Below are 46384 nucleotides of genomic sequence, written 5' to 3'. Positions count from 1 at the left end.
CGAGGTGCTCGCAGCGGCTCAAGCATCGAATTGAGCCGGCGACTTGATCGTTTTTTGATCATTATCCCGCTTTAAAATCAGCAGTGCCTGAAGTCAGTCAGAAAAACTCGACTACTTCAGACCATCCCTAGTGGGCAACAGCCTTGCGCATATGGAACTGAGATGCCGAAATCTGCTCGGGCGGGGTAAGCAAGAAGTACAGTTTGTAACGATTGATCACGACTTGCGCCAACAACGGAGCCGCCGTACCGATCAGCGTTCCGATAATCAGATGCGCTGTGATTGAATCAATACCGAGGAATTTGCTGAGTATTACCCGCACCCCGCTACCGGCCAGAATATGCATCAGGTAGATCGTCATCGACGAAGCGCCGATGAACAGAAACCAATCCACGCGAAACTGACCTAGCCACATCGACAACGCGATCATGAAAAAGATGGATATGGTTGCAAGCGCGAGTACCGCCATGCCGCCATCGGCATAGTTCAGACCGAAGGTCACATGAAACAGGTACTGCCCCAGGATGAACAGCGCACCAAAAAATAGTGTCAGCTGGGTATAACGCGCAAGGAAGAACGTCTTGACCTCGTTGAACCAGACGCCCAATGCAAAGAAGACGGTATTGCCCAGGATAAAGCGGGTCATGTTGTTTACCGTCAGATCCTGCTGGAAGACATACAGCAAGCCAAACAGGACCACGAATGGCAAGAAATAGCGCCGATCTGCCCGCGCATAAAGAAACGCACAAACCACGAACACCAGAAACAGAGCGTACAGGAACCAGAACTGCGCTCGCGGCATCCAGAGCAGCGAGAACACCTCAACCAAGGTGACCTGACCGTTCGTGTAATTCGACAGGACGACTTCGAACAGACCTTGTAGTAAAGACCAGACAATAAAGGGATAGACGATTGTGTCGACCTTGTTGATGATCAACCCGCCCCGGCCCCGCTTCTGCAACGAATCGAAGAAGAATAAACCCGACAGGAAGAAGTACAGCGGAATGTGAAAGCTGTAGATGATGCTGTCGACCAGCACGAATCGCGCCTCATCCATCGGCAACCCGGCATTGAATACGCCTCGCGCGACATGCCCGTAGACAACAAGAATGATCCCGATCGCCTTGGCATAATCAACCCAAACGTTTCTCTCCTGCATTTGATTGTTCTCCTTGTATCGGCCAATGAGCAGGCGGCACCCTCTTCCAGAGAGGGTGGATGGAGGAGATAGACAACAGGATTTTTCGTTGGTTTAGCTGAAGCACTCCTGGGTCGCCGAAGCGCGACACAGATTCCAATAAACCGAGCGCCAGGCCTCCACACCTCCCGCGCGCACGTTGCCTGACCGCCAGCCCGAGCGCTATATGCAAGCTTTTCTGGAGCGATGATATGCCCGACCCGCTACTGCCTTCCTGCTCCATCCTGCTTCTGGCGGGTGGCCGTGGGCAACGCATGGGAGGACAGGACAAAGGACTGGTCGAATGGCAGGGACGCCCATTGATTGCATGGTTGCATGAGACCGTTCAGCCATTGACAGACGACCTGCTGCTATCCTGCAACCGCAATCGAGCCCGCTACTCGGCCTATGCCGATCGATTGATTAGCGATGAAGAGCAGGGATTCCCCGGGCCCCTTGCAGGAATACGCAGCGGTCTTGCAGCTGCTCGCAACGCGTGGATGCTCGTACTGCCGTGCGACACCCCGTTGATTGATCGCCCCTTACTGCAGTCGCTCTACCAGACCGCGCTCGAAGAGCCAGACAGGCCAGTCATGCTGAGCTGCGAAGGCCAGTGGGAGCCCCTGTTCAGCATAATTCCCACCGGCCGACAGGCCGAACCCTGATTTTGCTGATTAGCGGGCCAGCCCCGCCTTTCGGACGGACTTATCCCGCCGTCCGTTGCAAATACCGCTTGGCCAGTACCAGATTGGCCAACCCAAACAGACTGAACAACTGCGCCGTATTCTTTTCCAGTCCACGGTAGCGAACCTTACGATGATTGAAGCGCACCTTGATCACCTGGAAGGGATGCTCGACCTTGGCACGCAGCTGCGCCTTGGCGTATTCGACTTTGCGCTTGACTCGGTACAGCACGCTGTCTTTGCCGTGATGTTTGTAACTGCTTGGCCGTGCTGCAATCGACCAGACAACGTCCCGTTCAGCATGCTCCGGTCGCTTGGCCGCACCAGTGTATCCAGCGTCACCCGAAACATAGGTTTCGGCGCCGTGCAGCAACTGATCGACCTGGGTGACATCCGCCACGTTGGCCGCCGTGCCCACCACGCTGTGCACCAAGCCCGATTCGTCATCCACGCCGATGTGCGCCTTCATGCCGAAGTAGTATTGCTGGCCTTTCTTGGTCTGGTGCATCTCCGGGTCGCGCTTGCCGTCCTTGTTCTTGGTTGAACTCGGCGCGTTGATCAGTGTGGCATCGACGATAGTGCCTTGGCGCAGCGACAGGCCGTGGTCACCCAGGTGGCCGTTGATCACAGCCAGGATGCCGGCAGCCAGCTCATGTTTCTCCAGCCCGGCTTTGGAGCTTTTTCCTGCGAGCCAATGCCATATGTAGACAAATCCCTTCCTTCTCACCCGATACAGAGTCTGCTCGCTGTGAGAATGGCAAGCGTTATGTATCCAACCGATGATACTGCCGAATTCGACGAAGCAGGAGCAAACCGAGTCCGAGTGCGATCACGCCAAGGATAGGCCAATCCCGCCAGCGCACATAAGGGGTCGCGCCAGTTCGGGGGGTCACTTCGGCGCTGAGGGTGGCTACGCGGAATTGAGGAGCGCGTGTAAGGACCTTTCCCTCATAGCTGACAGTTGCTGTGATGCCCGTGTTCGTGGCTCGCAGTAGGTCACGTCCGGTTTCGATGGCACGCATGCGGACCATCTGGAAGTGCTGGAGAGGGCCGATTGAGCTGCCGAACCAAGCATCGTTGCTGACATTCACCAGTAACTGCGCTTCGGGCAGAAGTTCCGTGACTTCAGCACCAAAGACCGCCTCGTAGCAGATGAGTGCTCCGACGGGCACACCCGCTGCGTTAAGGACGTGCGCTTCCCGTCCTGGTGTGAAATCGGACATAGGCGCCCCGAGCACGTCGAGGGCCGAACCCAAGAAGTTCCGGAGCGGAACATATTCACCGAATGGCACCAGGTGGCGTTTGTAGTAGTACCCTGCGGGATCTGAGAGGCTTATCACCGCGTTGTAGGTGCGACCGTCCGTCTCGCGTATAGGGACGCCAATCATTAACGAGGTGCCGGCCTGATCGGCTAACGCCTCGAGCTCAGCAAGATATTCTCTAGCCTGGTCATGCCACATAGGGATTGCCGCTTCTGGCCAAATCACAATGTCGGCCCCGAGATGCTGCTTCGTAAGCGCCTGATAACGGTCAAGCGTGATTCCGCGGGAATCCGGGTCCCATTTTCTGTCTTGCGCGATGTTTCCTTGCAAGAGGGCAATATTGATAGGGTCAGCGACTGGCTGCGTCCACTCACGATCCAGGAACTGCAAGCTGGCGAGAGTAGCGGTTAACACGGCACCGGCTACCGCTGCACGGCGCAGGCTTGGACCTAAAATAACCCACGCCAGCCCGCCAGCGAGCAAGGCCACCAGAAAACTCACGCCAAGCACACCAAAGACAGGCGCGATAGTTGCGAGTGTGGTGTCTGTCTGGCTGTAGCCGATAAAGAGCCAGGGAAAGCCGGTTAAGAACCAAGTGCGCATCCATTCACTCAAAACCCATGCCGCTGGTAGCCCTAGCCAGAGCGCCGTCGCACCCATCTCAGGGTGCAGGCGGCGTACGAGATACGCGACGCCCCATGGAAAGAGGGCGAGCAGCGAGACAAAGGCTGCTGTAGCTAACATCCCCACCACGGGGCCATTGCCGTACTGGCTAATGCTGACGAAGACCCAGGAGACACCTACGCCGAAGTAACCAATGCCAAAGAGGTAGGCCGACCATAGCGCCTGACGCCTTGAAGGTTGCGCGGTCAGGGCAAACAATGCGGCCAGAGCGACCACCGCAAGCCATGCCCAGCCCACAGGGGCAAAGGCAAGCGGCATGGTGCCTCCGGCAAGCAAAGCCATCACCCTCGTTAGAAGAGTCTTGTAGCGCATTCCCGTGGATAGGTCGAAGGGTAGCGCGCACTTATCACCCAATGCTCTCGCCTCCGAAATCAAGATCAACCCTGTGGCTCATGCTTTCTTGCTCCGCTCAATTCAATTCCATCACTCCATTCCGCGGGCTGACCAGGGTGGCAAACTGAATGCTTCGTAAGCGTCCGCTCTCTACCGTCTTGACCCTCAGACTTTAATCCGCTTCAGACGCTGATTGATGTCGTCGCGGTCAAATGCCGTGGGATCGAAGGTATCGCCGTACCAGTCGAGCATGTCCAAGTATTCGGGATGTTCGGGGTCGGCAAGCGCGTCCAGAAAATCCGCGTAACCCGGTGCACCGCCGACATCCTCCGGCGGGCTGGCATTGGCGCCGTCGATGCAATACAGCACATGCGGGCACGCAATGGCCGGCAACAGCCGCTCGATCTTGATCCGGTGCTCCCAGTTGTCGCCAAAGTCATAGACGTAACGAAACGCCTTCGACCCATACAGCACCTTTGTCAGCGTCTTGCGCTGTTCCGAAACGACCGGAGGGCCCCAGTCGGGATCGGGAATACCGTAGCTTTCGCCAGCGATTTCAAACTCATGAAGATGGGTGTCACTCCAGCCCATCACCGCCTGAATAACCTGGTGCAGTTTGCTCAGGGTGATGCGCTCGGGCACGGCGACCCGGCGCCAGATGGCGGGTTTTATCCACGTCAGTTCGATGTGCAGTTGCAGGAGACGGTCGTTCGCCGGCTTGGGCAAACGGGTGACGTTGGGCATGGGTCAAGCGGCCTCATGTTCTAGGGTAGGCAGAGCAATATTCCAGGGCAGCAAGTCGTCGAGCTGATTGATTGGGTAGTCGGCGATGCGCTCCAGCACGTGCGTCAAATAAGCCTGTGGGTTCAATGCGTTGAGCTTGGCTGAACCGACCAGGCTGTAGATCGCCGCCGCTCTTTCTCCGCCTGCGTCGGAACCGGCGAACAGAAAATTCTTGCGACCCAGGGCGACTGCACGCAGGCCCGTTCGGCGGCATTGTTGTCGATTTCAATGCGGCCATCCGCGCAGTAGCGCGTCAGCGCCTGCCAACGTGCGAGGGCATAGTGGATCGCACCGCTCAATGCCGATTTGGGCGGCAATTGCGCCAGCGTGTGATTAAGCCAGATGTGCATGTGCGCCAGCAGCGGGCTGGCTCGCCGCTGCCGCACTGCGCGTCGTTGATCGGGCGGCTGTCCGCGAATTTCCGCCTCGATGGCGTATAGCGCGCCAATCCGTTGCAGGGCCTCAGCCGCAATCGGCGAGGCCAGTGCCTTGTGCAGGTCGAAAAACTTGCGTCGAGCATGCGCCCAGCATGCCGCCTCGTGAATCGTGCCCGAGGCATAGAGTTGCGCGAAACCGGCATAGCCATCGGCTTGCAACGTCCCGGCGAAGCCCCGGAGATGGGCTCGGGGGTGCTCGCCTTTGCGATCCGGCGAGTAGGCAAACCAGACCGCCGGCGGCGTGCTACTACCTGCGGGGCGCTCGTCGCGCACATACGTCCACAAGCGTCCGGTCTTGGTTTTACCCTGGCCGGGGGCGAGCACGGCGATCGGCGTGTCGTCGGCGTGGACTTTGTTGGCGGCCATGATGTGCTGTCGCAACCGGCTGACCAATGGCTGCAAGAGCCGGCTCGCTTCGCCGATCCAGTCGGCCATGGTCGAGCGCTCCAGGGACACGCCCTCACGCGCATAGATTTCGGACTGCCGATACAGCGGCAGATGATCCACGTATTTGGACACCAGCACATGGGCCAACAATCCCGGCCCGGCAAGACCCCGGGAAATCGGTCGGCTCGGGGCCGGCACCTGCACGATCCCGTCACAGCAGCGGCAGGCCAACTTGGGCCGCACGTGGCGAATCACCTTGAAGCGCGCCGGCACGTACTCCAGAACTTCGGCCACGTCATCGCCCAGATGACGAAGTTCGCCGCCACAGCCTGGGCACTGCGCATCGGGTCGATGGACGTGGATTTCACGGGGCAAATGCTCGGGCAATGGCTTGCGGCGTACGGGTGTACGTGGGCGCGATTGGGCTGGTGGTGGCGAGGCCAATGCGGCCTGGCTGACCTGCAACTCTTCGAGCGTCAGTTGCAGTTGGTCGAGCATGCCATCGAGTTGCTCGGAACGCCGACCGAACTGCATGCGCCGCAGCTTGGCGATCATCAGTTTCAGGTGCTCGATTTCCCCGCGCTGGGCGGTAACCAAGGCTTTCAAGGCCTGGATGTCGTCAGGAAGGAAGTCGGTCGCGCAAGTCATGGCGCGATGTTACTGGTGTTCTCAAGCGTTGAACATCAGACTGCTCGTACCGGTGCGGTGCGCAGCGGTCGGCGCCAATCGATGCCCTCCAACAGCATCGCGAGTTGTGCCGTCGTCAAGGAGACGCTGCCGCTGGTGGCTTGCGGCCAGACGAAGCGCCCCTGCTCAAGCCGCTTGCAGAACAGGCACAAGCCATCGCCATCCCACCACAGCAATTTGATCCGGTCACCGCGCCGTCCCCGAAACACGAAGATCTGGCCGGAGAACGGATCCGCCTCAAGTTGGGTTTGCACCAGGGCCGCCAGGCCATCGAACCCCCGCCGCATGTCGGTGGCTCCAGCCGCGATCCAGATGCGAGTCCCGATGGGCGGGGCAATCATCGCAACACCTGCTGCAAGACCAGTTGCAAGGTTTGCGGGTCGGGCACGCCCTCAATGCGCAAGGTGACCCGACCGCACTCCACAACCAGTCCGCCCGGACTCGACGGCAGTGGCATTGTCTCTTCCGCTGAGGGCGTCGGCGCCTTGCTCAGGTTGACCGGCAACAAAGTAACTTGGTGGGCAACTGGCCCAAGCTGCCCCTCCCGATAGTGACGGCGCCATTTGAAGACGAGGTTGGCGTTGACCTCATGCTCTCGGGCGATCAACGCGACGGATGCGCCGGGCAATAGCGTGGCCTCGACGACACGACGCTTGAACTCCACCGAAAAGTTGGGGCGGCGACTGCGGCGAGGAGTAGAGGGGGGCGTATCCACAATGGTGTCCACTAAAAAATGGTGGGCACCATTGTGGCTATTCGAGGCTAGGGCAGGCAGTGGGTGCAGGGCGGACGCTTACAATGCTTCTGGACTCGACTCGGTGCGCCGTAAGCTGGGAGCTGCTGCTTCGTATTCAGCAGCAAGACAATGATTATGAGAAACAGCCTTGCAATACCGCCCTCCAAGCTCGCTGATACCAAATGAACAGGACGAAGCTGCCATGAAAACCAAAGGCGCGACGTGCCAGCGCCGCACCGATAGCGGTTAGCGGTTAGCGTGTTAGCGGTAGGGCATGATGCCACGCTCTAAAACCGAGCGGCTACAGGCGATGGCAGGATTAGTTGACCACTACACCCCCAGCGAAAACATGAAGGCGCGCTGGAACCAGCACAACACCACTAGATGCCTCGCTATTACCTCGCCGATGAACAGCACCGAGAGGGCCGAAACCAGTGGCACAAGCCAGGCACCCATCATTTTCGCTCGCCTATCCGCCTCAGCTCCCTGAGACAGTTTTCAACAGCGCATTGGTGGGTCGCGGGGATAGGCGCAATACTCACGCTGGCACGTTTCAGCGAGGCATTTCTTGTATTGCGCGCGCAACAATTAGGATTCTCCGCCACCTGGGTGCCCTTGGTTATGGTCGTAATGGCGGGGTTCTACATGCTGTCTGTCTATCCAGTAGGAAAATGGTCCGATCGCGTCAGTCGCACCGCATTGCTGAGTGTCGGTCTGCTGCTGTTGATTCTGGCCGATTTGGTGTTGGCTTGAAATCGAAGATGGGATCATTAAAAGCCTTATAGACACTATAAGGTCAATAACGCAGAGCCGATGAGGATTCACACGATGCGCATTGGTCAGTTAGCAAGGCTAATAGAGATTGATACACAGACGATCCGCTTCTATGAGCAGCAGGGCTTGCTGCCACCGCCTGATCGCCAGGCGAACGGCTATCGTGTCTACACCGAGAAGCATGGCGAGCGGCTAGCCTTCATCCGGCGCTGCCGCATCCTGAATCTGTAACTCCCAGAGATTCACGCACTCCAAAGCTACCAGGATGACCCTCGCCAGCCTTGTACGGCCGTTAAGGATGGTCTGAAGTAGCCATGCATTTCTGGCTGAATTCAGCGCCTACCGATTTTGAAAGTGGCCACTCGATCCAAAACACTCAAGTCAGTCGCACTTTTCTATCTTTTTCGCTACCGCGAGCGCTTCGCAGCAGTCATTTTCCGCATTACAGGCGTACCTCTCCTGCGCTGGCCAGCAAATGTCGGCGGGCCATCCACAGATTCGACAGGGCAAACAGCGTCACCATCTGCGCAGTATTCTTGGCCAATCCGCGGAAGCGCACCTTGGTGTAGCCGAACTGCCGCTTGATCACGCGGAATGGATGCTCAACCTTCGCCCGCACCTGAGCCTTGGCTTTCTCAATCTTGCGGATCGCTTTGTACAAGGCACTGCGCTTGCCATGCTTCTTATAGGTGCTGCGTCGGGCCGCGACCTGCCAGATGACTCGGCGGCCTTCATGTTCAGGGCGTTTTTCGACTCCGGTATAACCAGCGTCGGCACACACTACGTTTTCCTCGCCGTGCAGCAGTTTGTCGACCTGGGTGATGTCCGCGACATTGGCGGCGGTCACCACCACGCTGTGCACCAAGCCCGATTCTTCGTCGGCACCGATGTGCGCTTTAGCGCCGAAGTAATACTGGTTGCCCTTCTTCGTTTGATGCATCTCCGGGTCACGCTTACCGTCCTTGTTCTTGGTCGAACTGGGTGCGTGGATCAGCGTGGCATCGACGATGGTGCCCTGGCGCAGCGACAGACCCCGGTCACCCAGGTAGCCATTGATCACCGCCAGAATCCCAGCCGCCAACTCGTGTTTCTCCAGCAGGCGGCGGAAGTTGAGGGTGGTGGTTTCGTCGGGAATGCGCTCCAGGCTCAGGCCGGCGAACTGGCGCAGGATGGTGGTCTCGTACAACGCTTCCTCCATCGCTGGATCGCTGTAGCCGAACCAGTTCTGCATCAGGTGCACACGCAGCATCGCCAGCAGCGGGTAGGCCGGACGACCACCTTCGCCCTTCGGGTAGTGCGGCTCGATCAAGGCAATCAAGCCCTTCCACGGCACCACCTGGTCCATCTCGATCAGGAACAATTCCTTGCGGGTCTGCTTGCGCTTGCCGGCGTACTCGGCGTCGGCGAAGGTCATCTGCTTCATCGGGAAACTCGGGCAACGGGATCGGCGTATTTCACCAGATTCAGGAAGTCTTCTTCAGGGTTTCCTTAATGCCTTGCTCGATGAACACATTTCTCAAGTCAGGTCGCAGATAACCGCCCGGCAGTCACTCGAACGACAACTCGTTTCACTGCGGGCTAATTGCAACGATGGGCGGGAAGTTGAGGCTTGCGGCATTCTCGCCGGCATTAGCGAGAACGCATGCACTAAATGAATGGTGTTGGGAACTTACTGGCCCGTTAGCCGTTGTTTACACCAACCGGGGCGCTCAAAAACTCGACCGTATGGATATTCCCATCAGGAGACTTAATCTTCATCTCGTACGTTTGAACTTTTCCGTTAGCTCCATAGTTCTGAATCATTCCGGTCGTACCGGTCATTCCTGCGGGTGCTATACTCAGCACTTTACCTTCTTTTAAAAGCATTTTTAGAGTGGGCTTTGTTACTGGCGCACTGTCAACGCGCTGCATTGTTAGTTCCCCCCCCGCCTTCTGCCACTGCGAGCGAAGAAGCAAAAGCGAAAAAGAACGGTAGAATTACTTTAGCAGGGCGGCTCATTATTACACCTCTTGGTTAGTTGATAATTTATATTATAGGTTTGACCCTTACCAGAAGATGATCTTTGCATTACAAAGGCGTAATTAACCCTCGCTTTTTGCTGATCCGACCCTATTTGAAAACTCATCATTATTGTAGACCACCCTACGCTTCGATTAGGCCTGACCGTGAGCAGGTGACGGTCGCGCTTATAATCATACTTGACCATGCTGGTGGCATTAACGGTCTGGCCCGCCAACTTCTGGTCCATGGCCATGTTCACCTTTTGCGACCCAGTCGGGATGCCGTTCATAGTCTGTGCATCGACGACATGTCGGTCAGCGCAACTCCCCCGTCGGCAACTTGCACGATAGGCGGAAGTTGAGGCTGTGAATTCTCGCCAGACGCATGCATTACATGTATGGCGTTGGGCTCGTGGGAGTGGATACCAAGCCGAGATCCACTTTAGATAGTCGCTCGTCGCGTAGTTTGACAGTACCTTTCGCAGTGACGTTCGTCTCCATGCCGTATCACTTTGAATCAGGCGTGCCGAGGAAAGGTGAGTTCGAATGTGGTCCGACCGTCTTTGCTGGCGACGGCCACGTGGCCTTTGTGGAGGTTCATCACTGAACGGACAATAGCTAGCCCCAATCCTGCCCCACGAGGTTGTATGCCGTTAACGCGGTAAAAGCGGTCGAACAGGTGCGGGAGATGATCCGATTCGATAGTCGCGCCATGATTGGTGACAGCCAGCGAGACGATGTCTATGTCCTTCTCAAGTATCTTAATTTCGACCGTGCTGCCAGTATTCGAATGCCGCAACGCGTTGGATAGCAGGTTGGAAATGGCCCGTTGGACCATAAGCCGATTTCCTAGAACTATGGCATCGCCCGTTACCGTCGTTGCGACTCCGGCTTCTTCGGCGAGGACTTCGAGGTATTCACAGACGCGATTCGCCTCACTTCCCAGGGATAGTTGTTCGAGTTTCAGTGCTGGGCTGGCGTGGCTGGCCTGGGCGAGAAACAGCATGTCTGACACGATTCGATCCATACGTTCCAGTTCTTCAACGGATGATTCGAGTACTTCACGATACTGCTCTTTGCTTCGCTCACGTACCAAAGTCACTTGCGCCTTGCCTATTAGGTTGTTCAGCGGAGTTTTCAATTCATGGGCCACATCGTCCGAGAACTGTGACAGTTGCTGAACTCCGTCATCGAGTCGATGAAGCATTACGTTGAGGCTGTGCGCTAATGCCTGGAGTTCTTGTGGGAGCCGATCGCTGCGGATTCGGGGTGATAGGTCCTGTGTCGATACCTTAGTCGCCAAGACCCGGAACTTGCGCAGCGGTCGCAAACCATTTTGGGCGATTAGCCATCCAGCCAATCCGATCAATATCAGTAGCATCGGCACGATCACTAAGGCCGAGCGCAGGAATGCAGCCACCAGCCGTTGATCGGCACTGCGATCTTGCGAAAGCAAAAGCGTCATTGGAGCCAGTCCCGGGACCTGGATTTGCTTGCGCCCGGTTAGCATCTGCACGCCATCCTTCGTTGTCCAGCCAAGATAGTCGCCGTCCCTGCTCACGAGATCCAGCTGCTGCGGCGCATGGGCGAACCGGCCGATATTGAAAATGGCTGATTGCGCCGTATCGCCGATGACCGTAATCGAAAGGTTGTCATGGCCGAGTACCGTATCGCTCAGTGCGTGTTGCCAGGAACGACCCATACGGGCTTTGGTGTCTTCTAGGAGTCCATGATCGATCTGCGAGAGCTTGGCCGTCACCTCCTCCTGGGCGCGCAGTTCCAGTTGGCGCACAAGTACCCAGTAGCTCAGTGCAATCAGTAGCGCGACCAAAGCGGCGCCGGTCAGTGTGATTTGAAGCGCGAGACGCGATGCGAGGCTGAGTGGCTTCAAGGCCGCGCCTCCAGCACGTACCCGACACCGCGAATGGTGTGTATCAGGCGATCGCCAAAGGGTTCGTCCACCTTCATCCGCAAGCGACGAATTGCGACATCCACCACGTTGGTATCGCAGTCGAAGTTAATGTCCCAGACCAAGGCGGTAATTTCGGTGCGCGTCAGCACCTCGCCAGTCCGGCGCATGAGCAGGTGCAGTAACGCAAATTCTTTGCTGGTGAGATCAATACGCTGACCACTCCGGTAGGCCCGATGCCGGCCAGGGTCCAGTTCGAGGTCGGCTACACGCAGGTTGCTTGGAAGTGCGACTGCCTCGCCTCGCCGCAACAGTGTCCGGATACGAGCGAGCAGCTCGGGGAACTGGAACGGCTTGACCAGGTAGTCGTCGGCGCCCAGTTCCAAGCCGCGGACTTTTTGCTCTAGGCGGGCGTTGGCTGTCAGCATGATCACGCGTGTCTGCTTACGCCGCCTGATGAGTTCGAGCACCTCCCACCCATCCATGGTTGGCAGATTTACATCCAGTAGCACGATGTCATAGTCGTTCTGCAGTGCCAGGTGAAATCCATCGAGCCCATCATCCGCTCGATCAACCGTGTAACCACATTCGATAAGGCCCTGCTGCAGGTAGTCCGCAGCTTTGTTTTCGTCTTCTACAACCAGGATGCGCATGTTTTCAGGTAGCTCGGCAAGGAGGTAGGGTGCCGGTTAAACGGAACCAAAAATAATCTATGTAGTAACTATAAGGTCAAGACAAAAGCGACCTGGCCCTAGCGTGAAAGACAGAAGCGAAGATCTGCCTAGGGAAGCGCGAAGCACTCTAGCGCCGTAAAAGACCTGCAGGGCCATCTTGCAGATTTGTAATCTACTGGTCATTTGGTTGACTGGCAGCGCAAGGAGGCTCACTCAAGCAAAAAAAGGCGCCCCTATGGGCGCCTGAAACACATCTTCAAACCAAGGGAGCAAAAAACGAAGATGTGGTGTTGCCCGTGGTGCTTCACAGGATCGAGAGCGGGTACTCGGCGATGAATCGAACCTCATTGAGGTCGGACTCGAAAGCAGTCGCCCGTGTTGTAGCCTGGCGCACCCGCAGAGAGAGGTCCTTGAACGAGCCTGTCTGTACAACGTAGCGTGCTTCGACGTCGCGTTCCCAGCGCTTCTGTCCGGACAGAGGCGCGCCGTTATCGTCTTGGCGCATATATACCTCATTTGCGTTGCTGTAATCGGCGCCCCAGCCGCGGGCGTAGCGAGTCATGAACGTAAGCCCAGGTATGCCGTAACCCGCCATGTTCAGGTCATAACGCAGCATCCAGGACTGCTCTTTAGGTGAGTTGAAATCACTGTACTGGATGGAGTTATTCAGGTAGATCGAGTCCGCTTGGCGCAAGTAGTCAAAGTCGTTGTTACCGTTGTTTCGCTGATACGACGCCGTGACGGTGTGCGCGCCGAAGGCGACACCCAGGCTGGAACTCCAGATGTTGTTGTTGAACTCGCCCAGCAGCTCGCGGCCTTCGTCGATTGCCTTGTAGTAATTGAAGCTGCCCAGCAGCGCGACGACATCAGAAAGCGGATAGGTGGCCGATAGACCGAAGTAATGTTGGTTCCAAGCGTCCTTAAGCCGGCTGGTGTACAGACTAAGACTGAGATTTTCGTTCACGCTATAGTCGCCGCCTGCGTAGCCGAGCCAAGGCGCGTCCACGGCCCCGCCGTAGAAGGTGACGAAGTCATCGTTCGTGTTGCTGGTATTGGGCTGGCTCATCGCGTGCAGGCGGCCGCCCTGGAGGGTGAGGTCGTCCAGCGAGTTGTTCACAACGGTGACACCCTTGAAAGACTCCGGCAGCAGCCGTGCGTCACCAAAGTGCACGACAGGAGTAGCGGGAAATACATCGCCTGCCTTGATCTCGGTGCCCAAGAACCGTGCTTTCACGGCCCCCCCTACTCGAGAAAAGTCATCCTCGGCATCGCCGGCGCTATTGTAGGGGAGAAGATCGACGGTTCCGCCAGCACCGGAACGTCCTGATCCAGAATCGAGTTTGAGGCCGAGCATGGCGAAGGCGTCGACGCCGATCCCCACCGAGCCTTGGGTATATCCGGACTCAAAGAATGCCATCAGTCCGTGAGCCCATTCCTCAGAATAGCCATTGCCGGTGGCGCTCCCACCGTCGCGAAAATCTCGGTTGAAATAAAAGTTGCGATTTATCAGCGAAAGCGTGCTGCCTTCGATGAAGCCCTCCGCTGTTTCCGATTGGGCAAAGACCGGGGCGCTGCCCAGTGCCAGTGAAAGGGCTGTAAGTGAAAGGGCGGCCTTTTTGCTCATGATGATGCTCCTGATATACGGCATGTCAGCGCTCGAATGACGCCTTCGCCTTTTTGTTCGAGTGCCGGGCGATGATCTTCCCCTGTAAATGACCGCAGGATTAGCGGTAAATGACGATCTCGTAATCTTGAGCGGTGCAATCGCAGATATTCCTTGGATTACAAATTTGTAATGTCGTAGTCACCCGGCCGATATCCGCGCTTATCTAAAGTCACGCCGCTTAGCCATCAGCTATCTGGCCGGTTTAGTGCGGCTGAGGAAACGCTATCGACGAAGGGGGCACTGCACTGCAGTGTTGCGTATGTATCAAAAGAAACGCTTGTATCTGCTTGCTAGCGGGCTGCTTGGGCTCGGGCTGGCACTAATGTCGCTCGAGGTGGGCGCGCAAGACGGTCTGACACTGGAGCGGGCCGTGTCCCTTGCGTATGAACGCAACCCAGAATTTTCCGCTGCGCGGTCGGAGATCGGCATCGCAAGCGGTCTGCGCCGCCAAGCTGGGGTTATCCCGAACCCGGAATTAGGGTTCGAGGTGGAAGACACTCAGTCCGACCGCCAGACCCGCTCAATTACAATCACCCAGTCGATCGAGTTGGGCGGCAAGCGCGGCGCTCGAATCGGCGTGGCGGATGCTAATCGCTCGATGGTGGATGCCGATCTCGACCTTCGACGCCAAGGATTACGTGCAGATGTGATCCAGGCATTCTTCGCCGCCCTGCGCGCCCAAGAAGGCATGCGACTGGCCGAGGCCTCTCTGTCATTGGCCGAACGGGCTGCTAAGGTCGCCGATGCACAGGTCGATGCCGGAAAAGTTTCGCCAGTGGAGGCGACGCGCGCCGATATGCAACTGGCGACCGTACAACTGGACCTGCGGCGAGCACGCCAGGAATGGGACAACGCTCGACAGATGCTAGCGCGCCTGCTCGGGACCGACGCACCGGAGTTTGGCAGTTTGCTGGGCAGTTTCGAACACCTGCCAGATGTGCCTAGCGAATCTGCATTATTGGCGCGCGTGCGTGAGAGTGCCGATATGCGTAGGGCTCTGCGCCAAGTGGCCTTGAGTGAAGCCGAGCTGGGGCTTCAGCGAAGCCAGCGCTACCCGGACATAAGCGTCAGTATCGGTAGCCAGTACGACGAAATCGAGCGTGAGCGCGTCAACCTCGTCGGCCTCTCTGTTCCGCTGCCTTTATTCGATCGTAACCAAGGCAATGTTCTGGCGGCCGCACGGCGGGCGGAGCAGGCGCGTGATCTTCGTAATGCGGCAGAGCTGCGCGTTCGTGCGGAGATCCAGCAGGCCCTTCGCGACTGGCGTACCGCACGTGCAGACGTCGAGGAAATACGCAACCGGATACTGCCGGCAGGACAGCGAACCGTGGAAGCGGCCACACGTGGTTTCAGTCTTGGCCGCTTCGCGTTCCTCGACGTGCTCGACGCACAGCGTGCGCTGATAGATGCACGCACGCGCTATCTGCAGTCATTGCAAGCCGTGGTCGACGCCTGGGCGCGTATCGAGCGGCTGTACGGACCTACCACTACCTTCGAATGACCGAAACGCCGCCATTACGTATTGGCGGTGGGGGAGCTTGCATGAAAAAACAGACGGGAATCGCTCTGGCGGTCGCTTTGGTACTGCTGACCGGCGTTGGCGTAAAACAGGGCTTCGTTCTTGAGGCGCAGGCCAGCGATAACAAGGCTGAGCACGCCGAGGATGGCCACGCGCATGAGGATGGAGAAAGCGGTCACGAGGAATCTGAGAACGACCATGGGGACGAAGACGGTCATGACGCTGAAGGCGATGGCCACGGCCATGGTGACGAAAGCGGTCATGGCGGTGAGGAGGACGAGCACGGCAACGAAACGCATGCCGAAGGTGAGATTGAGCTTTCCGAAGAGCAGATACGTGCCGCAGGCATTCAGCTAAGCAAGGCCGGACCGGCTGAAATCGGCTCGTCTGTATCTTTGCCGGGCGAGCTGCGTTTCGACGAAGACCGTACCGCACATGTCGTGCCCCGTGTGGCCGGCGTTGTCGAATCGGTTTCGGTCAACCTGGGTGACCAAGTGAAGAAGGGCCAGTTGCTGGCGGTTATCGCCAGCCAGCAGCTGTCCGAACAGCGTAGTGAGCTGGCTGCCGCCGAGCAGCGCCTCCGACTGGCTCGCATCTTGTTCGAGCGTGAGCGCACTCTGTGGCAGGAGCGTATCTCTGCAGAACAGGACTATTTGCAGGCCCAGCAGAGCCTGCGCGTAGCAGAAATCGACTTGCGTAATGCCCAGGAAAAAACCCGGGCGCTGGGCGGCGGAAGTGACTCCGGTGTGGGCAATCGCTACGAGCTCCGTGCACCTTTCGATGCAGTCGTCGTCGAGAAGCATATTGTGCTGGGCGAACGTGCAGATGAAACGACCAGCGTCTTCACGCTGACTGATTTGTCGCGGGTTTGGGCTACGTTCAGCGTACCTGCCCGTGATTTGATGCGCGTAACCGTCGGCCGAGAAGTCGAAGTTGTTGCCGGCGAGCTAGGGGTGCGAACAATGGGTAAGGTCGCCCATGTGGGCAGCCTGCTGGGCGAGCAGACGCGTGCCGCAACAGCCCGCGTGACCCTGGCCAACCCCGATGGGGCTTGGCGTCCCGGTCTTTTCGTGACGGTCCGAGTTAGCGCCGACGGACGTAGTGTTCCGGTCACGGTTCCAGTCGAGGCGGTCCAGACCGTCGAAAACGCGCCGACGGTTTTCGTTCGCACGCCGCACGGCTTCCAGGCGCACTCGGTCTCGCTGGGCCAGCGCGACGAAAATCGCGTGGAAATTCGTGACGGATTGCAGGCCGGCCAACAGATCGCGACCGCTGGCAGCTTCATCCTGAAATCCGAACTCGGCAAAGGCTCCGCCGAGCACGTTCACTGATCCTCCGGATACCTAACTCATGTTCGAACGTATTCTTCGCTTCGCCATCGAGCAGCGCTGGCTAGTGCTGCTCGCGGTCTTGGGCATGGCCGGCGTCGGGGTTTATAGCTACCAGCACTTGCCCATCGACGCTGTGCCCGACATCACCAATGTACAGGTTCAAATTAACGTCGCAGTCCCAGGCGCGTCGCCGCTTGAAACCGAGCAACGCGTTACCTTCCCCATCGAGACGGCGATGGCCGGCTTGCCCCACCTGCGCCAGACACGTTCATTGTCGCGCTCCGGGTTCGCTCAGATCACCGTGATCTTTGACGATGGCACCGATCTCTATTTCGCTCGGCAACTTGTGAGTGAACGGCTGCAGGCCGCGAGTAATGAGCTTCCGCAGGGCGTGGAGGTCACCCTCGGTCCCATCTCCACGGGCCTGGGGGAAATTTTCCTCTGGACGGTCGAGGCAGAGCCCGAGGCGCGCCGTGCTGATGGTCAGCCCTACACGCCGACGGACCTGCGCGAAATCCAGGACTGGATCATCAAGCCGCAGCTGCGAAACGTTCGAGGGGTTGCCGAGATCAACACAATCGGTGGCTTCGCCAAAGAGTATCAGGTCGCGCCCGACCCGAAGCTCATGGCCGCTTACCGAATCACTCTGGAACAGCTCGTCGTTGCGCTTGAGCGCAACAATGCCAACGTCGGCGCCGGCTTCATTGAGCGTAACGGCGAACAGTTGTCGATCCGCACACCTGGCCAGCTCGACTCCCCCGCGGACATTGGCAATATCGTCCTGAGCAACGCAGGCGGCGCGCCCGTGCGGGTTCGCGATATTGCCGAAGTGGGGATCGGCCGTGAGCTGCGTTCAGGGGCGGCCACCGACAATGGACGCGAGGTGGTCCTTGGGACCGCCTTCATGCTGGTAGGAGAAAATAGCCGTAGCGTGTCGCAGGCCGTCGCGCAGCGCTTGGAGAGTATCAACCAGAACCTGCCAAAAGGCGTAAGCGCGATAACGGTCTATGACCGGACCGACCTCGTGGACAAGGCCATCGCCACGGTTCGCAAGAACCTGATCGAAGGCGCGATCCTGGTTATCGCCGTGCTGTTTCTCTTCCTCGGCAACCTGCGTGCAGCCCTGATCACAGCAATGGTCATCCCGTTGTCCATGCTGTTCACCTTCACCGGCATGGCCACCAACAAAGTCAGTGCCAACCTCATGAGCCTAGGGGCTCTCGACTTCGGCATCATCGTCGACGGTGCGGTGGTCATCGTCGAAAACGCCATCCGCCGGCTTGCCCACGCCCAGGAAAAACATGGCAGGATTCTGACCCGTAGCGAGCGTTTCCACGAAGTATTCGCGGCGGCCAAGGAGGCACGGCGTCCGCTCATCTACGGCCAGCTGATCATCATGGTGGTCTACCTGCCCATCTTTGCGCTCACCGGTGTCGAGGGGAAGATGTTCCACCCCATGGCATTCACCGTGGTAATCGCACTGTTGGGTGCCATGATTCTATCGGTCACCTTCGTGCCCGCTGCTGTTGCGCTTTTTGTCACTGGTAAGGTGCAAGAGAAGGACAACCGCCTGATGCGCGCAGCGCGCAATGGCTATGCGCCCGTGCTCGACTGGGTCATGCGTCACCGCACATTGGTATTCAGTGGCGCCGTCGCTAGCGTGCTGCTGTCTGCCCTGCTGGTGATGCGAATGGGTAGCGAGTTCATTCCGAGCCTTAGCGAGGGTGATTTTGCGCTTCAAGCTCTGCGCGTTCCAGGGACCAGCCTCTCCCAATCCGTGGATATGCAGCAGCGGCTGGAAAAGGCAATTGCCAAGCAGGTCCCGGAGGTCAAGCGTACATTTGCCCGAACCGGCACCGCCGAGATCGCGGCTGACCCGATGCCGCCGAATATTTCGGACAGCTATGTGATGCTCAAGCCCAAGGAAGAATGGCCAGATCCGGACAAATCCCGCGAGCAGCTCATTGAGGACATCCAAAAGGCGGCCGCATCTGTGCCGGGCAGCAACTATGAGATGTCTCAGCCGATCCAGTTACGCTTTAACGAGCTAATTTCCGGAGTTCGCAGCGATGTGGCCGTTAAGGTGTTCGGGGACGATATGGATGTTCTCAACAAAACAGCTGATGACATCGCGGCGATATTGCAAGACGTACCAGGCGCTTCCGAAGTTAAAGTGGAGCAGACGACGGGCCTCCCATTGCTGAGCGTCAATGTGGATCGTGACAAGGCGGCACGCTTCGGGCTCAACATCGGCGATGTGCAGGATACCGTCGCCGCCGCGATTGGCGGACGGGAAGCCGGAACCTTTTTTGAGGGTGACCGTCGTTTCGACATCGTTGTTCGTCTTTCCGATACGCTGCGTGCCGATCCGGATGTGCTGGCTCGCCTGCCGATTCCGGTGCCAGCGGTAGCGGGTGCTGCCAACGACCGAATCGACTTTATCCCGCTGGCTGAGGTTGCCACGCTGGAATTCGTGCTGGGCCCGAATCAGATCAGCCGTGAGGATGGCAAGCGTCTGGTGGTGGTAAGCGCCAACGTTCGAGGGCGTGACATTGGCAGTTTCGTCCAAGATGCGTCTGCAGCAATCGCTGAACGAAACCCGGTACCGCCCGGTTACTGGACGACGTGGGGTGGGCAGTTCGAGCAGCTGCAGGCTGCCGCCAAGCGCCTGCAGCTGGTCGTCCCAGTTGCCTTACTGCTGGTCTTCGTGCTGCTGTTCATGATGTTCAACACACTGCGCGATGGGCTGGTCGTCTTCACTGGCATTCCGTTCGCGCTTACTGGGGGAATTCTTGCACTCTGGCTCCGGGACATTCCCCTCTCAATTTCCGCTGGCGTCGGGTTCATCGCGTTGTCGGGTGTGGCAGTACTCAACGGACTGGTGATGATTGCTTTCATTAAAGGATTGCTAGAGGAAGGCCGGCCTTTATCCGAGGCTGTGCGTGAGGGCGCACTGGTGCGATTGCGCCCAGTCCTGATGACAGCGCTGGTGGCGTCGCTCGGCTTCGTCCCAATGGCGTTGGCCACCGGGACCGGTGCGGAAGTCCAGCGGCCCCTGGCAACCGTAGTCATTGGCGGCATCCTCTCCTCGACGGCACTGACGCTGCTGGTATTGCCAGCGCTCTATTACACGGTCCTGCAGGGCCGCAGGAGACGCAACGAAGAGAATGAGGACGCGACCTGATATTGGTTTTCGCACAAAAAGGCCAGGCTCGATGCCTGGCCTTTTTTATGAACATCAAAATCGAAGCTTTAAAGGGTTCACTGAGCGATTTGTGGGCCCCCAATGCGCTGGTAACGATGACGGGCACGTTATTGGAAGAAAAGAAAAGCGCCTCGAAAGGCGCTTAATACAGCTTTACCAACGGGACTCGGAAGCTATCGGAGGCGGAGATTGTTCGGGATGAAGCGGTTAGTCAGTTTTGGTTTCTTTCTTGATTAGCATATTGCTCTGATCTGGTCGCGTATTCTTAGCTTCTAGGACGTCTAATTTTTTTCCAGCTGACTCGGATCCGTGAATTCGTTTTTGATCTGCACGGAATTTTTCATTAAATTTCATTGAACGGTCATAGCCATCTCCTGCATAAGACAATGCGGAGCCGAAGATGACCGATCCAACAACAATAGCTTTCAACAGGTTCATAATGCAGTCCTCGCGAAATTCAAGTGGCTTATTGAGCTTTCCCGGTGAGCTCTACAGGTGCGAATGAATTTTGCGCGACCGAAGATAACGGCAGTGTGAGCCAAGCATTACATTATTGAAATGTAATATTTCGCAGTGCAGCTTGAGCCCCCGGAAAATTATCGAAAGATTACAGGTCTGTCATGTTCAGACCATGACAAGGGTCGGCCAGTTATCGGCATATTGTAGGCAATGACGCACGAACGCGGGCGGTGGTGGTCAGATTTCTGTCAATGGTTTGGAAGCTGTTTCCGTGCAAGACGATATAAATGGCTATTATTGTCTATTTGCCGTTATGGGCGGCTGTTTGGCTTCTTGGCCTTAGTCTAATGGTGGTTTTTTAATAGGCGGTTATAAACCAATGGTCCACGAACATAACCATAACACCGAAGCCATAGGCGATAAGCGTCTAATGGTTGCTATTGGCGTTAATACAGCATTAACACTGGGGCAAATAGTCGGCGGAATACTTTCTGGTAGCTTATCGCTCATAGCTGACGCGCTACATAATTTGAGCGATGCCGCATCACTGGTTATTGCGCTGATCGCACGTAAGATCGGTCGCAGGCCGCCAGATGCTTTTAAAACCTTTGGCTACCGGCGCAGTGAAACCATAGCGGCTTTGATCAACTTGGTCACGCTGATTATCGTCGGCCTCTATCTTATCTATGAGGCTGTAGGCCGGTTGTTTTCCCCGCAGCCCATTGAAGGTTGGACGGTGGTCGTGGTCGCGGGAGTAGCCTTAATTGTAGATATCGTCACTGCCTTGCTCACATACACGATGTCTAAGGACAGCATGAACATAAAGGCGGCATTCTTGCACAATGTGTCGGATGCACTGGCGTCCGTCGGCGTGATTATCGCCGGGACATTGATACTTCTATATGGCTGGTACTGGACGGATACTGTACTGACACTGATGATTGCTGGTTACGTGCTCTGGCAAGGCTTTAGCATGCTACCTAAAACCATTCACTTGTTGATGGAGGGCGCGCCAGAAGGAGTTTCCATCGCCGACATAATCAATATCATGGAACATGTAAACGACGTTGTGAGTGTTCACCACGTACACGTATGGGAAATCGCTGAGCATACAATCGCACTGGAAGCACATGTTGTCATCAAGAAGGCTAGCCTGCCCGATATTGAACGAGTAAAGACTGATTTAAAACGAGTACTTCATGAGCAATTCAAAGTCAGCCACTCGACACTTGAAATGGAGCTAGACGGCAGTGTTTGTATCGACACCAGGCAGGCCGACAGTCATCGCAGCGAAGCATAAGCCTGCTTTGCGCTCAACGCTGTTGCTAGACAGTTAGCTCGATATCAACGGAGTGAACTTGTGACATCACTCGTTGCCGCTATGTCATCGACCAGAGACATGCTAGCGGCATGTGGCTAAAGCAGTTCTTCACAAGGAGATCAGGCTAGGTCGTGGGCATCTTCGGCATGCTGATGTGACGAGTAAGCCCCGGCAGACGCTAACGCCGCCGAGGCTCAGAGCCAGCGGCGGACTTGTGCGCGGTAGCGGACGAATGATTCGCCGAACAGTGCTTCCAGCGCCCACTCTTCGGGTGCTACTTGGAAACGGTTCATGTACAGCACGAAAGCAACCACGCCCAGCAGGGTCAGAGGCGAGGCCAAGGCCAGCGCCCAAGCCGCAAGGATAATGGCGAAGCCTAAGTACATGGGATTGCGGCTGTATTGCTAGATGCCAGCCTCCACTAATGCCGAAGCCTGCTGCGGCATTAGTGGATTGACCGTAGTGCGAGCGCGGCGAAACGACAGTACGCCGGCGAGGCACACGCCGAGCCCCAGGAGCAGTACCGGCAAAGCGAAGGTCAGGCGCGCGGTCCATGCCAGTTCGAAGCCCGGCAATTTGGTTCCCGACAAACCCATCAGCACAGCCATCAGGCCCGCCACGAGCAGCGGTGGCACGCGGTTTTCCAGCGCGCTCATAGTGTTATTCCCGTGCCTTGGCCACTTCGCTGTTCACCAACTGGCGCAGCGGCTCCGGGCCAAACTCGCTGAGCGCACGACCATTGACAAAAAAGGTCGGCGTGCCACGAACCCCAACGGCCTTAACGTCCTGCATGTCCGTTTCCAGCACGGCGTTGACGCCAGGCGTATGCATCTCCTGGCGGGCCTGCTCCAAGTTCAAACCGACGCGCTCTGCAGCAGCCCATGCCTGCGTTACCTTGGGGTCGTCGTGCCAACCGGGTTGGGCCTCCAGCACAGCCTCCAACACTTGTTCATGGAGATTTTGCTTACGCGCCGCCTCCAGCATTCGCGCCACCTCTTCGGAGCCTTGATGGAACAGTACATAGCGCAGCACCAAACGCACGTCTTCCGGGTTCTCGGCGAGGATCTGCTTCACATAGGGGTGGAAGGCGCGGCATGCCTCGCAGGAAGGGTCAAAGAATTCGACGATGGTTACTGGAGCCTGCGCCGGGCCGAACACCGGTGAGTGGAAGCGAACCAACTGGCCGCCGTTCTGTTTGGGCTGTGTCCCGGTCTCTTGGACGGTCGAACCGGGAGCCTGGGCCTGTTGAGGCGACTGGGAGGGGGAATATAAGAATGCAGCGGCAGCAAAGACGGCCAGGATCACGACACTGACGATCAGGACCACGGAACGGCGATTCATGGGGTGGTTCTCCGACGGATGATAATGAGCAGGATGCCGATAAGGATAAAAGCTAACAAGGCGAGTGCCGGCAGGGGCACTACGCCGAAAAGGGTCATTCCGGCGCCTGAGCAGGATGGACCGGTGGCCGTGCAGGGCTGGATCGGCTGTGGTATCAGCCCGGCATAGAGCAGCGTGTGGACAAATGCCAGCGCCGCACCGATAACGGTCAGCGGCAGGGCATAGCGCCAGACGGTGAAATCCGAGCGGTAGCTGGCGATCGCCAGGATCACAGCCAGCGGAAACATGAAGGCACGCTGGAACCAGCACAACACGCAGGGTGCTTGGCCCATTACCTCACCAATGAACAGCGCGGACAGGGTCGATACCAGTGCGAACAGCCAGGTTAGCAGCAGCAGGTTCCAGGTCATATTGGAACGTTGAGGGATCATTGCGGTGAACTCTTGGCGTTGGCGAACACTAGCGTCAGAGCCCCCATCCGATGGATTTGAAACATCATGCTCCCTCTTATCCGAAAAACTTGTTAGGAGTGTTGCAGACTTCGCCCAACGACACACTAGAAGCTGAAAGCAACTAGGCAGGTCTGTCCCGGGGTTGGCGGACAGATAGTTGAGAGCTACTGCTCGCGTTTGCCCGCTCAAACCTCGATCGGACTAAGGTAGCCCAGCGTCGAGTGGCGCCGAGGGTGATTGTATAAGCGGATGTAGTCGAGCAGGTCGGTTTTCGCTTCATAGCGAGTCAGGTACACCAGTTCGGCGTTAAACGAGCTGAAAAAGCTCTCTATCGCCGCATTATCCCAACAGCTCCCTGCCGCAATCCGAGTACAGCGGCATCTCCGATCGTGGCTGCGGGCATGCGACGGCCATCACCAGCGCGGCATGTACGTTGGCTTATTGAGATCGTTGCAAAAAACTGCCGCGCGATATTCGCAACGGCCGGCACATTGGCGCTACGAGGTAATGACCGGCTAACGCCTCGATAGCGCGAGCCTTACATCGCGGGCTGCGAAAAATCGCGCTCCTGGGATCTGGATAGACCAAATATCTCATGCCTTTTCCGCTTTTTCACCTCAGTGGCAAGCATGAACAAGGTGCTCTAGCACCGTGGAGATGGCGGTTCGACGAGGCGCTGCTCCGTGGAGGCAGTGTATTGTTGTTCCTACGCGCCTCTTGAGCAGGGTCTGCAGGTCAACGGAGTGAGGCGCGGCAAAGGTTTTATGTGCTGTAGAGTTGCAGCAGTGTGATGCCAAAGCCTAAGTTGCAGCAGCAATCTTGGGCTCCACAGCATGCACGTTGTATGTACGGTGAAATTGTCAAAATATTTTGGCAAAAATCGTTGTTCTAGTCAGTTCTCTACACGTTGATTGTCGAAATATTATTATTTGAAAGCTGACTCTAATCGACCTCAGCCCCCGATTTATAGCTCTGAAATTGTCAGAATTATTTGTAAGCCACCATGAGCGTGTGCAAAAAAGAAAAGGCCCTGCGGGGCCTTTTCTGTTCAGCTGTAGTCGTAGTCCCGCTCGACTGTAGCAGCGGCGGTGAATAAGCCGAACGTCGCTTCGGCGGCGGCCAGCATCGGCGCCCAGGCACAGTCGGGAGCGGCCTGTTCCAGCCGCGTGAGAAAGGCCGGCCAGAGCCTCGCGACGTCACCATGCTCAAGGTAGCGAACCGGTGCTGTCGGGTCGCCCAGGCGTATGCGTCGGGCCAGTACCCGCCCGCCCAGGCGTGATCCTTCGAGCACGTAGACCGCGCCCCAGGAGCTGGCTATGTCGTTTATTCGCGGCGCCTGCAGCGGCGCGGGAGCAGGGCAGCCCAGTTCAGCCAGATCGGCCAGCAGCGCGTGCCGGCGCGCGCGCATCGGCCAGTCGTCGAGCAGCTCGGCGATGCCGGCCTGTTCCAGCGCAATTTCCGTGGCGCTCAGCACCCGGGCGTGAGCACGCAGGAAGCGCCGATAGTCGTCCGGCTGGTCCAGAGCGAAGCCTGAGTAGGCGGTATCGACTTGCTCGTGCAGGGCAGCTGTCGCCTGTCTGAGACGTGTCCTTAGCTCAGCCATCGGTCGGGCTGCCTTCGCGCAATGCGAGGTGAATCTTGTTGGCCAGCTGCTCTTCACGAAACGGCTTCTGGATGATCGAGTAACCAACCAGGCCCAATTCACACAGCTCGGCATAGCCCGTCACGAATATCACCGGCAGCTCGGGCTGGCCCACCCGTACCGCCCGTGCCAGTTCGCCGCCATTCATTCCGGGCATGGCGAAATCCGCCAGCAGCAGATCGACTTCGATGCCTTCTCCGAGCAGCTGCAAGGCATGCTCGCCGCTGTCTGCTTCGATGACTGCGAAACCAAGGTTCTGCAGCATCTGCGCGGTCACTTCGCGCACGGCGTGATCGTCATCGACCAGCAGAATGCGATGCTGACTGTTGTCTTCCTGGCTGCCGGCGCTCAAGGCAGCGGTCGGCTCCGTTGCTGCCGGTAGCTCGGTACGCGGCAGGAATACCTTTACCGTAGTCCCGGCGCCCGGACGGCTTTCGATGCGTGCACCACCGCCGGACTGCTTGGCGAAACCGAATACCTGGGCCAGGCCCAGCCCCGAGCCCTTGCCGACCTCCTTGGTGGTGAAGAACGGCTCGAACGCCTTGCTCAGCACCTCTTCGCTCATGCCGGTGCCGGTATCGGTGACCGAAAGTACGACATATTCCCCGGGGCTCGGGTCCTCGGCGCGCAGCGCCGGTTCGGTGATCACCACATTGCGTGTACCCAGCGTCAATCGCCCGCTATCGCCCATGGCGTCGCGGGCGTTGATCGCCAGGTTGAGGATGATCATCTCGATCTGCGTTGGATCCACCAGCGCATGCCAGATGTTGGCCTGGGTGTCGGTTTCGATGCTGACACTGCCGCCCAGGGTGCTTTTCAGCAGGCTGAGCAGACTGACCAGGGTGTCGTTGAGGTCGATCGCAGTGGGTGTCAACTGCTGACGACGGGCGAAGGCAAGCAACTGGCTGGTCAGCGTCGCGCCACGTTCGCCGGATTCGCGGATGTATTGCAGCCGCCGCAGGCTGCGCTCTGCCGGCGCGCCTTGCTCCAGATCGTTCTGCAGGAAGCTGGCGCTGGTCAGAATGACGGTGAGCAGGTTGTTGAAGTCATGGGCGACGCCGGCAGTCAGCTGGCCGACCGCTTCGAGGCGCTGCATCTGCTGCAATGTGGCCTCGACACGCTCGCGTTCCTGAATCTGCGCGCGCAGCTCGCGGTTGGCTTCGGCCAGTTTGTCGACCGCGGCGATTTCGCTGGTGATGTCCCGCGCCGCGGAATAGATACGACCGCCATCGGCCACCAACGACCAGGACAGCCAGCGATAGCTGCCGTCGCGATGGCGCATGCGGTTGACGAAGCGATTGGCGACCCTGCCGCGGCTGACGCGCGTGTTTTCTTCACGTGTCGCTTGCAGATCGTCCGGGTGCACCAGCCAGGTCAGCGAATGCTGCATCAACTGCTCGAGAGGAAAGTCGAAAGCCAGCCCCCACATGGGGTTGAGCGCAACCGGCATCATCTCGAGATCGGTAACGGCCAGCAGGTCGCGTGACAGCTCCCAGGTACGGTCGCGTTCGCGCGTGCGCTGCTGCACTCGCTCACCGAGGGTTTCGTTCTGCTGCTTGAGCGTCTGTGTCGCCAGTTGCTGCTCGGTGATGTCCATCACCACGCCGACGAAGCGGGTGCACCGGCCGCCTTCGAAGAAGGCCTGGCCGCGGGTTTCCATCCAGCGCAGGCTGCCGTCTTTGAAAAGCACGCGGTAGGTAGTACAGAACTCGCCGGCATTCTCACCGGAAATGGCACCGGCGACCTGTTCGCGTATCCGTTCGCGATCGCCCGGATGGCAGAGGCGCTCGAACAGCTGCATGTCGACCGGGGTCTGTGTATCGACTTCTAGCATGGCCCGGCAGCGCTCGTCCCAGATCAGCGTGTCGCTCTGCGGCTCGTAGTCCCACATGCCCAGGCGCGCCGCGTCGATGGCCAGGCGCGCGCGCACTTCTACTTCACGCAGCGCCTGCTCGGCCTGTAGCCGCCGGCGGCGCTCGTTGACCTCCGCCAACGCCCGTTCGACGGCCTTGGGCAGGAAGCCGAGTTTCTGCTTGAGCACATAGTCGACGGCGCCGGAGCGCATCATGTTGACTGCGTGCTCTTCGCCGAATACGCCGGAGAGAAAGATGAAAGGCGTCTGTGGCGCCAGCCGCTGTGCTTCCTGCAACGCCTGGCTACCGGAGAAGCCGGGCAGGATGAAGTCCGCCAGGATCAGGTCGAAGGATCGCCGCTGCAGCGCTTCGACGACCCCGGCGTGGCTGTAGACCAGCTCGGTGTGCAGCGTGTAGCCACTGCGCTCCAGGGCCAGCTGGGCCAGTTCGGCGTCGTGCGGGCTGTCCTCGATGAACAGGACGCTGATGTTCTTTGACGCTGGCATATCTATCCTGTCGAGGATGCAGGAGTCGTCGTGACGGCCCGCCAGGCATTGGCGGGCAGAGGTTCATTCAGTGCTTTTCGTCTTTGTTGCGCGCGCGTTTGAGTCGCAGCGAACCAGGTGGCGGCTCGTTGAGCACGGCCCAGAAGATGCCGAGGTCGGAGATTGCGGCGACGAAATCCTTGAATTCGACCGGTTTGACCACGTAAGCGTTCACCCCGAGTTCATAGGCTTTCAGCAGGTCGGGCTCCTCCCGCGAGGATGTCAGCATGACCACCGGAATGCTGCGCAGCTCGGCGGTCTCGCGCACCGTCTTGAGCACTTCCAGTCCGTCGACCTTGGGCAGTTTGAGGTCCAGCAACAGCACGGCAGGGTTGCCGTCGACTCGCTCGGCGTAGGCGCCGGTGCGCTGCAGGTAGCTCAGCGCCTCGGCGCCGTCACGCATGATCACCACTTCGTTGGCCAGCTGGCTGCGCTCCAGCGCGATCAGCGTGAGTTCCAGGTCGTGGGGGTTGTCTTCCACCAGCAGTATCGGTTTCAGCATCAGATGTCTCGGTCCAAGAGGGAGGACGTATAGGTCAGTTTGGGTAGAGAGAAATAGAAGGTGGCGCCCTTGTCCAGCTGGCTTTCGGCCCAGACCCGGCCATCGTGGCGCTCGATGATCCGGCGTACGCTGGCCAGGCCGATACCGGTGCCCTCGAACTCCTCCATGCGGTGCAGTCGCTGGAATACGCCGAACAGCTTGCCGGCGTACTGCATGTCGAAGCCGACGCCGTTGTCGCGCACGTAGACCACGACTTCGCCGGCGCGTTGCTCGGCACCCACTTCGATCACGGCGACCTCACGGGTACGGCTGTACTTGACCGCGTTGTCGATGAGGTTGCGCAACACCATATGGAGGAAGGCCGCATCAGCCACGACGATCGGCATCGGCAACAGGTGCCACTCGATCTGACGGCCCTCGCAGTCAGGCGCCAGCTCCTCGCGGATCGAGGCGACCAGCGCTTCCAGATCCACATCCGTCAGGCGCAGCGCCGCGCGACCCATCTGTGAAAAGCTCAGCAGGTTGTCCACCAGCGTGCCGGCAAAGCGCGCGGCGTCGGCAATGTTGTCGAGAAAGCGCATACCGCGTTCGCTCAGCTGGCTGCTTTCCATCTCGCTGAGCAGTTCGGTGTAGCCGGCGATATGCCGTAACGGCGCGCGCAGATCGTGGGACACGCTGTAGGAAAAGGCCTCCAGTTCCTTGTTGCTGGCGCGCAGTTCGCCGGCCAGCTGAGCCATTTCCTCGGCCTTGCGCAAGACGATGCCAAGCACCGCGTTGCGCAGCTCCAGCGCCCCTTCGATGACCACCGGGTCCCAGGGCTGCGCATAGCCGCGCAAGGTTTCCTGCCAGCGCGCGAAGCTGTGCCGCGGGCTGAGTGCACCGCTCTGGCGGTCGACCTGTTTTTCCGGCGCGCCTGCCCAATTGACCGTCTTGATCTGCTCCTGACGGAACCAGATGAGGTAATGCGCGTGCAAGCGCGAGATGGAAATCGCCATGACGCCGGCGCAGTGGCCGGCCAGCTCCGGCATCTCGGGAATGTCCCGGCTGATGCAGTCGCTATGAAAGATCAGCTGGTCGCGTCGTTCGCCCAGCCATTCGGTCAACCGCAGGATCTGCAGGTGGTCGGGTGTATTGCCGACGGTTTCGCATTTGTCCGCGGAAATGATCGCCGCACCGTCGGCTGCAGCGAAACCCAGCACGACGTCCGGCAGGTGGCGGAAGCCCTCGACCACGCTGTCACGGTCGGCCATGGCCGAGAGCAGATGCACGATCTGGTGGCGCAGTTCCAGTTTGCGCTGAGCCAGGGTTTCCGTTACCCGCGCTTCGATCTGCAGCGAAAGGATGCGGCCGAGCAGTTCGCAGGCGGTGCGGGTCTGGTAGCTGACCGTGCGCGGTTCGGCATCATGGCAGGAGATCAGGCCCCAGAGGCGGTCGCGAATGACGATGGAGATCGACATCGACGCCAGCGTGCCCATGTTGCGCATGTATTGCAGATGCACCGGGGAGACGCTGCGCAATGCGGCAAAGCTCAGGTCCAGCGGCGCTCCCGAAACCGGGTTCAGTGCAGGCACCAGAGGGGAGGGCGTGTAGTTGGCGTCCTGAATCACGCGGATCAGGTTCTCCCGGTACAGGCGGCGTGCCTGTGGCGGTATGTCCGCGGCGGGAAAGCACAGGCCCAGGTAACTGGGGTAACCGGGATCGGCGACCTCTGCCAGCACCAGCCCATTGTCTTCGGCATCGAAACGGTAAGCCTTGACGCGGCCGAAACCGGTAATGCGCTTGACCTCGCGCACCGCCAGTTGGCAGAGCGCTTCAAGCTCGCGCGTCTCCTGCAGCTGAACGACGAAGGTGCGCATCAGGGGGTACAGGGCGTCGTAAGCCTGGTGCGCGTTGTCCGCACGCTCGAATTCAAGAATCAGGTGACCGCCGTGGCGATGCCCGAGCAGGGCGAAGGTCTGGTCCACGGTGCCGTGGACGCGGATGCAGACATCGCTCAGATGAAACGGGTTGTGGTCGTCCTCGGTCAGTGCTGCCAGACCCGCTTCGAGGCGCGCCGTCGGCAGCAGGTTCGATAGCGGTTGACCGAGCAATGACTGCGCCTCGACGCCAAGCCACTGCTGGACGTTCTCGCTGGCCTGCTGCACGTGCAGTTCCGGCTCGCTGACCACCAGCAGAAACCCGTGGGGCTGGATGCTGCCAGGTATATGGATGGGTTCATCGGCGCATCGGTCGATTGCCGCGAGCAGGTCCCGAGCTTCGGTAGTGGCCATTGTGTGTGTCCTTGTTCAGGCCCGGTACGGACCGGAGGTGGCGGGCAGGCACCAATGCAAGTTGCTACCTAAGGTCTGCGATTGTGCAGGTTGAGCGTGGGAGTTGTGGGGAAAGTCTTAACCGAGTGTTTCGCTTGGCCCCGCACTTTAACGCGACAGAACTGGCTCGCCAATCCGGCGGACTGTATAAACGGGGCCTTGCCCAGGGGCATACGACAGGAGGTGGATGTGGAAGAAGTCATCGAACAGCTGCGCGAGCTCAACGAGCCGGTGCCGGTGCCGCTGGAGTTGCCGGACGATGATCTGCTGGTGGAAATCGAGGAGCAGCTGCTGATCAACCTGCCGTTCGGCTTACGCGAGTTTCTGCTGCAGGTCAGCGATGTCATCTACGGGCACCTGGAGCCGGTCACTGCCACCGATCCGCAGTCGCATACCTACTTGCCGGAAGTTGCGGCCAACGCCTGGGATGCCGGCGTACCGCGCGACCTGATCCCGATCTGCCAGGATGGGCGCGATTACTACGTGGTCGATCTGGACGGCGAAGTCACGCTATGGGACGGCGACGATGCCGAGCTGACCGAGGAAACCTGGGAAACGGTATGGCACTGGGCCCGCGACGTCTGGCTGGAAAGCTGAGGCGGATAGGCGCCTGCATCGACACGGCAGCAGGGCCGCGGCCTGCTAAGCTGTGCGCCCGCCGGTTACTTTCCGAAACTCCATGCTGACTCTGAGCAATCTATTCCTCTTCATGCTGCTGGCTGCGGCCGGCGCCTGGCTGTGGCATTCCCATGGCATTCGCGAGCGGGCGCTGCAGGCGGTGCGACGGCATTGCAAGAAGCTCGATGTCGAGTTGCTCGACGGCAATGTCGCCTTTCGCAAACTGACCTTGCTGGCCGACGCACGCGGCCAGCGCCGGCTGGCGCGAATCTATGGTTTCGAGTTCACCGTGACCGGTGAGCAACGCCATCCCGGGACCATCGTCATGTTTGGCGCCCACGTCGGGCGGATCGAGCTGGCTGCCCATCCCTTCCAGCCCGCCGACGAGCCGGGTCGGGTGATTCAGCTGGACGATTGGCGCCGGCCGCGCGACTGAGCTCAAGCGCGGATACGACAGCCTTCCATGGCGCTTTCCACCTCGGCCTGTGGCTGGGGCTCGGCAAAGATCAGCTCGATCCGCGAATCGCGGCGCCACTCGCTGGGGCTGAAGACCAGCGCCTCGCCATCCAGGGCATTGGCCGACTGCCAGCCGCTGCAGCCCTGGACGACCAGTTTGGCGCGGCGCCATGGCCACTGCGCCAGCCACTGCGCAATTGCCTCGAGGTCGAAGCGCTGGCTTGGGTGCCAGCGCCACCCGATGCTCCAGTTTTCCGGCGTCGCCTGCACCTGGCAGATCGCTTTGCTCGGATCGAGCCAGACCTGTGGCAGCGAGGCAGCTCCCGTTGGCAGCGCAACCGCCTGCGGTTGTTCGCTGGCGCGCACTCCGATGCCCGGCAATTTCGCGATAGGCAGCCGACCGTGGCGGGTCCAGAACAGCGGGCACCGTGGCAGGCGACCACTCAGTGCTGCCCGTGCCGCCTCGTCGAGCGATTCGCTTTTATTCATCAACAGCAGACCGGCGTCAGCCAAGGCCTGCTGCTGGCTGTCGGGCAGCGGCAAGCCGCGGCTCAGGGCATCGGCATCCAGCACCAGCACGGTCGGCTGAACGGCCAGGACTGTCTGCCATGGTGCCTGGCTGAGCTGGCGCAGCAGCTCGGCGGGGTGCCCCAGGCCCGAGGGCTCGATCAGCAGCCGGTCCGGACGTGCCTGGCGCAGCAGCCGGCCGAGACCGACCTGAAACGGCACGCCGTTGACGCAGCACAGGCAGCCGCCGGGGATTTCCGCGAGGGTAATACCGTCCGTGCCGGTGCTCAGCAGCGCGGCATCCAGGCCGATCTGGCCGAACTCATTGATCAGTACTGCCCAGCGTTCATCGGCCGGCTTCTGGCTCAGCAGATCACGGATCAGGCTGGTTTTGCCGGCGCCCAGCGGGCCGGCGATGAGATGGGTCGGGATATGTTCGAGCATGGCGGCTATGGTGCGCATTTTGCGAAGCGGCTGGAAGGGGAAAAGCCCGCCCGTGATAAAGTCGCCGCGATTCGACGAGGGATGAAATCGTGCGATTACCGTTCTTGCTGACAGCCGTTTGCGGCGTACTCATTGCTGGCGACGTCATGGCCGAGGCCTGCATCATCCACAGCCACGACGATCGGGTGGAAGTGAAGCTGTGTCAGGCGAACATCAACATTCCCGCCGAGCTGTTTCGCAGCGGCTTCTGCCAGCCGCAGCTGAAGGATCAGGAGGTCAAGGTCGAGTTCGTCGAGCAGTGCCCGGATGGCGCGTTCGGCATCTGCCGCAATGCCCAGGTTTCCAATCTGCCCTATCGCCAGGACATCCATTACTACGGTGTCGCCAGCGACGCGCGCTATCTGCAGCCAGCCTGTGAGCAGAACAGCCAAGGCGCCTGGGTAAGTCAGTAGCTGGAACCCAGCCGCCATGGGGGTTTCACGTGGAACCTCGGCCATCGGCTTCTCAGCGTGCCGGTTTCAGCGTGCCGCAGTCGTCGGCGACCCAGCGCGCATGGGATTCGATTCTTGAACTGCCGGTTTCGGCGCCCTGACGGTATTCGCTGTTTACGGTACTGACGAACTCCTTGTCACTGATAAAGCGCGTTTCGCCCTGGCCGCGCGCGTCAGGGCATTCGAAGCGGAACTTCCATAGCTTCTCGCTGCGTTCGGTGATTTCCTGGGTACAGGCCGGGTCATCCTGAAACGGTAGCTCGTCCGCTTCGACTTGCGCCTTGCTCAGGCAGATCTGTACGCCCTTGCCGCCGAGCTTTACCCCCTGTGCGGCGAGCATCTCTTCCATCATCCGGCGTTGCTCGGCAGGCAGGTTCTGCATCTGCGCAAGCATCGCGTCCATGCCCGGCATCTGCTGTCCATCCACCTGAATATCGCCACTGCTGAACTCCCAGAGGCCGGGCAGGATTTTCTGTGCGTGAGCGGGAAGCAGGGTAAATGAAAGGGCCGCAAGAAGGGCCAAACGGGGCAGCTGAGTCATGGTTCTTTCTCCGGCAATCAATCGTTTTTCAAGCCTAGCCGAGCTTCGACAGCGTGGCGCCAGGATCGAGCCCAGTGATCCGTTTGGTCAGGTGGTGCGATTGCTCGTGGATTTATGTTGTTGAGAAGCGTTAGCATTAATGGCTGCAGCGCTCATGGGAGGCAGCATGGCAACTGAAGGTATGGTTCGGCAGCAGATGCTGCATCGGCTCTACAGCGATCATCACGGCTGGCTGAATGGCTGGCTGCGGCGCCAGCTGGGCTGTAATCAGCGGGCTGCCGATCTCGCACAGGATACTTTCGTGCGAGTGATGACCAAGGACGAAGACATGGGCGCCATTCGTGAGCCCCGAGCCTACCTGCACACCATCGCCAAAGGCCTGTTGATCAACCACTGGCGCCGTCGGCAGATCGAGCAGGCCTATCTCGATGCGTTGGCGCTGCAACCCGAGCTGGTGGCGCCCTCGCCGGAATCGCAGGCGCTGATCGTCGAAACCCTGCTGCAGATCGACGCCGTGCTGGCCCAGCTGCCATCCAAGGTCCGCAGCGCTTTTCTCATGTCGCAACTGCAGGGCATGACCTATGCGGCCATCGCTGCCGAACTCGGCGTTTCCGAACGCATGGTGAAGAAGTACATGGCGCAGGCGATGCTGCATTGCCTGTTGCTGGTGGCGGAGGACTGATGGGCATCGACTACCGTGTGCTGCAGGAAGCGGCGAAGTGGTTTGCCGTGCTGCAGTCCGGCGCGGCCAGCCCAGGTGAGCGCCAGGCCTGGGCGGCATGGTTGCAGCAGCCGGACCATGCCCAGGCCTGGGCCAGGGTCGAGCGCATCAGTGGTCAGTTCCAGCCGCTGGCTAGCGATGCCATTGGACGAAGCGCCGGCGCCATGCTGCACAGCCGTCAGCCGAATCGGCGCCAGGCGCTGAAGGTGCTGTCCGTCCTCTGTGGCGGCGCCGCGCTCAGTCTGGCCGGTGGCTCGCTGCCGTGGCGGCAGTGGGCCGCTGATGAGCGCACTGCCGTGGGTGAGGTGCGCGACCTGCGTCTGGCCGATGGCTCACAGCTGTGGCTGAACACCGATACGGCAGTGGATATCGCCTTCGATGCGAACGCGCGGTCGCTGGCGCTCTATCGCGGTGAGCTTTTGATCGATGCTCCGGCCAGCCGTCGTGCGCGACCGCTGCTGCTGAGCAGTCGCGAAGGGCGTGTGCGCAGCGAGCAGGCAGCGCGCTTCTCGCTGCGCCAGGAGGATGGCCGGACGCGTCTGAGCGTATTCACCGGTGTGGTGGATATCCAGCTAGATGGTTTCGCCATCGCCAGCGTTGGCGCAGGGCAGCAGGCCGAATTCGACCGCCGTCATGTTGCGCCGCTGGTGGCTGCCCGTGCCGAGCACCAGGCCTGGGCCACTGGCGTCTTGCTCGCCGACAATCAGCGCCTGGAGGACTTTCTTGCCGAGCTTTCGCGTTATCGCCACGGCTACCTCGGTTGTGACCCGCGGATCGCCGATCTGCGGGTAGTCGGAGCTTTTCCCCTGGGCGACACCGAACGCGTTCTGGATGCGCTGGCGGCGACCCTGCCGGTGCGCATCGAGCGGCGCATGACCTGGTGGGTCAGCCTTGAACCCGCCGCAAAACGAGTCGACGCATGATGCGACATGGACACGAATAAAAAATATTCTCATCCGTAGTTCCCTTTCTCGAATCTGGTTGGGCATAGGGCTAAATCCATCCATTCGAACAGGAACACCCATGCGCTCGACCGCCTTGCCGTTCAGTCCCAATCGCTCTCGTGCCCTGGCACTCGGCATTCGCGCCGCGCTGTTCTGCCTGCCGCTCGCAAGTGTCGCGCCCGGCATCGCCTTGGCACAGGCTGCGACCCAGCAGGCAGTACGCAGCTACGACATTCCCGCCGGCCTGCTATCCAGTGCATTGAGCCGTTTTGCTGGTGAGGCGGGCGTCTTGCTGTCGGTGGACGGCAGCCTGCTACAGGGCCTGCAAAGCAAAGGGCTGCAAGGCCAGTACGGCGTCGACGACGGTTTCGCCGCGCTGCTGCAGGGCAGCGGCCTGCAGGCCGTGCGTGACGGCCAGGGCAACTACTCGCTGAGCCGTCGCACCGAGCAGAGCGGTGCCGTCGAGCTGCAACCGATGACCGTCGAAGGCTTTGCCCTGGGCAACGCGCTGGGCTCGATGGAAGGCTACAACGCCACCCACAGCAGCGTGGCGACCAAGACCAGCATGCCGCTGGCGGAGACCTCGCAGACCGTTTCGGTGGTTACCCGCCAGCAGATCGAGGATCAGGGTTCGCGCTCCATCGCCCAGGCGGTGCGCTACACGCCGGGCCTGATGAGCACGCCGTATGGCGCCACCACCCGCTACGATTATGTCGCCATGCGCGGCATCACCGATGGCTCGGTGGACAACCTTTACCTCGATGGGCAGAAGCTGCTCGGCGACAGCGGCACCTACAGCAGCCTGCAGGTCGATCCGTACTTCATCGAGCGCATCGACATCCTCAAGGGACCGTCCTCGGTGCTCTATGGCCGCAGCCTGCCCGGCGGCCTGGTGGCGATGACCAGCAAGAAGCCACAAAAGGAAGCCAGCCGCCAGCTGCAGTTCTCCTACGGTAGCCACGACTACAAGCAGGCCGCGTTCGACTTCACCGGCCCGCTGGACGACGAACGCATCAGCTATCGATTGGTGGGCGTGGCCAAGGATGCCGATACCCAGGTTGATGGCATCGAGGAGCAGCGCTATGCAGTGATGCCCTCGGTAAGCATCGATTTCACCGATGACACCCGCCTGACCCTGCTGGCGATGCTGCAGCGCGATCCGGAGAGCGGTTACCACGGGGGCTTGCCGGCGGTAGGTTCGGTTACATCGTTCAATGGTCAGCGTATTTCACGCAGCTTTTTTGAAGGCGAAGAAGATCGCGAGAAATTTGAACGTAATCAGCAGATGTTTGGTTATCAGCTTGAGCATCGTTTCAACGACGTGGTATCTGCCCGACAGAACTTTCAGTATCTCGATTCACGGGTTGAGTCAGAGCAGGTCTACCAGTATGGCTATACCACTGACTACAACTATGGCCTGCCTGGCGATCTGTATCCTGAGTACACCGGGGCGGACGAGTCGCTTCATGCCTGGACTATAGACAATCAGTTGCAGTTTCTCTTCGACACCGGCTCTTTGAGTCACACTTTGGTAACTGGCCTCGACTATCAGCGTCGCAAGGCCAAAGTCAGCTATGACGGAGGCTACGTAAGCAGTGTTAACCCTTATACAGGGTTAAATCCGGCAACGAGCTACAGCTTTTACCACCAGTACGACGAAACCCGAAGGCTGGAACAAACCGGGCTCTATGTTCAGGATCTTATCGATCTTGGCAATTGGCGTTTCTCACTCGGTGCGCGTCAGGACTGGGTCGATGTTTCGTTCGACCATGTAAATGATGCAACTTACGGAACTCATAAAGATAAGTCGAAGTTGGAGCAGTTCACCGGTCGTGTGGGAGTGTTATACGCATTTGATAATGGCGTTTCGCCCTATGTCAGTTATTCCGAGTCGTTCAATCCGAACACAAGCAGTGCTTACAACGTCACATCAACCGGTTGGGATATTTCGCTTTTGGATCCAACCGAAGGTGAGCAGGTTGAAATAGGGGTAAAACTTCAGCCGCTAGGGACGGATGATCTCTACACAATATCTTTCTTCGACTTGAAGCAATCCAACCTATCGAGTAAAGACTCAGCCGAATACTTCTTCCGTTCCGTGGGCGAAATAACCTCAAAGGGTATGGAACTCGAGGCTCGTGTCAGCCCAATTGAAAATGTGAATGTGCTGGCTAGCTACACATATCTGGACGTTGAATACAGCAAGGATTACGTCGGCCGGCCCGGCGTCAACAACCGCGGCAATACGCCCAACGCGGTGGCGCGCAACATGGCCTCGCTGTGGACCGATTACACCTTCGATCAGGGGCCGCTGGCCGGTCTGCAGGTGGGTGGTGGTGCGCGTTACTTTGGCAAGAGCTGGGCGGACGCAGAGAACACCCTGCGCATCCCGTCCTACACCTTGTATGACGCGATGCTCGGCTACGACCTGTCCCGCGTAGGGCTGCAGGGGGTTGGCGTGCGCCTGAACCTGAACAACCTCACCGACGAGAAATACGTCGCCGCGTGCAACAGCCTGAGCCAGTGCTATTACGGCGAGTCGCGCAATGTCATGGCTACCGTGACCTACGACTTCTGATCAACGCTGAGCTGCCGCCGGTCCCCAAAGGCCGGCGGCTTTGTGCTTTCTGAAATACGGACAACCGACGATGCGTTCGATTCTTGTGCTTGTGCACCGCTATATCGGTCTGGCCACGGCGGTATTTCTGTTCCTCGCCGGCATCACCGGCAGCATCCTGGCCTTCCACCACGAACTGGACGAATGGCTCAACCCCGAGTTCTACCACACCACCAGCGAGGGTCCGGTGCTGGCGCCGGGGACGCTGGTGGAGCGCGTCGAGCAGGCCAACCCGCGCATGCAGGTCTGGTACATGGAGTTCCCCAGCGAACCCGGCCATGCCGCGTTGATGGCGCTGGTGCCGCGCAACGATCCGGCCACCGGCAAACCCTATGACGAGCGTCCGGTGGTGCACTACCTCGATGCAGTGAGCGGTGAGCCAGTGGGCACGCGGTACTGGGGCGAATGCTGCTTTTCGCGCAAGAACTTCGTGCCCTTCATTCTCGAGTTTCACTACAACCTGGCGCTGCCAGGCAACTGGGGACTGTGGTTGATGGGCATCGTGGCGATCGCCTGGGTAATCGATTGCTTCGTCTCGCTGGTGCTGACCTTTCCCCGTGGGCGGCCGTTCCTTTCCAAGTGGTGGACGGCCTGGAAGATCAAACGCCAGCGCATGAATCACGACGTGCACCGCGCCGGCGGCCTGTGGCTATGGCTGTTGCTCACACCGGTGGCGGTCAGCAGCGTGGCGATGAACCTGCCGGAGCAGGTGTTCAAGCCGGTGGTCTCTCTGTTCTCGCCCGTTGAGGCGAGCGTCTACGAGGCCCGCGGGCGGATGCCGAACGAGCAGCTGGGCACTACCGCTTACGACTTCCACCAGGCGTACGACTACGCCATGCAGCACGCCGCCGATCTGGGCCTGACCGAAGCGATCACCGAGCTGTACTACAGCTTCGAGTACAACTTCTATGGCGCCGGTTTCGGCGAGCACGACAGCAACCAAGGCAATGCCTGGCTGTTCTTCCACGGTACTGATGGGGGTTTGCTGGGGCAGGAGATTCCTGGGCAGGGCACGCTGGGACAGCAGTTCCACCTGCTGCAACCGGCGATCCATGGCGGACGCATTCTCGGCCTGCCGGGTCGCATCCTGATCGCCGTGCTGGGCGTGGCAATCGCGGTGCTTTCGGTCACCGGCGTAGTGATCTGGTGGCGCAAGCGGTCGGCGCGACGGTCGGCAGCAGCGAGGCGTGATGCGGTAATGGAGGCTGAAGCGTCGTAGCAAACCCGTGACAATTACCGAGGGGCCCTTCGCGAGAGCCGGATGCAGGCTCCGCCCTGCGCGGTGGCGGCCTCAGGTAAGGTTCAGGGCTGGCGCTTGAGCAGCTCGGGTAGTTGCTCGGCCAGCTTCTGCACCCGCAGCGGCGAGCGGATAAAGCCCTGCTGGCGACCGTCCGGGCCGATCAGCACCAGGTTGCCGCTGTGGTCAACGGTGTAGTTTTCCTTGCTGGTATCGCCCGGAATGAAGGGAATGCCGACGCCGTTGGCCAGGGTCTGGATATCATCCAGCGGGCCGGTCAGACCCTGAAACCCGGCGTTGAAGTAGCCGAGATATTCCTTGAGCTGGGCCGGTGTGTCGCGATTCGGATCGACACTGACGAGGATGATGCGCAGCTGGTCGCGCACGGCTTCCGGCAGCATGCCGTTGAGCTGGCGCAGCTCGGCCAGGGTGGTGGGGCAGATGTCCGGGCAGAAGGTGTAGCCGAAGAACAGCAGCGACCACTGCCCGTCCAGTTCGTCCAGTTTTACCGCTTCGCCGTCCTGATCCGTCAGGCTCAGCGCCGGCACCGTGCGGCTCTGCGGCAGCAGGACGATGCCGGCATCCAGCAGCTGCGTGGGGTCGAGCTGACGCTGGCTGTTGAGCACCTTGGAAACCGTCAGCCCGACGACCAGCGCGATCAGCGCCACGAGGATGAAGACGGTTTTCTGGATGCGGGTCATGGATGTCCTTAGTGCAGCTGCTTAGAAATCGAGCAGCAGATAATGATCAACCAGCAGCGCGATGAACAGCGCGAACAGGTACCAGATGCTGAATTTGAACGTCTTGATTGCCGCATGTGGCTGGCTGTCGCGGTATAGCGCGATAGCCCAGTAGAGGAAGCGCGCCCCCAGAACTGTTGCTGCTGCCAGGTACAGCGGGCCGCTCATGTGAATGGCGAACGGCATGAAGCTGACTGCCAGCAGCATCACCGTGTACAGCAGGATGTGCACCTTGGTGTAGTGCACGCCGTGGGTCACCGGCAGCATTGGCACGTTGACCTTGGCGTACTCGTCCTTGCGATGGATGGCCAGGGCCCAGAAGTGTGGCGGCGTCCAGGCGAAGATGATCAGCACCAGCAGCAGCGGCTCGGCGGTGACCTGGCCAGTCACCGCCACCCAGCCGAGCAGCGGCGGTGCGGCGCCGGCGAGGCCGCCGATGACGATGTTCTGCGGGGTGGCGCGTTTGAGAAAGCCGGTATAGATCACCGCGTAGCCGATCAGCGAGGCCAGCGTCAGCCAGGCGGCGAGGGCATTGGTGAAGGTCAGCAGCAGGGCCAGCCCGCTGACGCCGAGAATGAAGGCAAAGGTCAGTGCCGCCGCTGGCGAGACCCGGCCTTCGGCCAGTGGCCGCTTGTGGGTGCGGGCCATCACCGAGTCGATCTGCCGGTCCACCACATGGTTCACCGCCGCCGCGCCGCCGGCACACAGGGCGATGCCCAGGTTGCCGAACAGCAGCACCGTCCAGGGCACGCCGGCGCGGGTGGCGAGGAACATGCCCACCAGCGAGGTGATGAGCATCAGCAGCACCACCTTCGGCTTGGTCAGCTCCAGATAGTCGCGCCAGCTGGCCTGGGCGCTGCGTTCGCTGAGTAGAGTCGCCATGGGGTTCTCCTTGTGGTCATGCGCGGGGCAGATCGAGCTGCCCCGTCGTGTTCGAAATCGTCGCCGCCTTGGTCTGCCGAGCCGCATGCGCGGGCTGGCGCAGCCGGTAATTGACCAGTACCAGCACCAGCAGCAGCGCTGCACCGCCACCGTTGTGCGCTACGGCGACCGCCAGCGGCAGATTGAGCAGCACGTTGCTGATACCGAGGCCGACCTGCAGCGCCAGCGCGGCGACGAGCAACCCGGCCAGCCGGCCGAGGCCGCGGCGCCAGAGCAGGGCAGCGAGCAAGAGCAACACCAGCGTCACGCACAGCGCGCCGATCCGGTGGGTAAGGTGGATGGCGGTGCGTGCCTCGCCGTAGAGCAGGCCGCCGAGGTAGTTCGGCCCGATGTCGTGATGGGTCAGGTTGAAAGCGTTGGCGAAGTCCATCTGCGGCCACCATTCGCCGTGGCAGGTGGGGAAATCGGTGCATGCCACCGCTGCATAGTTGCTGCTGACCCAGCCACCGAGGGCGATCTGCAGAATCACCGCGAGCATGGCGAAGCCGGCGAATTTACGCAGGCGACTGTCGATGGCTGGCAACGGAGCAAATACGCCGGACAGCCTCAGGCACAGCAGGAACAGCAGGCTGAGTGTGGTGAAACCACCGAGCAGGTGCGCGGTGACTACCTGCGGCCAGAGCTGCAGGGTCACCGTCCACATACCGAATATGGCCTGGGCAATCACCACGGCGAGCAGCAGCAGCGGCAATTTCATCGGTTGGCCGGGTTCGGTCCGGCGGCGAACGGCCTGCACCGCCATGGCGAGAATCACCAGCCCCAGGGCACCGGCGAAGTAACGATGGATCATCTCGTTCCAGCCCTTGGCCACTTCCAGTGGAGCCTCGGGAAAGCGCAGCGCGGCGATGTTCTGCTTGTGCTCGCTCATCGGCACGGCGAGAAAACCATAGCAACCCGGCCAGTCCGGGCAGCCGAGGCCGGCGTGGGTCAACCGCGTATAGGCGCCGAGCAGTACGACCACCACCGCCAGCAGCGTGGCGATCAGGGCGAGGCGGTATCCGGGTTTGGCCATCGATTTCTCCTTGGGCGGCCAGTTTGGGACCGCAGCGAAACGGCAGAGTGCGTCAGCCGATCTGCGAGATCTTCAGCAGGTATTTCAGGTCGTCGAGAATTGCTTTGCCGTCGGCTTCGGCGTCGTAGCGCAGCACCAGGTTGCCGTGTGGGTCGACGATCCATAGCTGCGGTGTTGCCGGTGCGTCGGGGTTGCGTGCATACACGCTGGCGTCGAGCGCATGGCGCTGCAGCTGTGGATATTCGCGGCCCAGGCGCTGCTCGTAGGCCTCGTCCAGGACCGTCGCGCTGGCCAGGGCGTGGCTGGCGCGGGCTGCCTCACGGGCCAGGCCGATATTGATCTGCCGGGCGAGGTAGACCAGTTGCTGGCATTGCGCTTCGCAGCCCTGCGGTGCGGTGACCAACAGTTCCCAGCGCCGCTCGGCGGCTGCCGCGGTGACGCCGATGGCAGCACGGTCCTGGCCGTTGGCGATCAGTACACCGTCATAGCTGCGGGTTTGCGGTACCCAGAAACCGAAGCGATACATCGCCGACGCCAGCAGCATCGGCCCCAAAACCACGCCGATGATCAGCAACAGTTGCAGCCGGCCGCGACCACGTTTCGGCTCATGGCCGGCAAGGGTTGGATTCATCGTTTCCACTGTGCTTCCCCCGTGCCTGATGCACGCCGAAGTAGATAAACAGCGCCAGCAGCGCGGCGGCCAGCGCGAACCATTGCACGGCATAGCCCAGGTGTTGCGACGGGCTCATGCTGGTCACCACCCAGTCGGCGCGGTACGCGCTAGGCCCGGGCTCCAGGCGCAATTCATGGATCAAGCCTTCGCGACCGGCCTGCTGCCACATAGCCTCGATGTCCACATGGTTGATCAGCCGCGGCCAGCCCTCGGCCGTGCGATGGCTGAAGACGAACGGCTTGCCCGGCGGTACATAGACCCAGGCGGCGAGCTTCAACGGCTGTGCCGGCGTATCGAAGGCCGGCGGTATGCGGCGGTCCGGCCAGGGAATCCAGCCGCGGTTGACCATCACCCAGCGGCCGCTGAGTTCGTCACGGAAGGGTTGCAGCAGCTCGACGCCGACCTGGCCGTCGCGGGTGCGGCTGTCGAGCAGAAAGCTGTGCTCGGCATCGAAGCGACCCTGCAGATGGATGCGGGCGAATGCTGGATCGTTGAGTCGTTCGATTTCGTTAGGGGCCAACGGTGCCGCCTGCTGGCGGGCTTCCTGACGGGCCAGCAGATCGCGCTTCTGCTCGCCGCGCTCCAGTTGCCAGAAGCCCAGCCACACCAGTACCGGCAGCATGGCCAGTACCAGCAGGGTAGGCAGCAGCCCGGGCCTGAAGCCGCTCATGGCCGGCAGCCTGATGTATCGATACGGCTGGCTATACTCCACCCCCAATACCCCTGTCGTGGAATCGCTCATGCTCAAGGCGGCGATCGTTCTGTTGTTAGTGGCCACGCTGGTCAGTCTGTTCAGTGGGATGTTCTTCCTGGTCAGGGACGAGGGCCGCACCTCCCGTGTCGTTACGGCCCTGTTCATCCGGGTCAGCCTCAGCGCACTGACCGTTGCGCTGATCGGCTGGGGTTTCTATTCAGGGCAACTGCGCCCCGCCTTCGGTTTCTGAAGCGCTAGATCACATAGACGAAGACGAACAACGCAATCCACACCACGTCGACGAAGTGCCAGTACCAGGCCGCCGCCTCGAAACCGAAGTGCTGCTCCGGGCTGAAGTGCCCGCGCAGGATGCGCACGAGCATCACCGTGAGGATGATCGCGCCCATGGTCACGTGAGCGCCGTGGAAGCCGGTGAGCATGAAGAAGGTCGCGCCGTAGATGCCCGAGCCCAGCGTCAGTCCGAGTTCGGTGTAGGCATGCACATACTCCTCGATCTGCAGGATCAGGAATGCCGCGCCGAGCAGTACGGTCAGCGCCAGGCCGATCTTCAGATGCTGGCGGTTGTTCTTGCGCAGCGCGTGGTGCGCCCAGGTCAGGGTGAAGCTGGAGCTGACCAGCAGGATGGTGTTGATCAACGGCAATCCCCAGGCACTGATGGTGCCCTCTGGCGCCGGATAGAGCTTGGGATCGGGGTTGTTCAGCAGCGGCCAGCTGTACTCGAAGCCGGGCCAGAGCATGTTGCTGACGCCCTTGTCGCCTTCGCCGGCGAGCCAGGGGCCGGCCCAGTAGCGGATGTAGAACAGCGCGCCGAAGAACGCGAGGAAGAACATCACCTCCGAGAAGATGAACCAGCTCATGCCCCAGCGGAACGAGCGATCCATCTGTGCGCTGTACAGTCCGGCGCGACTTTCCTTCACCACCGCACCGAACCAGCCGAACATCATGTAGGCGATCAGCAGCGCACCGACGAAGAAGATCATCGGTCCGCTGGATTCATCGCGCCCGGCCTTGAGGTCGTTGAACCAGCTGCCCAGGCCGTAGAAGGTCACCAGCAGGGCAACAGTGGCGATGATCGGCCATTTGCTTTGATCAGGTACGTAATACTGCTCGTGGGTGGTCTGTTGGCTCATTGCAGACTCTCCTTGGCCGGGGCCGATGTGGCGTTGACGGCCACCGGCGGCTGGCGGGACGTGATGTCGAACAGCGTGTAGGCGAGGGTCAGGTTGTGCACGTCGGCGGGCAGATCGCGATCTACGATGAAACGCACCGGCATCTCGATGCGTTCGCCCGGCTGCAACACCTGCTGGGTAAAGCAGAAGCATTCGGTCTTGTGGAAGTACGCGGCGGCCCGAGAGGGCGACACACTGGGAATCGCCTGGGCTGTCATCGGCTTGTCGGTCGGGTTGTAGGCGACGAAGCGGATTTCCTGGCTGGCGCCCGGGTGCACGCTGATTTGGTCGGCTTGCGGGCCGAACTCCCAGCGCATCCCGGCAGCGTTGGTGGCGAGAAACTGCACCCGCACTGCTCGCGCTTCGTCGGCGCTCTGCATGCCGGTGTAGGCGCCGGCGGTCTTGCCGTTGATGCCAAAGGCCTGGCACATGACGTCGTAGATCGGCACCAGTAAGAAGCCGAAGCCGAACATGCCGACCACCACGAACAGCAGGCGGCGGACCAGGCGTCGAGTGGGCAGGGACTCGTTCATGGGAGCCTCCCGGATTGACGGTAGCGGGCCTTTTCGCGGTCAGCCAGGCAACCCCGGCCGAGCCTGCAAGCGAGGCCCTGTTGCCCGCTCACGGCGTCAGCTCCCCGCCGGTGCCCTTGCGGTGCTCATGCACATCGCTCATGTCCGGTGGTGTCTGGAAGGTGTGGTAGGGCGCTGGCGACGGCACGCTCCACTCCAGACCCTCGGCGCCGTCCCAGGGCTTGGCCGGTGCTGGCACACCACCGCGGATACACTTGATGACGATGAACAGGAACAAGAGCTGGGTGGCGCCGAACATGAAGGCGCCGATGCTGGAGACCATGTTGAAGTTGGCGAACATCATGTTGTAGTCGGGGATGCGCCGCGGCATGCCGGCCAGGCCGACGAAGTGCATCGGGAAGAACGCCAGGTTCATGCCGATGAAGCTCATCCAGAAATGCAGCTTGGCCAGCGTTTCGTCGTACATGTGCCCGGTCCACTTCGGCAGCCAGTAGTAGGCCGAGGCGAAGATGCCGAAGATCGCCCCCGGCACCAGCACGTAGTGGAAGTGCGCGACCACGAAGTAGGTATCGTGGTACTGGAAGTCCGCCGGGGCGATGGCCAGCATCAGCCCGGAGAAGCCGCCGATGGTGAAGAGGATGACGAAGGCCACGGCGAACAACATCGGCGCCTCGAAGGTCAGCGAGCCGCGCCACATCGTCGACACCCAGTTGAACACCTTCACCCCGGTGGGCACGGCAATCAGCATGGTCGCGTACATGAAAAACAGCTCGCCGGTCAGCGGAATGCCGACGGTGAACATGTGGTGCGCCCAGACGATGAAGGAGAGGAAGGCGATTGCCCCGGTGGCGTAGACCATCGAGGTGTACCCGAACAGCGGCTTGCGGCTGAACGCGGGGATGATCGAGCTGACCGCGCCGAACGCCGGCAGGATCATGATGTACACCTCGGGATGGCCGAAGAACCAGAACACGTGCTGGAACAGCACCGGGTCGCCGCCACCGGCGGCGCTGAAGAAGCTGGTGCCGAAGTGGATGTCCATCAGCATCATGGTCACCACGCCGGCCAGCACCGGCATCACCGCGATCAGGAGGAAGGCGGTGATCAGCCAGGTCCAGACGAACAGCGGCATCTTCATCAGCGTCATGCCCGGGGCGCGCAGGTTGAGGATGGTGGCGATCACGTTGATCGCGCCCATGATCGAGCTGATGCCCATCAGGTGGATGGCAAAGATGAAGAAGGTCACCGACTCCGGCGCGTAGGTCGTCGACAGCGGCGCATAGAAGGTCCAGCCGAAGTTAGGCCCGCCACCCTCCATGAACAACGTCGAGACCAGTAGCCCGAATGCTGCC

39 protein-coding genes and 9 pseudogenes (1 of these 48 running past the window's edge) are annotated in these 46384 nt (G+C 60.0%); 16 read left to right on the top strand and 32 right to left on the bottom strand.

Features of this window, described 5'->3' with window-relative positions; translation table 11 throughout:
* Positions 1-127: 127 nt before the first annotated feature.
* Positions 128-1159, bottom strand: a complete 1032-nt coding sequence (locus tag BHD08_RS18455) for an acyltransferase family protein (RefSeq protein WP_125024062.1) — start codon at positions 1157-1159, stop codon at positions 128-130.
* Between the two features lie 230 nt (positions 1160-1389).
* Between BHD08_RS18455 and mobA the strand changes: the two are divergent.
* A pseudogene (mobA, locus tag BHD08_RS18450) lies at positions 1390-1821 on the top strand (molybdenum cofactor guanylyltransferase MobA); the annotation flags it as partial.
* Positions 1822-1882: 61 nt separating this feature from the next.
* On the opposite strand, the pseudogene BHD08_RS18445 reads toward mobA, so the two are convergent.
* The 7 genes and pseudogenes from BHD08_RS18445 to BHD08_RS23345 all read right to left on the bottom strand — a co-directional run.
* Positions 1883-2524 (bottom strand): annotated as a pseudogene (locus BHD08_RS18445) (IS5 family transposase); the annotation flags it as partial.
* Positions 2525-2624: 100 nt separating this feature from the next.
* Positions 2625-4088, bottom strand: a complete 1464-nt coding sequence (gene lnt, locus BHD08_RS18440) for an apolipoprotein N-acyltransferase (RefSeq protein ID WP_125024059.1) — start codon at positions 4086-4088, stop codon at positions 2625-2627.
* A gap of 216 nt (positions 4089-4304) precedes the next feature.
* Positions 4305-4883 carry a plasmid pRiA4b ORF-3 family protein gene (locus tag BHD08_RS18435; protein WP_003291613.1) on the bottom strand — a complete coding sequence of 193 codons (579 nt, stop codon included), beginning with the start codon at positions 4881-4883 and terminating at the stop codon, positions 4305-4307.
* A gap of 3 nt (positions 4884-4886) precedes the next feature.
* Positions 4887-6394 (bottom strand): annotated as a pseudogene (locus BHD08_RS18430) (IS66 family transposase).
* 35 nt (positions 6395-6429) lie between these two features.
* Complete coding sequence (tnpB, locus tag BHD08_RS18425) at positions 6430-6774, bottom strand: IS66 family insertion sequence element accessory protein TnpB (protein WP_043106093.1); 345 nt, start codon at positions 6772-6774, stop codon at positions 6430-6432.
* The gene (locus BHD08_RS18420) at positions 6771-7148 is read right to left on the bottom strand and encodes a transposase (RefSeq protein WP_160128673.1); all 378 of its coding nucleotides are present in this window, start codon (positions 7146-7148) and stop codon (positions 6771-6773) included. Before BHD08_RS18420 ends, tnpB begins: the two co-directional genes overlap by 4 nt.
* Positions 7149-7428: 280 nt before the next feature.
* Positions 7429-7628: pseudogene (locus BHD08_RS23345) on the bottom strand (disulfide bond formation protein B); the annotation flags it as partial.
* Here BHD08_RS23345 and BHD08_RS18415 point away from each other — a divergent pair.
* Both BHD08_RS18415 and BHD08_RS18410 read left to right on the top strand, forming a co-directional pair.
* Positions 7596-7919, top strand: a pseudogene (locus BHD08_RS18415) (MFS transporter); the annotation flags it as partial. The pseudogenes BHD08_RS23345 and BHD08_RS18415 overlap by 33 nt on opposite strands.
* Positions 7920-7997: 78 nt before the next feature.
* A pseudogene (locus BHD08_RS18410) lies at positions 7998-8237 on the top strand (MerR family transcriptional regulator); the annotation flags it as partial.
* A gap of 148 nt (positions 8238-8385) precedes the next feature.
* On the opposite strand, the gene BHD08_RS18405 reads toward BHD08_RS18410, so the two are convergent.
* The gene (locus tag BHD08_RS18405; protein WP_125024055.1) at positions 8386-9366 is read right to left on the bottom strand and encodes an IS5 family transposase; all 981 of its coding nucleotides are present in this window, start codon (positions 9364-9366) and stop codon (positions 8386-8388) included.
* 64 nt (positions 9367-9430) lie between these two features.
* Here BHD08_RS18405 and BHD08_RS18400 point away from each other — a divergent pair.
* Positions 9431-9598: pseudogene (locus BHD08_RS18400) on the top strand (Cd(II)/Pb(II)-responsive transcriptional regulator); the annotation flags it as partial.
* A 25-nt stretch (positions 9599-9623) separates the two neighbouring features.
* On the opposite strand, the gene BHD08_RS18395 reads toward BHD08_RS18400, so the two are convergent.
* The 4 genes from BHD08_RS18395 to BHD08_RS18380 all read right to left on the bottom strand — a co-directional run bounded on the left by BHD08_RS18395 (position 9624) and on the right by BHD08_RS18380 (position 14151).
* Positions 9624-9854, bottom strand: coding sequence for a hypothetical protein (locus BHD08_RS18395; protein WP_256678727.1), 231 nt, complete (start codon positions 9852-9854; stop codon positions 9624-9626).
* A gap of 607 nt (positions 9855-10461) precedes the next feature.
* The gene (locus BHD08_RS18390) at positions 10462-11835 is read right to left on the bottom strand and encodes a heavy metal sensor histidine kinase (protein WP_108235071.1); all 1374 of its coding nucleotides are present in this window, start codon (positions 11833-11835) and stop codon (positions 10462-10464) included.
* On the bottom strand, positions 11832-12506 hold the full coding sequence (locus tag BHD08_RS18385) for a heavy metal response regulator transcription factor (RefSeq protein ID WP_045634019.1): 675 nt from the start codon (positions 12504-12506) through the stop codon (positions 11832-11834). The genes BHD08_RS18390 and BHD08_RS18385 overlap by 4 nt, the downstream gene beginning before the upstream one ends.
* A 325-nt stretch (positions 12507-12831) precedes the next feature.
* Positions 12832-14151, bottom strand: a complete 1320-nt coding sequence (locus BHD08_RS18380) for an OprD family porin (RefSeq protein ID WP_084899568.1) — start codon at positions 14149-14151, stop codon at positions 12832-12834.
* 301 nt (positions 14152-14452) lie between these two features.
* Here BHD08_RS18380 and BHD08_RS18375 point away from each other — a divergent pair, with 301 nt between their 5' ends.
* Genes BHD08_RS18375 through BHD08_RS18365 form a run of 3 tightly spaced genes read left to right on the top strand, consistent with a single transcriptional unit; the run spans position 14453 to position 20227 of the window.
* A complete protein-coding gene (locus BHD08_RS18375; protein ID WP_068506209.1) occupies positions 14453-15694 on the top strand; it encodes a TolC family protein in 1242 nt (413 codons plus the stop codon).
* Between the two features lie 41 nt (positions 15695-15735).
* Positions 15736-17043: an efflux RND transporter periplasmic adaptor subunit gene (locus BHD08_RS18370; RefSeq protein WP_125024053.1), complete on the top strand. Its 1308-nt coding sequence runs from the start codon at positions 15736-15738 to the stop codon at positions 17041-17043.
* Between the two features lie 19 nt (positions 17044-17062).
* Complete coding sequence (locus tag BHD08_RS18365) at positions 17063-20227, top strand: CusA/CzcA family heavy metal efflux RND transporter (RefSeq protein ID WP_003291207.1); 3165 nt, start codon at positions 17063-17065, stop codon at positions 20225-20227.
* 228 nt (positions 20228-20455) lie between these two features.
* On the opposite strand, the gene BHD08_RS18360 is transcribed toward BHD08_RS18365, so the two are convergent.
* Positions 20456-20686 (bottom strand): hypothetical protein, encoded by a 231-nt coding sequence (locus BHD08_RS18360; protein WP_080573167.1) that lies wholly within the window; start codon positions 20684-20686, stop codon positions 20456-20458.
* 400 nt (positions 20687-21086) lie between these two features.
* Here BHD08_RS18360 and BHD08_RS18355 point away from each other — a divergent pair, with 400 nt between their 5' ends.
* Positions 21087-22007 carry a cation diffusion facilitator family transporter gene (locus tag BHD08_RS18355; RefSeq protein WP_102857155.1) on the top strand — a complete coding sequence of 307 codons (921 nt, stop codon included), beginning with the start codon at positions 21087-21089 and terminating at the stop codon, positions 22005-22007.
* 215 nt (positions 22008-22222) lie between these two features.
* Here the strand turns inward: BHD08_RS18355 and BHD08_RS18350 are convergent.
* The 8 genes and pseudogenes from BHD08_RS18350 to BHD08_RS18315 all read right to left on the bottom strand — a co-directional run bounded on the left by BHD08_RS18350 (position 22223) and on the right by BHD08_RS18315 (position 30633).
* Positions 22223-22684 (bottom strand): annotated as a pseudogene (locus BHD08_RS18350) (methyltransferase family protein).
* A gap of 4 nt (positions 22685-22688) precedes the next feature.
* The gene (locus tag BHD08_RS18345; protein ID WP_125024051.1) at positions 22689-23369 is read right to left on the bottom strand and encodes a thioredoxin domain-containing protein; all 681 of its coding nucleotides are present in this window, start codon (positions 23367-23369) and stop codon (positions 22689-22691) included.
* Positions 23366-23800 carry a disulfide bond formation protein B gene (locus tag BHD08_RS18340; protein WP_003280185.1) on the bottom strand — a complete coding sequence of 145 codons (435 nt, stop codon included), beginning with the start codon at positions 23798-23800 and terminating at the stop codon, positions 23366-23368. The genes BHD08_RS18345 and BHD08_RS18340 overlap by 4 nt, the downstream gene beginning before the upstream one ends.
* Positions 23801-24006: 206 nt before the next feature.
* Positions 24007-24195: pseudogene (locus tag BHD08_RS18335) on the bottom strand (integrase core domain-containing protein); the annotation flags it as partial.
* Between the two features lie 674 nt (positions 24196-24869).
* Positions 24870-25424 (bottom strand): biliverdin-producing heme oxygenase, encoded by a 555-nt coding sequence (locus BHD08_RS18330; RefSeq protein WP_125024049.1) that lies wholly within the window; start codon positions 25422-25424, stop codon positions 24870-24872.
* Positions 25417-27822, bottom strand: a complete 2406-nt coding sequence (locus BHD08_RS18325; RefSeq protein ID WP_125024047.1) for a response regulator — start codon at positions 27820-27822, stop codon at positions 25417-25419. The genes BHD08_RS18330 and BHD08_RS18325 overlap by 8 nt, the downstream gene beginning before the upstream one ends.
* A gap of 67 nt (positions 27823-27889) precedes the next feature.
* A complete protein-coding gene (locus BHD08_RS18320) occupies positions 27890-28363 on the bottom strand; it encodes a response regulator (RefSeq protein ID WP_125024045.1) in 474 nt (157 codons plus the stop codon).
* Positions 28363-30633 (bottom strand): ATP-binding protein, encoded by a 2271-nt coding sequence (locus BHD08_RS18315; protein ID WP_125024043.1) that lies wholly within the window; start codon positions 30631-30633, stop codon positions 28363-28365. The genes BHD08_RS18320 and BHD08_RS18315 overlap by 1 nt, the downstream gene beginning before the upstream one ends.
* A gap of 228 nt (positions 30634-30861) precedes the next feature.
* Here BHD08_RS18315 and BHD08_RS18310 point away from each other — a divergent pair, with 228 nt between their 5' ends.
* Entirely contained in the window at positions 30862-31269 is a 408-nt protein-coding gene (locus BHD08_RS18310) for an SMI1/KNR4 family protein (protein WP_125024041.1), read from the top strand.
* 82 nt (positions 31270-31351) lie between these two features.
* A complete protein-coding gene (locus BHD08_RS18305; protein ID WP_125024039.1) occupies positions 31352-31726 on the top strand; it encodes a DUF3301 domain-containing protein in 375 nt (124 codons plus the stop codon).
* Positions 31727-31728: 2 nt separating this feature from the next.
* Here the strand turns inward: BHD08_RS18305 and BHD08_RS18300 are convergent, their stop codons facing one another.
* Positions 31729-32715: a GTP-binding protein gene (locus tag BHD08_RS18300; RefSeq protein WP_125024037.1), complete on the bottom strand. Its 987-nt coding sequence runs from the start codon at positions 32713-32715 to the stop codon at positions 31729-31731.
* Between the two features lie 71 nt (positions 32716-32786).
* On the opposite strand from BHD08_RS18300, the gene BHD08_RS18295 reads away from it, so the two are divergent.
* Positions 32787-33149 carry an NADH:ubiquinone oxidoreductase gene (locus BHD08_RS18295; RefSeq protein ID WP_125024036.1) on the top strand — a complete coding sequence of 121 codons (363 nt, stop codon included), beginning with the start codon at positions 32787-32789 and terminating at the stop codon, positions 33147-33149.
* Between the two features lie 52 nt (positions 33150-33201).
* On the opposite strand, the gene BHD08_RS18290 is transcribed toward BHD08_RS18295, so the two are convergent.
* Positions 33202-33729, bottom strand: a complete 528-nt coding sequence (locus BHD08_RS18290) for a DUF3617 domain-containing protein (protein WP_125024034.1) — start codon at positions 33727-33729, stop codon at positions 33202-33204.
* 166 nt (positions 33730-33895) lie between these two features.
* Between BHD08_RS18290 and BHD08_RS18285 the strand changes: the two genes are divergently transcribed.
* The 4 genes from BHD08_RS18285 (at position 33896) to BHD08_RS18270 (ending at position 39230) form a co-directional block, all read left to right on the top strand.
* Complete coding sequence (locus BHD08_RS18285) at positions 33896-34411, top strand: sigma-70 family RNA polymerase sigma factor (protein ID WP_125024032.1); 516 nt, start codon at positions 33896-33898, stop codon at positions 34409-34411.
* Entirely contained in the window at positions 34411-35373 is a 963-nt protein-coding gene (locus BHD08_RS18280; RefSeq protein WP_125024030.1) for a FecR domain-containing protein, read from the top strand. Before BHD08_RS18285 ends, BHD08_RS18280 begins: the two co-directional genes overlap by 1 nt.
* A 100-nt stretch (positions 35374-35473) precedes the next feature.
* Positions 35474-37972, top strand: coding sequence for a TonB-dependent siderophore receptor (locus BHD08_RS18275; RefSeq protein ID WP_125024028.1), 2499 nt, complete (start codon positions 35474-35476; stop codon positions 37970-37972).
* Between the two features lie 70 nt (positions 37973-38042).
* Positions 38043-39230, top strand: a complete 1188-nt coding sequence (locus BHD08_RS18270; RefSeq protein ID WP_125024026.1) for a PepSY domain-containing protein — start codon at positions 38043-38045, stop codon at positions 39228-39230.
* An 83-nt stretch (positions 39231-39313) separates the two neighbouring features.
* On the opposite strand, the gene BHD08_RS18265 is transcribed toward BHD08_RS18270, so the two are convergent.
* From BHD08_RS18265 to BHD08_RS18245, 5 genes are read right to left on the bottom strand one after another with little or no spacing between them, the layout of a single operon-like run.
* Entirely contained in the window at positions 39314-39949 is a 636-nt protein-coding gene (locus tag BHD08_RS18265) for an SCO family protein (RefSeq protein WP_125024025.1), read from the bottom strand.
* A gap of 21 nt (positions 39950-39970) precedes the next feature.
* A complete protein-coding gene (gene cyoE, locus BHD08_RS18260) occupies positions 39971-40870 on the bottom strand; it encodes a heme o synthase (protein WP_125024024.1) in 900 nt (299 codons plus the stop codon).
* A gap of 16 nt (positions 40871-40886) precedes the next feature.
* On the bottom strand, positions 40887-41942 hold the full coding sequence (locus BHD08_RS18255; protein ID WP_125024023.1) for a heme A synthase: 1056 nt from the start codon (positions 41940-41942) through the stop codon (positions 40887-40889).
* A 52-nt stretch (positions 41943-41994) separates the two neighbouring features.
* Positions 41995-42573: a hypothetical protein gene (locus BHD08_RS18250; protein ID WP_015278953.1), complete on the bottom strand. Its 579-nt coding sequence runs from the start codon at positions 42571-42573 to the stop codon at positions 41995-41997.
* On the bottom strand, positions 42548-43285 hold the full coding sequence (locus tag BHD08_RS18245) for an SURF1 family protein (RefSeq protein ID WP_125024022.1): 738 nt from the start codon (positions 43283-43285) through the stop codon (positions 42548-42550). The genes BHD08_RS18250 and BHD08_RS18245 overlap by 26 nt, the downstream gene beginning before the upstream one ends.
* Before the next feature lie 70 nt (positions 43286-43355).
* Between BHD08_RS18245 and BHD08_RS18240 the strand changes: the two genes are divergently transcribed.
* Positions 43356-43559, top strand: coding sequence for a twin transmembrane helix small protein (locus BHD08_RS18240; protein ID WP_125024069.1), 204 nt, complete (start codon positions 43356-43358; stop codon positions 43557-43559).
* Between the two features lie 4 nt (positions 43560-43563).
* On the opposite strand, the gene BHD08_RS18235 is transcribed toward BHD08_RS18240, so the two are convergent.
* The 3 genes from BHD08_RS18235 to ctaD all read right to left on the bottom strand — a co-directional run.
* Positions 43564-44460, bottom strand: a complete 897-nt coding sequence (locus BHD08_RS18235) for a cytochrome c oxidase subunit 3 (protein WP_015278950.1) — start codon at positions 44458-44460, stop codon at positions 43564-43566.
* Positions 44457-45032 (bottom strand): cytochrome c oxidase assembly protein, encoded by a 576-nt coding sequence (locus BHD08_RS18230; protein ID WP_125024021.1) that lies wholly within the window; start codon positions 45030-45032, stop codon positions 44457-44459. The genes BHD08_RS18235 and BHD08_RS18230 overlap by 4 nt, the downstream gene beginning before the upstream one ends.
* A gap of 88 nt (positions 45033-45120) precedes the next feature.
* A protein-coding gene (gene ctaD, locus BHD08_RS18225) for a cytochrome c oxidase subunit I (RefSeq protein ID WP_125024020.1) crosses the window boundary here: on the bottom strand, positions 45121-46384 show its 3' portion. The gene runs 374 nt beyond the window's last position; the window shows 1264 of its 1638 coding nt (coding positions 375-1638); its start codon lies off the right edge, out of view; its stop codon occupies positions 45121-45123.

This window comes from Pseudomonas sp. SCT (genome assembly GCF_003864275.1).
Taxonomy (GTDB): domain Bacteria; phylum Pseudomonadota; class Gammaproteobacteria; order Pseudomonadales; family Pseudomonadaceae; genus Stutzerimonas; species Stutzerimonas stutzeri_AE.
Note: the sequence above shows the minus strand (reverse complement) of the source record. Positions and strands in the feature narration are given on the sequence as shown.

Bases quoted from the DNA above. Each gene is read 5' to 3' on its own strand.
- BHD08_RS18230 (WP_125024021.1), bottom strand. From the start codon at position 45,032: ATGAACGAGTCCCTGCCCACTCGACGCCTGGTCCGCCGCCTGCTGTTC.
- BHD08_RS18380 (WP_084899568.1), bottom strand. From the start codon at position 14,151: ATGAGCAAAAAGGCCGCCCTTTCACTTACAGCCCTTTCACTGGCACTG.
- BHD08_RS18385 (WP_045634019.1), bottom strand. From the start codon at position 12,506: ATGCGCATCCTGGTTGTAGAAGACGAAAACAAAGCTGCGGACTACCTG.
- BHD08_RS18240 (WP_125024069.1), top strand. From the start codon at position 43,356: ATGCTCAAGGCGGCGATCGTTCTGTTGTTAGTGGCCACGCTGGTCAGT.
- BHD08_RS18360 (WP_080573167.1), bottom strand. From the start codon at position 20,686: ATGAACCTGTTGAAAGCTATTGTTGTTGGATCGGTCATCTTCGGCTCC.
- BHD08_RS18325 (WP_125024047.1), bottom strand. From the start codon at position 27,822: ATGCCAGCGTCAAAGAACATCAGCGTCCTGTTCATCGAGGACAGCCCG.
- BHD08_RS18300 (WP_125024037.1), bottom strand. From the start codon at position 32,715: ATGCGCACCATAGCCGCCATGCTCGAACATATCCCGACCCATCTCATC.
- BHD08_RS18405 (WP_125024055.1), bottom strand. From the start codon at position 9,366: ATGAAGCAGATGACCTTCGCCGACGCCGAGTACGCCGGCAAGCGCAAG.
- BHD08_RS18305 (WP_125024039.1), top strand. From the start codon at position 31,352: ATGCTGACTCTGAGCAATCTATTCCTCTTCATGCTGCTGGCTGCGGCC.
- BHD08_RS18250 (WP_015278953.1), bottom strand. From the start codon at position 42,573: ATGAATCCAACCCTTGCCGGCCATGAGCCGAAACGTGGTCGCGGCCGG.
- BHD08_RS18265 (WP_125024025.1), bottom strand. From the start codon at position 39,949: ATGACCCGCATCCAGAAAACCGTCTTCATCCTCGTGGCGCTGATCGCG.
- BHD08_RS18355 (WP_102857155.1), top strand. From the start codon at position 21,087: ATGGTCCACGAACATAACCATAACACCGAAGCCATAGGCGATAAGCGT.
- BHD08_RS18245 (WP_125024022.1), bottom strand. From the start codon at position 43,285: ATGAGCGGCTTCAGGCCCGGGCTGCTGCCTACCCTGCTGGTACTGGCC.
- BHD08_RS18315 (WP_125024043.1), bottom strand. From the start codon at position 30,633: ATGGCCACTACCGAAGCTCGGGACCTGCTCGCGGCAATCGACCGATGC.
- BHD08_RS18280 (WP_125024030.1), top strand. From the start codon at position 34,411: ATGGGCATCGACTACCGTGTGCTGCAGGAAGCGGCGAAGTGGTTTGCC.
- lnt (WP_125024059.1), bottom strand. From the start codon at position 4,088: ATGGCTTTGCTTGCCGGAGGCACCATGCCGCTTGCCTTTGCCCCTGTG.
- BHD08_RS18370 (WP_125024053.1), top strand. From the start codon at position 15,736: ATGAAAAAACAGACGGGAATCGCTCTGGCGGTCGCTTTGGTACTGCTG.
- BHD08_RS18345 (WP_125024051.1), bottom strand. From the start codon at position 23,369: ATGAATCGCCGTTCCGTGGTCCTGATCGTCAGTGTCGTGATCCTGGCC.
- BHD08_RS18290 (WP_125024034.1), bottom strand. From the start codon at position 33,729: ATGACTCAGCTGCCCCGTTTGGCCCTTCTTGCGGCCCTTTCATTTACC.
- BHD08_RS18455 (WP_125024062.1), bottom strand. From the start codon at position 1,159: ATGCAGGAGAGAAACGTTTGGGTTGATTATGCCAAGGCGATCGGGATC.
- BHD08_RS18365 (WP_003291207.1), top strand. From the start codon at position 17,063: ATGTTCGAACGTATTCTTCGCTTCGCCATCGAGCAGCGCTGGCTAGTG.
- BHD08_RS18255 (WP_125024023.1), bottom strand. From the start codon at position 41,942: ATGGCCAAACCCGGATACCGCCTCGCCCTGATCGCCACGCTGCTGGCG.
- BHD08_RS18395 (WP_256678727.1), bottom strand. From the start codon at position 9,854: ATGCAGCGCGTTGACAGTGCGCCAGTAACAAAGCCCACTCTAAAAATG.
- BHD08_RS18340 (WP_003280185.1), bottom strand. From the start codon at position 23,800: ATGATCCCTCAACGTTCCAATATGACCTGGAACCTGCTGCTGCTAACC.
- tnpB (WP_043106093.1), bottom strand. From the start codon at position 6,774: ATGATTGCCCCGCCCATCGGGACTCGCATCTGGATCGCGGCTGGAGCC.
- BHD08_RS18320 (WP_125024045.1), bottom strand. From the start codon at position 28,363: ATGCTGAAACCGATACTGCTGGTGGAAGACAACCCCCACGACCTGGAA.
- BHD08_RS18285 (WP_125024032.1), top strand. From the start codon at position 33,896: ATGGCAACTGAAGGTATGGTTCGGCAGCAGATGCTGCATCGGCTCTAC.
- cyoE (WP_125024024.1), bottom strand. From the start codon at position 40,870: ATGGCGACTCTACTCAGCGAACGCAGCGCCCAGGCCAGCTGGCGCGAC.
- BHD08_RS18435 (WP_003291613.1), bottom strand. From the start codon at position 4,883: ATGCCCAACGTCACCCGTTTGCCCAAGCCGGCGAACGACCGTCTCCTG.
- BHD08_RS18375 (WP_068506209.1), top strand. From the start codon at position 14,453: ATGTATCAAAAGAAACGCTTGTATCTGCTTGCTAGCGGGCTGCTTGGG.
- BHD08_RS18275 (WP_125024028.1), top strand. From the start codon at position 35,474: ATGCGCTCGACCGCCTTGCCGTTCAGTCCCAATCGCTCTCGTGCCCTG.
- BHD08_RS18330 (WP_125024049.1), bottom strand. From the start codon at position 25,424: ATGGCTGAGCTAAGGACACGTCTCAGACAGGCGACAGCTGCCCTGCAC.
- BHD08_RS18235 (WP_015278950.1), bottom strand. From the start codon at position 44,460: ATGAGCCAACAGACCACCCACGAGCAGTATTACGTACCTGATCAAAGC.
- BHD08_RS18270 (WP_125024026.1), top strand. From the start codon at position 38,043: ATGCGTTCGATTCTTGTGCTTGTGCACCGCTATATCGGTCTGGCCACG.